At 68.1% G+C, this 56350-nt stretch carries 52 protein-coding genes, 1 tRNA gene and 1 pseudogene (2 of these 54 cut by a window edge); 35 read left to right on the top strand and 19 right to left on the bottom strand.

Going from position 1 to position 56350, the window contains the following annotated elements; all coding sequences use genetic code 11:
- The 10 genes from ACQCSZ_RS11800 to ACQCSZ_RS11755 all read left to right on the top strand — a co-directional run.
- A protein-coding gene (locus tag ACQCSZ_RS11800) for an HAD-IIA family hydrolase (RefSeq protein ID WP_427008149.1) crosses the window boundary here: on the top strand, window positions 1–167 show its end. It extends 823 nt beyond the left edge of the window; 167 of the gene's 990 nt are visible here — the last part of the coding sequence; its start codon lies beyond the left edge, outside the window; it ends in the stop codon at window positions 165–167.
- 9 nt (window positions 168–176) lie between these two features.
- The gene (locus ACQCSZ_RS11795) at window positions 177–443 is read left to right on the top strand and encodes a hypothetical protein (RefSeq protein ID WP_427008148.1); all 267 of its coding nucleotides are present in this window, start codon (window positions 177–179) and stop codon (window positions 441–443) included.
- Window positions 440–1252 (top strand): TlyA family RNA methyltransferase, encoded by an 813-nt coding sequence (locus tag ACQCSZ_RS11790; RefSeq protein ID WP_427008147.1) that lies wholly within the window; start codon window positions 440–442, stop codon window positions 1250–1252. Before ACQCSZ_RS11795 ends, ACQCSZ_RS11790 begins: the two co-directional genes overlap by 4 nt.
- A 22-nt stretch (window positions 1253–1274) precedes the next feature.
- Window positions 1275–2297 (top strand): NAD kinase, encoded by a 1023-nt coding sequence (locus ACQCSZ_RS11785; RefSeq protein WP_427008146.1) that lies wholly within the window; start codon window positions 1275–1277, stop codon window positions 2295–2297.
- Between the two features lie 3 nt (window positions 2298–2300).
- Window positions 2301–4040 (top strand): DNA repair protein RecN, encoded by a 1740-nt coding sequence (recN, locus tag ACQCSZ_RS11780; protein ID WP_427008145.1) that lies wholly within the window; start codon window positions 2301–2303, stop codon window positions 4038–4040.
- A gap of 4 nt (window positions 4041–4044) precedes the next feature.
- Complete coding sequence (locus ACQCSZ_RS11775) at window positions 4045–5847, top strand: CTP synthase (RefSeq protein WP_427008144.1); 1803 nt, start codon at window positions 4045–4047, stop codon at window positions 5845–5847.
- A 27-nt stretch (window positions 5848–5874) separates the two neighbouring features.
- Complete coding sequence (locus ACQCSZ_RS11770) at window positions 5875–6537, top strand: NUDIX domain-containing protein (RefSeq protein ID WP_211882858.1); 663 nt, start codon at window positions 5875–5877, stop codon at window positions 6535–6537.
- Window positions 6537–7526, top strand: a complete 990-nt coding sequence (gene xerD / locus ACQCSZ_RS11765) for a site-specific tyrosine recombinase XerD (protein ID WP_427008143.1) — start codon at window positions 6537–6539, stop codon at window positions 7524–7526. Before ACQCSZ_RS11770 ends, xerD begins: the two co-directional genes overlap by 1 nt.
- 244 nt (window positions 7527–7770) lie before the next feature.
- Window positions 7771–8262 (top strand): 8-oxo-dGTP diphosphatase, encoded by a 492-nt coding sequence (locus ACQCSZ_RS11760; protein ID WP_427008142.1) that lies wholly within the window; start codon window positions 7771–7773, stop codon window positions 8260–8262.
- A 150-nt stretch (window positions 8263–8412) separates the two neighbouring features.
- Window positions 8413–8817, top strand: a complete 405-nt coding sequence (locus ACQCSZ_RS11755; protein ID WP_427008141.1) for a hypothetical protein — start codon at window positions 8413–8415, stop codon at window positions 8815–8817.
- 122 nt (window positions 8818–8939) lie between these two features.
- Here ACQCSZ_RS11755 and ACQCSZ_RS11750 read toward each other — a convergent pair whose 3' ends face one another.
- The 6 genes from ACQCSZ_RS11750 to ACQCSZ_RS11725 form a co-directional block, all read right to left on the bottom strand.
- Window positions 8940–9170, bottom strand: a complete 231-nt coding sequence (locus ACQCSZ_RS11750) for a helix-turn-helix domain-containing protein (RefSeq protein WP_427008140.1) — start codon at window positions 9168–9170, stop codon at window positions 8940–8942.
- Window positions 9170–9760, bottom strand: a complete 591-nt coding sequence (locus ACQCSZ_RS11745) for a hypothetical protein (protein ID WP_427008139.1) — start codon at window positions 9758–9760, stop codon at window positions 9170–9172. Before ACQCSZ_RS11745 ends, ACQCSZ_RS11750 begins: the two co-directional genes overlap by 1 nt.
- Window positions 9761–10011: 251 nt before the next feature.
- Window positions 10012–11151, bottom strand: coding sequence for a bifunctional 2-methylcitrate synthase/citrate synthase (locus ACQCSZ_RS11740; RefSeq protein WP_427008138.1), 1140 nt, complete (start codon window positions 11149–11151; stop codon window positions 10012–10014).
- A 62-nt stretch (window positions 11152–11213) separates the two neighbouring features.
- Window positions 11214–12116: a methylisocitrate lyase gene (gene prpB, locus ACQCSZ_RS11735; protein WP_427008137.1), complete on the bottom strand. Its 903-nt coding sequence runs from the start codon at window positions 12114–12116 to the stop codon at window positions 11214–11216.
- Window positions 12116–13636 carry an MmgE/PrpD family protein gene (locus tag ACQCSZ_RS11730; protein ID WP_427008136.1) on the bottom strand — a complete coding sequence of 507 codons (1521 nt, stop codon included), beginning with the start codon at window positions 13634–13636 and terminating at the stop codon, window positions 12116–12118. The genes prpB and ACQCSZ_RS11730 overlap by 1 nt, the downstream gene beginning before the upstream one ends.
- 10 nt (window positions 13637–13646) lie before the next feature.
- Entirely contained in the window at window positions 13647–14288 is a 642-nt protein-coding gene (locus ACQCSZ_RS11725; protein WP_427008135.1) for a GntR family transcriptional regulator, read from the bottom strand.
- 175 nt (window positions 14289–14463) lie between these two features.
- On the opposite strand from ACQCSZ_RS11725, the gene ACQCSZ_RS11720 reads away from it, so the two are divergent.
- Window positions 14464–16362, top strand: coding sequence for an AMP-binding protein (locus tag ACQCSZ_RS11720; protein WP_427008134.1), 1899 nt, complete (start codon window positions 14464–14466; stop codon window positions 16360–16362).
- Window positions 16363–16507: 145 nt separating this feature from the next.
- Here ACQCSZ_RS11720 and ACQCSZ_RS11715 read toward each other — a convergent pair whose 3' ends face one another.
- Window positions 16508–17227, bottom strand: a complete 720-nt coding sequence (locus tag ACQCSZ_RS11715) for a response regulator (protein WP_427008133.1) — start codon at window positions 17225–17227, stop codon at window positions 16508–16510.
- Window positions 17224–18999 carry a sensor histidine kinase gene (locus ACQCSZ_RS11710; RefSeq protein ID WP_427008132.1) on the bottom strand — a complete coding sequence of 592 codons (1776 nt, stop codon included), beginning with the start codon at window positions 18997–18999 and terminating at the stop codon, window positions 17224–17226. The genes ACQCSZ_RS11715 and ACQCSZ_RS11710 overlap by 4 nt, the downstream gene beginning before the upstream one ends.
- Before the next feature lie 138 nt (window positions 19000–19137).
- Here ACQCSZ_RS11710 and ACQCSZ_RS11705 point away from each other — a divergent pair, with 138 nt between their 5' ends.
- The 10 genes from ACQCSZ_RS11705 (at window position 19138) to ACQCSZ_RS11660 (ending at window position 29086) form a co-directional block, all read left to right on the top strand.
- Complete coding sequence (locus ACQCSZ_RS11705) at window positions 19138–20514, top strand: cation:dicarboxylate symporter family transporter (protein WP_427008131.1); 1377 nt, start codon at window positions 19138–19140, stop codon at window positions 20512–20514.
- A 325-nt stretch (window positions 20515–20839) separates the two neighbouring features.
- Window positions 20840–21739, top strand: coding sequence for a ParA family protein (locus tag ACQCSZ_RS11700; protein ID WP_211881658.1), 900 nt, complete (start codon window positions 20840–20842; stop codon window positions 21737–21739).
- Between the two features lie 8 nt (window positions 21740–21747).
- A complete protein-coding gene (locus ACQCSZ_RS11695; protein WP_427008130.1) occupies window positions 21748–22635 on the top strand; it encodes a segregation and condensation protein A in 888 nt (295 codons plus the stop codon).
- Complete coding sequence (gene scpB / locus ACQCSZ_RS11690) at window positions 22632–23306, top strand: SMC-Scp complex subunit ScpB (protein WP_427008129.1); 675 nt, start codon at window positions 22632–22634, stop codon at window positions 23304–23306. Before ACQCSZ_RS11695 ends, scpB begins: the two co-directional genes overlap by 4 nt.
- Window positions 23307–23429: 123 nt before the next feature.
- Window positions 23430–24692 (top strand): pseudouridine synthase, encoded by a 1263-nt coding sequence (locus ACQCSZ_RS11685; protein WP_427008128.1) that lies wholly within the window; start codon window positions 23430–23432, stop codon window positions 24690–24692.
- A gap of 3 nt (window positions 24693–24695) precedes the next feature.
- Window positions 24696–25805, top strand: coding sequence for a prephenate dehydrogenase (locus ACQCSZ_RS11680; protein WP_427008127.1), 1110 nt, complete (start codon window positions 24696–24698; stop codon window positions 25803–25805).
- Window positions 25805–26533, top strand: a complete 729-nt coding sequence (cmk, locus tag ACQCSZ_RS11675) for a (d)CMP kinase (RefSeq protein ID WP_427008126.1) — start codon at window positions 25805–25807, stop codon at window positions 26531–26533. The genes ACQCSZ_RS11680 and cmk overlap by 1 nt, the downstream gene beginning before the upstream one ends.
- 109 nt (window positions 26534–26642) lie before the next feature.
- Window positions 26643–27323 (top strand): lysophospholipid acyltransferase family protein, encoded by a 681-nt coding sequence (locus ACQCSZ_RS11670; protein WP_427008321.1) that lies wholly within the window; start codon window positions 26643–26645, stop codon window positions 27321–27323.
- Window positions 27320–28870 carry a ribosome biogenesis GTPase Der gene (gene der / locus ACQCSZ_RS11665; protein WP_427008125.1) on the top strand — a complete coding sequence of 517 codons (1551 nt, stop codon included), beginning with the start codon at window positions 27320–27322 and terminating at the stop codon, window positions 28868–28870. Before ACQCSZ_RS11670 ends, der begins: the two co-directional genes overlap by 4 nt.
- A gap of 139 nt (window positions 28871–29009) precedes the next feature.
- Window positions 29010–29086: transfer RNA gene (locus ACQCSZ_RS11660), tRNA-Pro, on the top strand.
- A 75-nt stretch (window positions 29087–29161) separates the two neighbouring features.
- Here the strand turns inward: ACQCSZ_RS11660 and ACQCSZ_RS11655 are convergent.
- The gene (locus tag ACQCSZ_RS11655) at window positions 29162–30031 is read right to left on the bottom strand and encodes a DNA-formamidopyrimidine glycosylase family protein (RefSeq protein ID WP_427008124.1); all 870 of its coding nucleotides are present in this window, start codon (window positions 30029–30031) and stop codon (window positions 29162–29164) included.
- A 145-nt stretch (window positions 30032–30176) separates the two neighbouring features.
- On the opposite strand from ACQCSZ_RS11655, the gene gcvH reads away from it, so the two are divergent.
- The 5 genes from gcvH to ACQCSZ_RS11630 all read left to right on the top strand — a co-directional run bounded on the left by gcvH (window position 30177) and on the right by ACQCSZ_RS11630 (window position 33296).
- The gene (gcvH, locus tag ACQCSZ_RS11650) at window positions 30177–30563 is read left to right on the top strand and encodes a glycine cleavage system protein GcvH (RefSeq protein ID WP_427008123.1); all 387 of its coding nucleotides are present in this window, start codon (window positions 30177–30179) and stop codon (window positions 30561–30563) included.
- 140 nt (window positions 30564–30703) lie between these two features.
- Entirely contained in the window at window positions 30704–31174 is a 471-nt protein-coding gene (locus ACQCSZ_RS11645) for an FHA domain-containing protein (protein ID WP_427008122.1), read from the top strand.
- 23 nt (window positions 31175–31197) lie between these two features.
- Window positions 31198–31914, top strand: coding sequence for a MerR family transcriptional regulator (locus ACQCSZ_RS11640; protein ID WP_427008121.1), 717 nt, complete (start codon window positions 31198–31200; stop codon window positions 31912–31914).
- Complete coding sequence (locus ACQCSZ_RS11635) at window positions 31914–32414, top strand: bifunctional nuclease family protein (protein ID WP_427008120.1); 501 nt, start codon at window positions 31914–31916, stop codon at window positions 32412–32414. Before ACQCSZ_RS11640 ends, ACQCSZ_RS11635 begins: the two co-directional genes overlap by 1 nt.
- Before the next feature lie 285 nt (window positions 32415–32699).
- Window positions 32700–33296 (top strand): MerR family transcriptional regulator, encoded by a 597-nt coding sequence (locus ACQCSZ_RS11630; RefSeq protein ID WP_211881640.1) that lies wholly within the window; start codon window positions 32700–32702, stop codon window positions 33294–33296.
- A gap of 89 nt (window positions 33297–33385) precedes the next feature.
- Here the strand turns inward: ACQCSZ_RS11630 and ACQCSZ_RS11625 are convergent, their stop codons facing one another.
- A complete protein-coding gene (locus ACQCSZ_RS11625; RefSeq protein WP_427008119.1) occupies window positions 33386–34225 on the bottom strand; it encodes a ParA family protein in 840 nt (279 codons plus the stop codon).
- Window positions 34226–34557: 332 nt separating this feature from the next.
- Between ACQCSZ_RS11625 and ACQCSZ_RS11620 the strand changes: the two genes are divergently transcribed.
- Window positions 34558–37953 (top strand): pyruvate carboxylase, encoded by a 3396-nt coding sequence (locus ACQCSZ_RS11620; RefSeq protein WP_427008118.1) that lies wholly within the window; start codon window positions 34558–34560, stop codon window positions 37951–37953.
- Window positions 37954–38036: 83 nt separating this feature from the next.
- Here ACQCSZ_RS11620 and ACQCSZ_RS11615 read toward each other — a convergent pair whose 3' ends face one another.
- Window positions 38037–39857, bottom strand: coding sequence for an AMP-dependent synthetase/ligase (locus tag ACQCSZ_RS11615; RefSeq protein WP_427008117.1), 1821 nt, complete (start codon window positions 39855–39857; stop codon window positions 38037–38039).
- Between the two features lie 272 nt (window positions 39858–40129).
- Here ACQCSZ_RS11615 and ACQCSZ_RS11610 point away from each other — a divergent pair, with 272 nt between their 5' ends.
- On the top strand, window positions 40130–41197 hold the full coding sequence (locus ACQCSZ_RS11610) for an ROK family glucokinase (protein WP_427008116.1): 1068 nt from the start codon (window positions 40130–40132) through the stop codon (window positions 41195–41197).
- A 34-nt stretch (window positions 41198–41231) separates the two neighbouring features.
- On the opposite strand, the gene ACQCSZ_RS11605 is transcribed toward ACQCSZ_RS11610, so the two are convergent.
- The 4 genes and pseudogenes from ACQCSZ_RS11605 to ACQCSZ_RS11590 all read right to left on the bottom strand — a co-directional run bounded on the left by ACQCSZ_RS11605 (window position 41232) and on the right by ACQCSZ_RS11590 (window position 44405).
- On the bottom strand, window positions 41232–42092 hold the full coding sequence (locus ACQCSZ_RS11605) for a hypothetical protein (protein ID WP_427008320.1): 861 nt from the start codon (window positions 42090–42092) through the stop codon (window positions 41232–41234).
- A gap of 86 nt (window positions 42093–42178) precedes the next feature.
- A pseudogene (locus ACQCSZ_RS11600) lies at window positions 42179–42880 on the bottom strand (IS4 family transposase); the annotation flags it as partial.
- 186 nt (window positions 42881–43066) lie between these two features.
- Window positions 43067–43609 (bottom strand): hypothetical protein, encoded by a 543-nt coding sequence (locus tag ACQCSZ_RS11595; protein WP_427008115.1) that lies wholly within the window; start codon window positions 43607–43609, stop codon window positions 43067–43069.
- Window positions 43602–44405: an alpha/beta hydrolase gene (locus ACQCSZ_RS11590; protein ID WP_427008114.1), complete on the bottom strand. Its 804-nt coding sequence runs from the start codon at window positions 44403–44405 to the stop codon at window positions 43602–43604. Before ACQCSZ_RS11590 ends, ACQCSZ_RS11595 begins: the two co-directional genes overlap by 8 nt.
- A 173-nt stretch (window positions 44406–44578) precedes the next feature.
- Here ACQCSZ_RS11590 and ACQCSZ_RS11585 point away from each other — a divergent pair, with 173 nt between their 5' ends.
- Window positions 44579–45328 (top strand): lysophospholipid acyltransferase family protein, encoded by a 750-nt coding sequence (locus tag ACQCSZ_RS11585; protein WP_427008113.1) that lies wholly within the window; start codon window positions 44579–44581, stop codon window positions 45326–45328.
- 65 nt (window positions 45329–45393) lie between these two features.
- Window positions 45394–46785: a class II 3-deoxy-7-phosphoheptulonate synthase gene (locus ACQCSZ_RS11580; protein ID WP_427008112.1), complete on the top strand. Its 1392-nt coding sequence runs from the start codon at window positions 45394–45396 to the stop codon at window positions 46783–46785.
- A gap of 13 nt (window positions 46786–46798) precedes the next feature.
- Here the strand turns inward: ACQCSZ_RS11580 and ACQCSZ_RS11575 are convergent, their stop codons facing one another.
- Window positions 46799–48964 carry a protein kinase domain-containing protein gene (locus tag ACQCSZ_RS11575; RefSeq protein ID WP_427008111.1) on the bottom strand — a complete coding sequence of 722 codons (2166 nt, stop codon included), beginning with the start codon at window positions 48962–48964 and terminating at the stop codon, window positions 46799–46801.
- 113 nt (window positions 48965–49077) lie between these two features.
- Window positions 49078–50454, bottom strand: coding sequence for a LysM peptidoglycan-binding domain-containing protein (locus tag ACQCSZ_RS11570; protein ID WP_427008110.1), 1377 nt, complete (start codon window positions 50452–50454; stop codon window positions 49078–49080).
- Window positions 50455–50707: 253 nt separating this feature from the next.
- Here ACQCSZ_RS11570 and ACQCSZ_RS11565 point away from each other — a divergent pair, with 253 nt between their 5' ends.
- Entirely contained in the window at window positions 50708–51061 is a 354-nt protein-coding gene (locus tag ACQCSZ_RS11565) for an Rv2175c family DNA-binding protein (RefSeq protein WP_427008109.1), read from the top strand.
- 108 nt (window positions 51062–51169) lie between these two features.
- Here ACQCSZ_RS11565 and ACQCSZ_RS11560 read toward each other — a convergent pair whose 3' ends face one another.
- Window positions 51170–52264 (bottom strand): polyprenyl synthetase family protein, encoded by a 1095-nt coding sequence (locus ACQCSZ_RS11560; protein ID WP_211880436.1) that lies wholly within the window; start codon window positions 52262–52264, stop codon window positions 51170–51172.
- The gene (locus tag ACQCSZ_RS11555; RefSeq protein WP_427008108.1) at window positions 52261–52794 is read right to left on the bottom strand and encodes a hypothetical protein; all 534 of its coding nucleotides are present in this window, start codon (window positions 52792–52794) and stop codon (window positions 52261–52263) included. Before ACQCSZ_RS11555 ends, ACQCSZ_RS11560 begins: the two co-directional genes overlap by 4 nt.
- A gap of 201 nt (window positions 52795–52995) precedes the next feature.
- Between ACQCSZ_RS11555 and dinB the strand changes: the two genes are divergently transcribed.
- From dinB to rsmH, 4 genes are all read left to right on the top strand, one after another.
- A complete protein-coding gene (gene dinB, locus ACQCSZ_RS11550) occupies window positions 52996–54156 on the top strand; it encodes a DNA polymerase IV (protein WP_427008107.1) in 1161 nt (386 codons plus the stop codon).
- A gap of 333 nt (window positions 54157–54489) precedes the next feature.
- On the top strand, window positions 54490–54861 hold the full coding sequence (locus ACQCSZ_RS11545) for a DUF3040 domain-containing protein (RefSeq protein WP_427008106.1): 372 nt from the start codon (window positions 54490–54492) through the stop codon (window positions 54859–54861).
- A 391-nt stretch (window positions 54862–55252) separates the two neighbouring features.
- Window positions 55253–55681 (top strand): division/cell wall cluster transcriptional repressor MraZ, encoded by a 429-nt coding sequence (gene mraZ, locus ACQCSZ_RS11540; protein ID WP_211880442.1) that lies wholly within the window; start codon window positions 55253–55255, stop codon window positions 55679–55681.
- A 199-nt stretch (window positions 55682–55880) separates the two neighbouring features.
- Window positions 55881–56350, top strand: partial view of a 16S rRNA (cytosine(1402)-N(4))-methyltransferase RsmH gene (gene rsmH, locus ACQCSZ_RS11535; protein ID WP_427008319.1) — the 5' end (the start) only. 529 nt of this gene lie beyond the right edge of the window; only the first 470 of its 999 coding nucleotides appear in the window; its start codon is at window positions 55881–55883; the stop codon falls past the right edge of the window.

The raw sequence follows: 56350 nt of genomic DNA, 5'->3' as shown, positions 1-56350 counted from the left end.
GGTACCGCAGCGGTGCCGCCTCCGCCGTCGTGCATGGTCAGTCTGTCCGCATCAGCGGCGATCCCGCCGACCTCGACTCCTGGCGGGCGGCCTGTTCGGCCTGGTGGGCGGCGAACCCCGACACCGCCACCGCCCTGGCGCCGGTCATCGAATGGCTGGATCACTAGACTGGAGCCATGACGGAGCTGAACGCTGAGGCGGACCCTGCAACCGGGGCAGACCAGGGAACGCCGGAAGCCAGGGCTGGATGGCCATCGTTCCAGGGCGGCGCAGCCGCCAGTGACGCGGCCGTGGAGGTCCTGCTGGAACGCCTCGGCGCCCTGCCGTCGACACCCGTGTCCCAGCACGGCGACATCTACGGGAATCTGCACGATGACCTGATGGACGCCCTGAACGAGGACGTAACAGGACAGCCCAACGCAACGGGGGACGCAGCACGATGACCAGGCTTGACCAGACACTTGTCAGCCGGGGGCTGGCGAGGTCCCGCACCCATGCCGCGCGCCTCATCGCCGAGGGCAAGGTCAGCTCCGGCGGCGAAGTGCTCGCCAAGGCCTCGCTCCAGGTCCAGGACGGCACAGTCCTGGACGTGGCGGCGGCCGACGAGGACAGCTACGCCAGCCGCGCCGGGCACAAGCTTGCCGGCGCGCTGGACGCCTTTCCCGCCGTCGACGTCCAGGGCAAGCGCTGCCTCGACGCCGGGGCCTCCACCGGGGGGTTCACCGATGTGCTGCTCCGGCGCGGCGCGCAGCACGTCGTGGCCGTGGATGTGGGGCACGACCAGCTCGTCCCGCAGATCCGGAACGATCCCAGGGTTTCCGTCCACGAAGGCCTCAACGTCCGGTACATGACGCCGTACGAGATCGGCGGACCGGCCGCGCTGACCGTGGCGGACCTGTCCTTCATATCGCTGACCCTGGTCCTGGCGTCCCTCGCGGCGTGCACCGAACCGGGCGGCGACCTGGTCCTGATGGTCAAGCCGCAGTTCGAGATCGGCAAGGACCGGCTGGGGCGCACAGGCGTGGTCACCTCGGAGCGGGAACGCCGGATGGCGGTCGGTAAGGTCGCGGCGGAAGCCCTCGACACCGGCCTGGAACTGCGGGGCCTGGCCGGCAGCCCGTTGCCGGGCCAGGACGGAAACGTCGAGTACTTCCTGTGGATAACACGCGGGATCGGAACAGACCTGCCTAAGATCGAAGAGCGTGACGCGGCCGTGGCCGCGTTGCTCGCAACGATCTGGCCAGAGCACTAGCAGCACTAGAAGGCGGAACCTGATGAGCAGGCGTGTCCTCATCCTTGCCCACACAGGGCGCGAGGAATCCCTCAAGGCTGCCTGGGAAGCGTGCGCCCAGCTGCACGGCTCCGGCATCGTTCCGGTGATGCAGAAATCCGAACTCGGGGACATGGTCCGCTTCTTCGGGCAGCTGGACCAGCCGGTCGAGGTCCTCCACCACCACGTCAAACTTCCCGACGTCGAACTCGTCATGGTGCTCGGCGGCGACGGCACGATCCTGCGCGCGGCGGAGCTGGTGCGCGAGGTCGACGTGCCGCTGCTGGGCGTCAACCTCGGCCATGTGGGGTTCCTGGCCGAAAGCGAGCGGGCAGACCTGGCGCAGACCGTCGAATGGATCGCCAGCCGCCAGTACACCGTGGAAGAGCGGATGACGATCGACGTCCAGGTGTGGGTCCGCGGGCAGAAAATCTGGCACACCTGGGCCCTGAACGAGGCCGCGATCGAAAAGGGCAACCGGGAGCGGATGCTTGAGGTGGTCACCGAAGTCGACGAACGCCCCCTCACCTCGTTCGGCTGCGACGGCGTGGTCCTCGCCACCCCCACCGGCTCCACGGCCTACGCGTTCTCGGCCGGCGGCCCGGTGGTCTGGCCCGAGGTCGAGGCCCTGCTGATCGTGCCGATCAGCGCCCACGCGCTCTTCGCCAAGCCCCTCGTGGTGTCGCCCAGGTCCCGGCTCGCCGTCGAGATCCTGAACCGGACGGACGCCCGGGGGGTGCTCTGGTGCGACGGCCGCCGCTCCGTGGACCTGCCGCCGGGGGCCCGCGTGGAAGTGACCCGCTCCGCCACGCCCGTGCGGCTGGCCCGCACCCACCAGACCCCCTTCTCGGGGCGGCTGGTCCGCAAGTTCGAGCTGCCGATCTCGGGCTGGCGGGGCCCCGTGCCGCAGCCCGACGCCATCACCACGGGACCGGTGCCGGTTGTCCACACGCTCCGGCGGCCCGCGCCGCTGGCGCCGCGGCACGCAGGACCCGGCGAGATCACCGATCCATCGACTGCGAAGTGAACCATGCTTGAAGAACTGAGAATCCGCGACCTCGGAGTCATCACCGACGCCACCCTGCCGCTGGGCCCGGGCCTGAGCGTCGTGACCGGTGAAACCGGTGCCGGCAAGACGATGGTGGTCACCGCCGTCGGGCTGCTGCTCGGCGCGAGATCCGACGCCGGCGCCGTGCGCAGCGGCGCGAAAAGCGCCTCCGCCGAGGCGGTGCTGAAGCTCGACGCCGGGCACGCCGCCGTCGCGCGGGCCCGCGAGGCCGGTGCCGAGGTGGAGGAGTTCGACGGCGGCGCAGAGCTGCTGCTGTCCCGCAGCGTCGGCGCTGACGGCCGGAGCCGGGCATTCCTCGGCGGCCGTGCCGCGCCGGTGGGCGTGCTCGCCGAAATCGGCGCAACCCTCGTCGTGGTCCACGGGCAGTCCGAGCAGATCAGGCTCAAGAGCCCGGTGGCGCAGCGCAGCGCCCTGGACAAGTTCGCGGGGGACAGCCTCGCCGGAACCCTGGGCGGGTACCAGGAACTGCACGCGCACTGGAAGGCGGCCCAGGCCGAGCTGGACACGCTCCGCAGCGCCGCCCGGGAACGCCTGCGCGAGGCGGAATCGCTGGAGGCCGCCCTGGCCGAGATCGACGCCGCCGACCCGCAGCCGGGGGAGGACGAGTCACTCAAGGCCGAGGCCGTCAAACTCGCCAACGTCGAGGAACTGCGGATCGCGGCCACGACCGCGCACCAGGCGCTCATCGCCGAAGACTTCGGCGGGGACGCCGACGCGACGACGCTGGTGGACGCCGCCAAGCGCACCCTGGAACACGTCGCCGAACACGACGAGGAGCTCGGGTCCGTGGCCGCACGCCTCGCCGAGGTCGGCTTCCTGCTCAACGACATCGCCGGCGAGCTCGCCAGCTACGAGGCTGCCCTCGACACCGAGGGCCCGGAGCGCCTCGCCGAGATCGAGAACCGGCGGGCGGCGCTGGCGAAACTGGTGCGCAAATACGCGCCGAGCATCGACGAGGTGCTGGTCTGGGCAGGGGAGGCCCGGGCACGGTTCGAGGAACTGCAGGATGACTCCACCCGGATCGAAGCGCTGGACGCCGAGGTGGCCCGCAGCGAGGCCGAGCTCCGGAAGCAGGCCGCAGCCATCAGCAAGGCGCGCAAGAAGGCCGCCAAGGAGCTCTCGGCCCGGGTCAGCGCGGAGCTGAAGGCACTGGCCATGGCCGATGCGACCCTGATCATCACCGTGGAGCCCGGAGAGCAGCTGGGCCCCCTCGGCGCCGACGAAATCGCCTTCCTGCTCCGGCCGCACTCCGGCGCCCCGGCCCGCCCGCTGGGCAAGGGCGCCTCGGGCGGCGAGCTTTCCCGGGTGATGCTGGCCATCGAAGTCGTGCTCGCCGCGGTGGACCCCGTCCCCACCTTCGTCTTCGATGAGGTCGACGCCGGCGTCGGCGGCCGCGCCGCCGTCGAGATCGGACGGCGGCTGGCCATGCTCGCCCGGCACGTCCAGGTGCTCGTGGTCACCCACCTGCCGCAGGTGGCCGCCTTCGCGGACCAGCACATCCGGGTCACCAAGACCTCCGTCCGGGGCCCCGACGGTGCGACGGCCACCGGCTTCACGTCCAGCGATGTGCAGCTCCTGGACGAGGCCGAGCGCGTGAAGGAACTGGCCCGCATGCTGGCCGGCCAGGAGGATTCCGAATCGGCCCGGGCGCACGCCCAGGAATTGCTCGCCGACGCCAGGCTCCTGCCGCAGCAGGGCTGAATTGATGATAGGCTCGAACTCCGTGGTGCAGCGATCAAATTCCCGTGTAAATTCCCGGTTTCCGGGCTCGTCCAAGACGACCAAACACATCTTCGTCACCGGCGGTGTGGCGTCCTCGCTCGGCAAGGGACTGACGGCTTCAAGCCTCGGCCACCTGCTGCGGGCACGCGGTTTGTCTGTAACTATGCAAAAGCTCGATCCCTATCTGAACGTGGATCCGGGCACGATGAACCCCTTCCAGCACGGTGAGGTCTTCGTCACTGACGACGGCGCCGAAACGGACCTCGACATCGGCCACTACGAGCGCTTCCTCGATGAAAACCTCGAAGGCTCGGCCAACGTAACAACCGGCCAGGTCTACTCGACCGTCATCGCCAAGGAACGCCGCGGCGAATACCTCGGCGACACCGTCCAGGTCATCCCGCACATCACCGATGAGATCAAGCGGCGCATGCGGCTTCCCACCGAGGGCAAGAACGCCCCCGACGTCATCATCACCGAAATCGGCGGCACCGTGGGCGACATCGAGTCGCAGCCGTTCCTCGAATCCGCCCGCCAGGTCCGCCAGGACATCGGCCGCGGCAATGTGTTCTTCGTCCACGTCTCCCTCGTGCCGTACATCGGCCCGTCGCAGGAACTGAAGACCAAGCCGACGCAGCACTCCGTTGCCGCGCTGCGCTCCATCGGCATCCAGCCCGAAGCCATCGTGATCCGTTCGGACCGCGAAGTGCCGCAGCCGATGCGCGACAAGATCGGCCGCATGTGCGACGTCGACATCGACGCCGTGATCGGCTGCCCGGATGCCCCGAGCATCTACGACATCCCGAAGACCCTGCACTCGCAGGGCCTGGATTCCTATATCGTCCGCGCCCTGGACCTTCCGTTCAAGGACGTCGACTGGACCAGCTGGGACAAGCTGCTCGACGCCGTCCACAACCCCAAGCACGAGGTTGAGGTGGCCCTGGTGGGCAAGTACATCGACCTGCCCGACGCCTACCTCTCGGTCACCGAGGCCCTGCGCGCCGGCGGCTTCGCCAACGCCACCAAGGTCTCCATCCGCTGGGTCCCTTCGGACGAGTGCGAAACCCGCGAGGGTGCAGTGCAGGCGCTCGACGGCGTCGACGCCATCTGCGTTCCGGGCGGCTTCGGCATCCGCGGCCTGGAAGGCAAGCTGGGCGCGCTGAAGTACGCCCGCGAAACCAGGCTCCCCGTCCTGGGCCTGTGCCTGGGCCTGCAGTGCATGGTGATCGAGTACGCCCGCAATGTGGTGGGACTGGAAGGCGCGTCCTCGTCCGAGTTCGAGCCCGACTCCAAGTACCCGGTCATTGCGACCATGGAAGAGCAGCTGGACATCGTGGAGGGCAGGGGCGACCTGGGCGGCACCATGCGCCTGGGCCTGTACGAAGCCAGGCTCGACGAGGGCTCCGTGGTCGCCGCGACGTACGGCACCACCACGGTCAGCGAACGCCACCGGCACCGCTACGAGGTCAACAACAAGTACCGCGAGCAGATCGCGGCCCAGGGCCTCGTGTTCTCCGGAACCTCGCCCGACGGCAAGCTCGTGGAGTACGTTGAACTTCCCCGCGAAGTCCACCCGTACTACGTGGCCACGCAGGCGCACCCGGAACTGAGCTCACGGCCCACGCGCCCGCATCCGTTGTTCGCGGGCCTGGTCAAGGCTGCTTTGGCGCATCAGCACGGCAACGCCGGCGACGGCAACCAGCCCGCCGCCCCGGCCAATGAAACCAAGGAAGCCAAGGCTGCTCCCGCGCCCGCCAAGCCCTCGACGGCGGCAGCGTCCAAGTAACCCCCGGCTGAATCAAAGGACGGCGCGATGCCCGGTACATCCGAGATCCACAATGCTGCACGCCAGGTTTCGGATCAGCCGAGCCCGCGCCGTCTTTTGTCGTCCCAGACGGTCTACGAGGGTCGGATCTGGGACGTCGTCAGCGACAGCTTCCAGCTCAACGACGAGGGCAAACCCCTCGTCCGCGACTACATTGAGCACCCCGGGGCGGTGGCGGTGCTTCCCATGAACGACGCCGGCGAGGTGCTGCTGATCAGGCAGTACCGGCACCCGGTGGGCATGGACCTCTGGGAGATCCCGGCCGGCCTGCTGGACGTCGAGGGTGAGGACTTCGTGGCCGGGGCGGCACGTGAGCTTGCCGAGGAGGCGGACCTTGTGGCCGGCCGCTGGAATGTCCTGGCGGACTTCTTCAATTCACCCGGATCCTCCAGCGAGGCGATCCGCATCTACCTGGCCCGTGGACTAAGCGATGTGCCGGGCCACGAACTGCACATCCGTACCGACGAGGAAGCCGAAATCGAGCTCCACTGGATCCCGCTCGACGCCGCGGTCGCGGCCGTGCTGGACGGGCGCCTCCACAACCCGTCCGCCGTCGTGGGGATCCTTGCCGCCGCGGCCGCCCGCGCCGACGGCTTCGAAGGGCTCCGCCCCGCCGACGCGCCGTGGCCGGCCCATCCCAGCCAGCGCTGATGGTGGACGTCGTCGCTGTCCCCAAGGCCGAGGTCCGGCCGCCGTACGCGATCGACCGGGCCATGACGGACTACCTGCAGCACATGGGCGTCGAGCGCGGGCTGGCCGTGAACACCCTGTCGGCGTACCGGCGTGACCTTGCCCGCTACGCCAACCACCTTGCGCGGGCCGGGCGGCAGCATCCGGCGGACATCACGCGGCACGACGTGACGGCCTTCGCCCAGGCCCTCTCCGACGGTTCGGACGGCGGCTCCGCCCTCGGGATCCGCTCGGCGGCCCGGACGGTGGTGGCTGTGCGCGGACTGCACAAGTTCTGGGCACTTGAGGGCGTCACCGCCACCGACCCCGCGGGAGACGTCCACCCGCCGATGCCGGGCAAGCGGCTGCCCAAGGCCATCAGCGTCGACGAGGTCACGAGGATCCTCGAGGCCACCGGCACCGACACCGCGACGGGCCTGCGCGACCGGGCCCTGCTGGAATTCCTCTACTCCACCGGTGCCCGCATCAGCGAAGCCGTGGGCCTGGACGTCGATGACATCTCGCTGCGGAGCGGGGCAGCCGACGAGGGCGCCGGGCCCGCGATTGTCCGGCTCTTCGGCAAGGGCTCCAAGGAACGGCTGGTGCCGCTGGGGTCTTTCGGGGCGCGCGCCCTGGACGCCTACCTGGTCCGCGGCCGCCCGTTGCTGTCCGCCAAGGGCAAGGGCACCCCGGCCCTTTTCCTGAACGCGCGGGGCGGCCGGATCAGCAGGCAAAGCGCCTGGACCATCCTGAAGGCCGCCGCCGGGAAGGCCAACATCACCAAGGATGTCTCGCCCCACACGCTGCGGCACTCCTTCGCGACACACCTGCTCGAAGGCGGGGCCGACGTCCGCGTGGTCCAGGAACTCCTGGGCCATGCCTCGGTCACCACCACGCAGGTCTACACCCTCGTGACGGCCGACACCCTGCGGGAGATCTACGCGGCGGCGCATCCCCGGGCGCTCGGCTAGCAGCCCTGCAGTTCCCGGGGGGACATGCCCATTCTTCGCGCCCGGGACCGGGCATAACCGGGATATGTCCACGCGCCGGCCCCGGCGTGGGGCATGTCCGGATCCGGGCTGGGCGTCGGGTTCCTCCCCGGGGGACATGTCCAATCCTCGCGTCCGGGCCGCCTGCGGGCTCTACCCCGGCCGCCCCGCCGCCTGGGCCTGAACTCCCGACGAGCCAACGACGACGACCACTAGTCTTGGATCCATGACCTCGACTCCCGTCACCCTGTGTTTCCTGCTCCGCGATGGGGCCACCGGTTCCACCGAGGTGCTGCTGGGCCTGAAGCGCACCGGGTTCGGCACCGGCAAGATCGTGGGAATCGGCGGCCATGTCGAAGTGGGGGAGAGCGAGGCGGAAGCAGTCTGCCGTGAAGTCTGGGAGGAGGCCGGCGTCGTCGTGCTCGAGGAAGACCTGGCCAATGCCGGAGTCGTCGAATTCATTTTTCCCGCCCGTCCTGAATGGAACATGTACTGCCGCCTCTTCACCACCCGGAGGTGGGAAGGCGAACCGGCCGAAAGCCAGGAGATCTTTCCCGAATGGTTTGATGCCGCGTCCCTGCCGCTGCACCTCATGTGGGCTGACGCGGAGCACTGGTTGCCCGCCGCGCTGGCGGGCGGGACGCTGGATGTCGTGGTTGTCCTCAACGAGGACAACGAGACCGTGGCGTCGGTCAAAAATCTTCCACAGTCGATGTGACCTCAGTCTTCCGGCCGGCTCCGCACCGGTGTGGAAGACTGAGACCAGCCGGGCCGGAACGTGCGGGACGTTCGACATGACGCTGAACGATGGCAGCTCACACCAGGCCATGTTCAGGTTCGTCCGGCGACGGGGAAAGGGGCGCCGACGATGGGCCAGGAACGTGCTCCAGTCCGCCGTCGGGGGTGGCCGGGCGTTATCCTCTGGTCGATCCTGGTTGTGGCGTCCATCGTCCTGATGGTCACCGGCCTGCTGAGGGCAATGTTCTTCGGGTATACGGCGATACCGGAATTTGTGGAGGATGCACGTGTCGGCAGCCTGTACCTGCTCGGCGGCTCCGCGACGTCGTTGGCGGCAGCACTCTGGTCGTTCCTGCGTGGCCATCCGCACTGGGTAACGGCGTGCGTGGCCGCGCCCGCCGTCGTGATCGGGGGAGTTGCCCTCGTGTGGCCGTACAGCCTGCTGCGGCACATCGTTGCCCTCGTCGCCCTGCCGGGTGCGGTCGCAGGAATCATCGGCGGACTGGTGGACCGCGGATACCGCCGGACCCGGTAGGGCGGGGCAAGCATTGGTCAGGCTCCACAGCGTTCAGCCTTCGAAGTCCTTCAGCCCAATGGCGCTTTGGGCAGGCCTAGATCGGCTGAAGCGGTGCCTGCAGTGCGTTGATCAGCTCCACCCTACGAGGTGGTAGCGACAAGCAAGTCACCCACTGCACAGTCGAGAACATTGCAGATCGCGGACAGGGTGGAAAAGCGGATCGCACGCGCCCGGTCGTTTTTCAGCACAGACAGGTTGACGATACTGACGCCTACTTGCTGGCTGAGTTCGGTCAAGGTCATGCCCCGGGCCTCGAGGAGCTCATCGAGCCTGCAATGGATCCGCTGCTCTTCATCTGGTGCGGGAGGCATCAGACCAGGCCGTCCAGTTCCACCTGTTGGCGCCGGCCCGTCTCGAACATGCTCGCGAGAACGGCGGCACCGAGTCCAACCGCGATCGGCCACATATCTAGTTCCATGAGGAAGAAAGCCTCCACTTCCCGCTCCGGCAGCAATCCGACCCGACCGAGGACCGAGTGGTAAACGATCGCTTCGATCAGGGCTCCCAGGACACCCCATGTCATCACGGCTATGCCCGAGACACCGACGGCGCGAGCTAATTGCTTTCCGAAGCCTGTACCGCGGTACACGGACCAACTGATCACACCCAGAGTCGCCGAGGACAACAGCCCGGCAAGACCGCCCAGGAGCCCGGATCCGATCAACAAATAGCGTTCGGTGGGGGTAAGGGTGGCCGGCTGCACATCGGCTGTGGCGTACGCAGCTTTGAGTATCTCGCTGTTGCCCTCACCCAGCGCGGGTGTCTCCAGGTTCTCGAGGGGCACCCGCAGGATAGGAGTGTCCGCGAGCCCTGCGGGCACGGCTACGAGCACCGAGACGGCGATGCCGGCGGCTGCAAGTCCAAAGATGACGGCAAACAGGAAAGCGACCTTGCGGTCCAAATGAGCAAACGTAGTAACCACAGTCCATCCCCAATCAGAAAGTTTATCGATTACCGTTAACATAACGACTATCGATAAACACTTCAAGGTACCCAAGCGCAACATCAGCCGTTCATGAAAGAGACGGCGGAGCCAGCCTTGGGGGACATGGCCCGGTTCGAAACACCGGGCCGGCTCCAAGCCAGGCAGAAAAACGCGGGCCGGCCACCTTTCACAAGGTGACCGGCCCGCCGTCGTAGTGTCGGAAGAAACTACGCCAGGTGCCGTTCCTCGACGCCGTTGTATTCGCTCAGCGGGCGGATCAGCGAGTTCGCGTCCAGCTGCTCCATGATGTGCGCGGTCCAGCCGGTGATGCGGCTCGCCACGAACAGGGGAGTGAACGTCGCGGTGTCGAATCCCATCAGGTGGTACGTGGGGCCGGTCGGGTAGTCCAGGTTCGGCTTAATCGCCTTGGCCTCGTCCATCGCCGTTTCCAGCCCGTTGTACAGCCCCAGCAGCTCGGGACGGCCGTAGTAGGCGATCATCTTGTCCAGCGCGGCCTTCATGGTGGGCACCCGGGAATCGCCGTGCTTGTAGACGCGGTGGCCGAAGCCCATGACCTTCTTCTTGTGGGCCAGGGCGTCCTCCATCCAGGCCTTGGCCCGGGTGTGCGCCTCATCCAGCGATTCCTCCGGACGGATGCCGATCTCGTCGAAGGTGTGCATGACGGCCTCATTGGCGCCGCCGTGCAGCGAGCCCTTGAGCGCGCCGATGGCACCGGTCACGGCCGAATGCAGGTCCGAGAGCGTGGAGGTGATGACGCGCGCCGTGAAGGTCGAGGCGTTGAAGGAGTGCTCGGCGTACAGGATCATCGAGACGTTGAACGCCTCGACCACTTCCGGGACCGGCTCCTCGCCGAACGTCATCCAGAGGAAGTTGGCGTCGTAGCCCAGGTCGTCGCGCGGCTCCACCAGCTCCTGCCCGTGGCGGCGGCGCTGGTCGTAGGCCACGACCGCTGGCATCGCGGCGAACAAATCAAGGGCCTTGGCCAGGTTGGCCTCGCGGGAGGAGTCCTCCGCGAGGGGGTGCCGGGCGCCCATGACGGAGGCCGCCGTGCGGCAGACGTCCATCGGGTGCGAGGTTTCCGGCAGGGCATCAATGACCTGCTTGACCACCGGATCCAGCGCCCGTCCGGCCCGCTCCCTGGCAGTGAACTCCGCGAGCTGCCCGGGGTCGGGAAGCTCGCCGTTCCACAGCAGGTAGGCGACTTCCTCGAAGCTGCACCGGGCGGCCAGCTCCTGGACGGGGTAGCCGCGGTACAGCAGCGAATTGGTGTCCGGGTTGACCTTGGAGACCGCGGTGTAGTCCACCACGACGCCGGCGAGGCCCTTTTTGATGTCTTCTGCAGCCATGTTGAACTCCTTCGTTCCTGTCGCGGGTTGTGCCGGCCGGGGCCGGAAATCGGTTGCCGGGATCACTGGCCGGGGACCTGGAAATTGAAGACCCCGGTGTCAAAGCGGTTGTAGGCCTCGTAGTCGACGAGGTCGTACAACCGTGCGCGCGTCAGCATGGTCCCAACTTGTGCCTCCTGGGTTCCGTCGGCCCTGATCGATTCCAGCGTACGCTCCGCGGCGCCCATGGCACTACGGAGCAGGGTCACCGGATAGATGATCATGTTGACCCCGACGCCGGCCAGCTCGTCCACCGTGAACAGTGCGCTCTGGCCGAATTCGGTCATGTTCGCCAGGATCGGGACGTCGACGGCGTCGCGGATGGCCTGGAATTCGGACAGGTCCTTCATGGCCTCGGGGAAGATGGCGTCGGCACCGGCCTCGACCAGGGCCCTGGCACGGTCCTGGGTGGCCGCCAGGCCGTCGGTGGCGCGGATGTCGGTCCGCGCCATGATCAGGAAGTTCGGGTCGCGCCGGGCATCGGCCGCCGCGCGGATCCGCTTGGTGGCGGTGTCGAGGTCCACGACGTTCTTGCCGTCCAGGTGGCCGCAGCGCTTCGGGTTGAACTGGTCCTCGATGTGGCAGCCGGCCAGGCCGGCGTTCTCGAGTTCCTGGATGCTGCGGGCGACGTTCATGGGTTCGCCGAAGCCGGTGTCGGCGTCGACGATGCAGGGCAGGTCGGTCATCCGGGCGATCTGCCCGGCACGCGTGGCCACCTCGGTCAGGGTGGTCAGCCCGATGTCCGGCAGGCCGAGGTCGTTGGCCAGGACGGCGCCGGAGATGTAGACGCCGGCGAAGCCTTTCTCCTCGATCAGCCGTGCCGAGAGCGGGTTGAAGGCGCCCGGGAACTGCGCGATGGTGCCGGAGGAAAGGAGCTCGCGGAACCGGACCCGCTTCTGCTCCGGCGTGGTCTTCGAGTACAGCATCAGAACAGTCCCTTCGGGGCGGCGGCGAGGTCGATCACGCCGTCGGCCGCCTTGATGTTCAGCTGGTCCAGCTCGCCGGCGGCGAGTTCGGGGAGCCGTGCGGCGGCGGCGAGGAAGCGTTCGATTTCCTCCTCGGCCACGAGGCCGGCGGCGAGGGTGCGGAACTTGTTCACGTACTGTTCCCGCTTGAACGGCCGGGCACCCAGCGGGTGGGCGTCGGCGACGGCGATCGACTCAGTGATGACGGTGCCGTCCGTGAGCGTGATCACGACGGTGCCGCCGAAGGCCTTCTCGGCGATGTCCAGGGAGTGGTAGCGGCGGGTCCATTCCGGGTCCTCGACGGTGCTGACCTTGTGCCAGAGTTCCACGGTGTCGGGCCGGCCGGCGCGTTCGGGGGCGTAGGAATCGACGTGGTGCCAGGCGCCGTCCTGCAGGGCGACGGTGAAGATGTACGGGATGGAGTGGTCCAGCGTTTCGCGGCTGGCGGTGGGGCTGTACTTCTGCGGGTCCTTCGCGCCGGAGCCGATCACGTAGTGGGTGTGGTGGCTCGTCTTGATCAGCACGGACTCCACGTTGGCGGGGTCCTTGAGCTCGGGGTGTTCGCCGTGCAGCTTGCGGGCGAGGTCGATCCAGGCCTGGGCCTGGTACTCGGCCGAGTGCTCCTTGGTGTAGGTGTCCAGGATGGCGCGCTTGGCTTCGCCGGCCTCCGGCAGCGGCACGGTGTAGGAGGCGTCCGGGCCGTCCAGCATCCACGCGATGACGCCGTCTTCGCCTTCGTAGATCGGCACGGGGGAGGTCTGGCCGCGCATGGCGCGGTCCGCGGATTCCACGGCCATCTTGCCGGCGAACGCCGGGGCGTGGGCCTTCCACGTGGAGATCTCGCCCTTGCGGGACTGCCGGGTGGCGGTGGTGGTGTGCAGCGCCTGGCCGATGGACTGGAAGATCGTCTCGACGTCCAGGCCCAGCAGGGTGCCGATGCCGGCGGCGGCGGAGGGGCCCAGGTGCGCAACGTGGTCGATCTTGTGCTCGTGCAGGCAGATGGCCTTGACCAGGTTGACCTGGATCTCGTAGCCGGTGGCGATGCCGCGGATCAGGTCCTGCCCGCTGGAGCCGACGTGCTGGGCCACGGCCAGGATCGGCGGGATGTTGTCGCCCGGGTGGGAGTACTCGGCGGCCAGGAAGGTGTCGTGGTAGTCCAGTTCGCGGACGGCGACGCCGTTGGCCCAGGCGGCCCATTCCGGGGCGACGCGCTCTTCGATGCCGAAGACCTTGGCGCCCTTGCCCCCGGTGGTGGGTCCGTGGGTCAGGGCCTGGGCCCGGGCCGCGATGATCGGGGCGCGGTTCAGCGAGGCGATGGCCACCGAGGCGTTGTCGATCACCCGGTTGATCACCATGTCGGTGACCTCGTCGGTGACGGGCACGGGGTCGACGGCGACCTTGGCGATCTTGAAGGCGAGCTGGTCCTCGCGGGGCAGGTTTTCCTCGCTCTTGTAGACGCGGACGTGGTGTTCCTTGACCATGGTGCTCCTTTTAGTGCGGTATGTGCGTGGCTTTGACGTGGGAAAGGCTGCGGTGCAGGTGGAGCGTGGTGGCGGCCTCGGCCAGCCGCGGGTTGCCGGCGGCGATCGCCTCGGCGATGGCGGCGTGCTCGGCCGCCGCGGCGGTCAGCCGCTCGGCGTCGTCGGCCGCCAGCCGGCGGACCCGGACCAGGTGCACGCGCAGGCTGCGCATCGCCTGGACAAGGTAGGAGTTGGAGATGGCGGCGTCGATGGCCGCGTCCAGCCGGCCGACGAGCACGTAGTAGTCGTGCCGGGCGGGGTCGTCCGCGCCGATCAGTTCCGGCGCCTTGAGCAGTTCGTCGCGGAGCCGTTCAAACGTCGCGGCATCGCCCCGCTCGGCGGCCAGCGCCGCTGCCCGGCCTTCGAGGGTCTCGCGCAGTTCGAAGAGTTCGTCGATGTCCGCCAGCGAAATATCGGTCACGACGACGCCGCGGCCTCCCGCCGTCGTCGTCAGGCCCTCCGCGGTGAGCCGGCTCAGGGCCTCCCGCAGCGGGGTGCGAGAGACGCCCAGCCGCTCGGACTGCTCCACTTCGGCCAGGACCGCACCGGGAAGCAGGCGCCATTCGATGATGTCCTCACGCAGGGCCGCATAGGCCTTGTCGCTGGCGCGCATCCTGCCTCCTTCATTGACTGACACACTCGAGTGTATACAAACATGGTGGAATATCCCACCATTTTCCCGAAGAAACCTGAAAGGAAGCCATGGGTGTATACATGAGCCCTTGTGCCGGCCTCCGCCGCCGGGCTACCATGAGCTCCATCACAACGCAGTGGACGGGATGTATTTCATGGTCACCAAGAGCTACCAGGACACGTACGACCGCAGCCTGGCCGAGCCGGCGGAGTTCTGGCTGGACGCAGCGAGCAAGGTCTCGTGGACCACGCCGCCGCGGCAGGCCCTCGATTCGAGCCGGGCCCCGCTCTACGGCTGGTTCCCCGACGGCATCCTGAATACCTCCTACAACGCGCTGGACCGCCATGTGGAGGCCGGCCGCGGGGCGCAGGACGCCCTGGTCTACGACTCCGCCATGCTGGGGACCCAACGGCGCTACAGCTACGCGGAACTCACGGACCTCGTGGCCCGGTTCGCCGGCGTCCTGCGCAGCAACGGCGTGGGCAAGGGCGACCGCGTCGTGATCTACATGCCGATGATCCCCGAGGCCGCCATCGCCATGCTGGCGACCGCCCGGCTCGGAGCCGTGCACTCGGTCGTGTTCGGCGGCTTCGCGCCCAAGGAACTTGCCGCCCGCATCCGGGACGCCGCCCCCGCCGTCGTGGTCACGGCCTCCGGCGGGATCGAGCCCGCCCGCCGGATCGAGTACCTCCCCGCGGTGGCGGAGGCCCTGGAACTGGCCGGGGCCACCGGCACGCCGGTCCTCGTGAAGGGGCGGGACGGATTCGCCGCCGCAGCCGCGGATTACTCCGGCTGGCTGGACTGGGACACCGAGCTGGCCTCCGCCGTGCCTGCCGCACCGGTCGACGTCAAGGCGACCGACCCGCTCTACATCCTCTACACCTCGGGCACCACCGGCACCCCCAAGGGCGTCGTGCGGGACAACGGCGGCCATGCCGTGGCGCTCACCTGGACCATGGAAAACATCTACGGCGTCGGGCCCGGGGATGTCATGTGGACCGCGTCCGACGTCGGCTGGGTGGTGGGGCACTCGTACATCGTCTACGGCCCGCTCCTGGCCGGGGCCACCACGGTCCTCTACGAGGGCAAGCCCGTGGGGACCCCCGACGCCGGAGCGTTCTGGCGGGTCAGCCAGGACCACAAGGTCAACGTGCTCTTCACCGCGCCCACCGCGCTGCGCGCCATCCGGAAAGCCGATCCCGAGGCGAAGCTGCTGGAAGGCTACGACATCTCCGGCCTGCGCACGCTCTTTGCCGCCGGCGAGCGGCTCGACACCGACACCTTCCACTGGGCCTCCCGGATCCTGGGCGTCCCGGTGGTGGACCACTGGTGGCAGACCGAGACCGGCTGGGCCATCTGCGCCAACCCCCGCGGGCTCGACGAACTCCCGATCAAGGCCGGCTCGCCCAGCGTGCCGATGCCGGGCTTCAAGCTCAATATTGTCGACGGCGCCGGCGAGGACGTCGAAACCGGAACCGAGGGCAACATCGTTCTGGGGCTGCCGCTGCCTCCTGGCACCCTCACCACGCTCTGGGGAGACGACCAACGCTACGTCTCCTCCTACCTCCAGGCGTTCGAGGGCTACTACGCCACCGGCGATTCCGGCTACCGGGACGAGGACGGCTACCTGTTCGTGATGGGCCGCACCGATGACATCATCAACGTCGCCGGCCACCGGCTGTCCACCGGTGCCATGGAACAGGTGATCGGGCAGCACCCGGCAGTCGCCGAATGCGCCGTGATCGGCCTCGCGGACGCCCTGAAGGGCCAGCGCCCCAGCGGCTACGTCGTGCTCAAGTCAGGCGTGGACATGGCCGAGGACGTGCTGGTCAGGGAGCTCATTGCCCTGGTCCGGCGGGATATCGGGGCGGTGGCGGACTTCAAGCACGTCACCGTCGTGGAGGCCCTGCCCAAGACCCGTTCCGGGAAGATCCTGCGCAAAACCATGCGCCAGATCGCCGACGGCGAGGACTACGTGGTGCCGTCCACGATCGAGGACGCCGGCGTGATCGAGACGCTCATCGGGACCCTGCGCCCCGCCGCCGCGGAGTGACGGGGCGGTCTTGGGTCCGCAGGCGTCACGCACAGCAGGCTTTTGGTCGCCTCCGCCAGGTCCGACGGCGGGAATCCGGCAGCGGGCCTGGTGGGCCAGCCCGAAACTCTGCGCTGCGTGACGCCTGACGGGGGAGTGGACCGGCTTACGACGTCGGCCCGCGCCAGCGGTATTCGTTCTCCGGCCGGCCGGGGGCGCCGTAGCGCGCCGTCCGGGAGACCCTGCCGGCGTCGGCGAGGTATTCGAGGTAGCGGCGGGCGGTCACCCGGGACATGCCCAGCGCCGCCATCACCTCGCTGGCCGAGACTGCGCCGGACTGGCCCTTCATGAATTCCTGGACGGATTCCAGCGTGGACACGGCGAGCCCCTTGGGCAGCGGCAGCTCGGACGGGGCCCGCAGGCTCGCGAAGGCCCGGTCCACCTCGCCCTGGGAGGCCACGGCGCCGTACGTGCCGGCAGCAGGCGTTGCCAGCTGCTCCCGGAACTGCCGGTAGCTGGAGAGCTTGTCCGCGAAGGTCGCATAGGTGAACGGCTTGATCAGGTACTGGACCACCCCGGTGGCCACGGCGCTGCGGACGATGTTGAGTTCGCGCACGGCGGTGATGGCGATGATGTCCGCGAACAGGCCGGCAGCCCGCATCCGCCGCGCGATGTCCAGCCCGTGCAGGTCCGGGAGGTTCATGTCCAGGAGCACCAGCTCGATCGGCGTGCCGGCAGCCGCGGACTCCGTCATCAGCCGCAGGGCCGACTGGCCGTCGGCTGCCGACCCGGCGAGCACGAACCCGTCCAGCCTGCCGACGTAGGCGGCGTGGGCCGCAGCGGCGATGGGCTCGTCTTCGACGACGAGCACGCGGATCTCGCTCATGGTTGTCCCTCCGCGTCCTGCCCGGCAGCCGACGGCAATGTGGTTGCCGGCAACGCAGCCGCCGGCAATGCAGCCGCGGCGGCAGTCGGCAGCGTGACGTGGAACAGTGCCCCCGCCGGGCTGCTGATCGTGAGGGTGCCGCCGAGGCGGTGCACCGCCTGGCGGACCAGGGCCAGTCCGAGCCCCCGGCCGAAAGGTCCGGGCTCCTTGGTGCTGAAGCCATGGCGGAAGATATCCTCCACCGCCGCGGGGTCGATGCCCGGGCCGCTGTCCTCCACCGTGATCTCCAGTGACCCGCCGGCGTTCGCGACGGTCAGTTCCACGAGCTTCGGCGCCGGCGCCTCGGCCGCGGCGTCGATGGCATTGTCGAGCAGGTTGCCCAGGATTGCCACCAGGTCCTGGACCGCCAGCCCGGAGACGGCGGTGGATCCGCCGGCATTGAGGTCCAGCTCGACGCCGCGTTCGCGGGCCTCGGCCACCTTGCCCATGATGAGCGCGCCGAGCACCGGCTCCTCGATGGAGCTGACCACGTCATCCGTGAGGCGCTGGCTGAGCTCAAGGTCCCTGGTGGCGAAGTCCAGGGCCTCCGGACCGCGTCCCAGTTCCAGCAGCGAGACAATCGTGTGCAGCCGGTTGGCGTGCTCGTGGGTCTGGGCGCGGAGGGCATCGGAGAGCGTGCGCACGGTTTCCAGCTCACTGCCGAGCGATTCGATTTCCGTGCGGTCCCGGATGGTGGCCACCGTGCCGAAAACCGCGCCGCGCTGGCGTCCCGCGGAGGACTGCGGCCCCACCGCCGGTCCCTGGTTGACCACCAGGATGCGGGAGTCCGTCAGATGGATTTCGTCCTGGGCGCCCCGCCCCGATTCGAAGAGTTCCTTGAGGCTGGCCGCCAGGGGCAGCTCCGCCAGCAACGGCGCCGCCCAGCTCCCGCCTGTTGGTCCGCCTGTTGGGCCGGCCTGAGGGCTGGCCGTTGGCCCGGCTGGAGTGCCGCCTGTTGGGTCGCCTGTTTCATCGCCGTTGGCGGAGTGCGGGCTGAGGCCCAGCAGTTCCGCGGCCTGGTCGTTGTGCATCACCACCCTGCCCCTGGAATCAATCAGGATCACGCCCTCCCGGACCGAGTGGAGCACCGATTCGTAGTAGGCGAACAGCTGGGCCAGCTGTTCCGGGCCCCAGCCCCGCGTGACCCGGCGCAGGTACCGCCCCAGCAGCCAGGACGCCACCGAGCCGCCCGCCAGCAGGGCCAGTCCGATGACCAGCAGCGCCGGCAGCCTGCCGGACACGGCCACGTCCACGGTCCGCACGGTCACGCCCACCGCCACCAGCGCCTTCACGTTTCCGCTGGGGTCCTTGACCGGAGCGATGGTGCGGACCGAGGGGCCGAGGGTTCCGGCGGTGATCTCGGTAAAGACCCCGCCGTTCAGGGCAGCGTCAATGGACCCGATGTACGGCTTTCCCAGCTCTTCGTCGTTGGGGTGCGTCCACCGTGTCCGGTCAGGAGCCATGATCGTGATGAAATCCGCATTGGCATCGCGCATGACTTTCAAGGCATAGGGCTGCAGGAGGGCCGTCGGGTCGGCGGCGCTCGCCGCCTGCAGCACCAGGGGGTTGTCCGCCACGGCGGTGGCGATGCCGGTCATCCGCCGGCCGGCCTCCTCATAGGCGTGGTCGCGGGCGTCAACGAAGCTGGCGGTGCCCACGATTGCCGTCAGGGCCAGCATGAACAGCAGATGGGCCACGAACAGCCTCCGCGCGATGCTCCAGCGGTGGATCATCAACACCTTCCATGACCAATATGAACGCAACAGTGAGCCAGGTCACCCGGCCACCAATGATGGATATAACACCCGACCGACGTGATCAGCCCAGAGCATGGGCCCGCGTCTTCCAGCCTATCCATAAGGAGACACATCATGGCTTCTCAACGAGGAGAGTCAGCCGCGCCCGTCAAGGCCGCGCGCAAAGGGCTCGACAAATCCCATTACCTGTACATGGCCGTCATCGCCGCCGTGGTCCTCGGCGCCGTCGTCGGTCTGCTGTTCCCCGAATTCGCCAAGAACCTCAAGCCGCTCGGCGACGGCTTCATCAAGCTGATCAAGATGATGATCGGCCCCATCATCTTCTGCACCATCGTGCTGGGCATCGGTTCCATCGCCAAAGCCGCCACGGTGGGCAAGGTCGGCGGCCTGGCCCTGGGCTACTTCGTCGTCATGTCCACCTTCGCCCTGGCCATCGGCCTGGTGGTCGGCAACCTCATCCACCCGGGTGAAGGCCTGAACCTGACGCCGTACGACCCCAACAAGAAGGCGGCTACCGACAGCACCGTCGACTTCCTGCTCGGGATCATCCCCGGTGACATCCCCGTGCTGCCGACGCTGCTCGCCGCGATCCTGGTCGGCTTCGCCCTCCAGAAGATGGGCCCCCAGGGCACTCCGATCCTGAGGGCAATCGGCCACGGCCAGGCGGTGGTCTTCCGCATCCTCATCATGATCATGTGGCTGGCACCCGTGGGTGCCTTCGGCGCCATTGCCGCCGTGGTCGGCGCCACCGGCTTCCAGGCGATCGTGAGCATGTTTACCCTGATGATCGCGTTCTACATCACCTGCGCCCTGTTCATCGTCGTTATCCTCGGCGGTCTCCTCCAGGTCGTTGCGGGCGTGAGCATCTTCAAGCTGATGAGGTACCTGGCCCGTGAATACCTGCTGATTTTCTCCACCTCCTCTTCCGAGGCTGCCCTGCCGCGCCTCATCGCCAAGATGGAACACCTCGGTGTGTCCAAGCCCGTCGTCGGCGTCACCGTGCCCACCGGTTACTCCTTCAACCTGGACGGCACCGCCATCTACCTGACCATGGCGTCGCTGTTCGTGGCGAACGCGATGGGCATGCCGATGGACCTTGGGGCGCAGATTTCCCTGCTGATCTTCATGATCATTGCCTCCAAGGGTGCCGCCGGCGTCACCGGTGCCGGCCTGGCCACCCTGGCCGCCGGTCTCCAGGCGCACGCGCCCCAGCTGCTGGGGGGCGTGGGCATGATTGTCGGCATCGACCGCTTCATGTCCGAGGCCCGCGCGCTGACCAACTTCACCGGCAACGCCGTCGCCACCGTCCTGATCGGCACGTGGGTCAAAGAGATCGACGGCGACCAGGTTGAGCGTGTCCTCTCCGGCGCAGAGCCCTTCGACGAGCTGACCATGAACCCGCACCACGGCATGGGCTACGACGCCGACGACGCCGGCACTGCCGCCGCCCAGCCGGGACAGCCGGCCCATCCGCAGCCGGCCGGCGCCTGATGCGACGCCCTGAACCTGCAGCCTGATCCTGCGGACTGATCCCGGGCTGAAACCGCGGCAGGACCGCCCGGACGCAGACCCGCGTCCGGGCGGTTCCGTGCGGCGGAAGGGCAACCCTCGACCTCTACCAGAGGGTAAGGCTCAAATGACGGCCGCTGTCAAGGTCCGCGGAATACCGTGTCGGGCGCTGTAACCTTGGGGGGAATACGATCGGCGCTGGGAGTCCAGGGCAGAAATCAAGCAGGCAGAAATCAAGCAGGCAGAAGTCAAGCAGCCAGCAATATCAAGCACGACCATCACCGTCATCGAAAGTGTGGATAGATACGTGAGCAGCGAACAGGGTTCAGCAACTCTGGAAGGCACCGAACTCGATCTGGAAGACGCCGTCATGGGCCCCACCGGGCGCCCTCAACGCGACTTTCCGGAGCCCGCGCCGCTGTCATCCCACGGCCCCGCGCGGGTCATCGCCATGGTCAACCAGAAGGGCGGGGTGGGGAAAACCACCTCCGCGATCAACCTTGCCGCCGCGCTTGCCGAATTCGGCCGCCGCGTGCTCCTGGTCGATTTCGACCCGCAGGGCGCCCTGTCCGCCGGCCTCGGCACCAACCCCCACGAACTGGACCTCACGGTCTACAACGTCCTGATGGACCGCAAGGTGGACATCCGCGACGCCATCCAGAAGACCGGCGTCGAAAACGTGGACCTGCTGCCGGCCAACATCGACCTCTCCGCCGCCGAAGTCCAGCTGGTCAACGAGGTGGCCCGCGAACAGGTCCTGGACCGGGCCCTGAAGAAGGTCGAGGACGACTACGACATCGTCCTGATCGACTGCCAGCCCTCCCTCGGGCTGCTCACGGTCAACGCCCTGACCGCAGCCCACGGCGTCATCATCCCGCTGATCTGCGAATTCTTCGCCCTGCGCGCGGTGGCGCTGCTCGTGGAAACCATCGACAAGGTCCAGGACCGCCTGAACCCCAGGCTGCAGGTCGACGGCGTGCTGGCCACGATGTACGACGCCCGCACCCTGCACGGCCGCGAAGTCATCGCGCGCCTCGTGGAGGCCTTCGGGGACAAGGTCTTCGAGACGGTCATCAAGCGCTCCATCAAGTTTGCCGACGCCACAGTGGCGGCCGAGCCCATCACCACGTACGCCGCCAACCACATCGGCGCCGATGCCTACCGCCGGCTGGCCAAGGAACTCATTTCGCGCGGCGGGGCACCCTAGGGCGGACCGTGGACACGGCAGGCGCCCCCGCGGCGAAGAAGTCCGGCTTCGAGGTCCGCCTCGCCAACTTCACGGGTCCCTTCGACCTCCTGCTCGGCCTGATTTCCAAGCACCAGCTGGACATCACCGAGGTGGCGCTGTCCACCGTCACCGATGAGTTCATCAAGTACATCAAGGGCCTGCAGCAGCAGGGGGAGGAGTGGGCCCTGGACGAGGCCAGCGAATTCCTCGTCATCGCCGCCACGCTGCTGGACCTCAAGGCCGCCCGGCTCCTGCCCGCCGGCGAGGTGGAGGACGCCGAGGACATCGCCCTGCTGGAAGCCCGCGACCTGCTGTTCGCCCGGCTGCTCCAGTACAAGGCCTTCAAGCACGGGGCCGGCATGATCGGCTCCACCCTCGACCTCGAGGCCGGCCGGTACCCGCGGCAGGTCGCGCTGGAAGCCCATTTCGCCGCGCTGCTCCCGGAACTGCTCTGGAAGCACACCCCCGCGCAGTTCGCAGCCCTGGCCGAAACCGCCCTCAGACCCAAGGATGCCGCGCCCACCCGGGTGGACCTGGCCCACCTGCACGCCACTCCGGTCAGCGTCAAGGAGCAGGCCGGGCTGCTGGAACTCCGGCTCCGGCTGGGCGGGCCCCTCACCTTCCGGGACCTGATCGCCGACGCCGACTCCACGCTCGTGGTGGTGGCCCGCTTCCTGGCCCTGCTGGAGATGTTCCGGGACGGGGCGGTGGGCTTTGAGCAGCTGCAGCCGCTCGGGGACCTCACCGTCCGCTGGAGCGCCGGCGGCAACGCCGCCCGTGGCAAAGACAGGGGCACAGGCAGGGGCAAAGACACGGGCAAAGCCAGGGGCAAAGCAAGCGCCAACCCAAGCGACGAATACGAGGAGCAGCAGTGAGCGACACCCGGAACGAAGCGGCAACCGGCGTCGGGGATACCGGCGGTCCCGACGTCCATGGCCTTCCCGGCGGGGCGCGCGCGGCCCTCGAAGCCGTCCTCATGGTGATCGACCAGCCAGCCACGGCCGCCGGGCTCGCCGCCGGCCTGAACCTGGGTGTGGACGTCGTCGAAACCCTGCTGGCGGAACTGCAGCGGGAGTATGACGGCTATACTGTTAATGCCCCGGATGTGGACGTTGCCGGCAGTAATGGCTTCAGCGCCACCGCCCGGGGCTTTGAATTGCGGAATATCGCCGGAGGCTGGCGGATCTATTCCCGCGCTGAGTTTGCGGACATCGTCGGCGGATTCGTGCTGGAAGGACAGACGGCCAGGCTGACGCAGGCGGCGCTCGAAACGCTCGCCGTCATCGCTTACCGCCAACCCGTCTCAAGGGCGCGGGTGTCTGCAATTCGAGGGGTCAATGTTGACTCTGTCGTGCGGACGCTGACCCAGCGCGGGCTGATCGAGGATGCGGGGACCGATCCCGAATCCGGGGCCATCCTGTACCGCACGACGTCGTATTTCCTGGAACGCATGGGGATCGGCTCAGTTGCGGAATTGCCGCAGCTGTCGCCCCATCTTCCGGGGCTCGAAGGCATCGAAGAGTTCTACGACGCCGACAGAATGTAGGCAGTATTTTGTGCAGGCACGATTGCCTGCGCAATAGTATCCACCAGGGCGGAACCATTTTGCCCTGGCTGGCGGGTGTTGTCGGGAGACAATGGCCGCCGGCCACCAACGTAAGGACGGGTCATGACACAGGCGGGACGCCAGGGTTCACCACGTAGCAGTGCGGGACGAACCAGCGCAGGACGAAGCAGCGCGGGACAAGCCAATTCGGCACGCAATCCAGCACAGGGCGGCTCAGGCCGCGGCGCACAAGGCGGCGGAAGCCGCAGCGGGGCCGGCTTCAAGGGCGGCGGAGACCGCCCCTTCAAGCACCCCAAGCCTCGCGAAGAGGCATTCATCGACCCGGACCTGCAGGGGCCGGATGGCACGCCGTCGGCGAGCCGCCCGGCTTCCGGCGACTGGAAGTCCACAGGGCCGTCCGGCAAAGCACTGTCCGGCAAGGAAGCAGCCCGCAAGGCCGCCACCCGCAAGCCCGGCTTCGGCAAAGCCCCCGGCACCCCCGGCGCCCTCAAGCCCAAGCCGCGCACCGGCGCCGCCAAGTCCGCCGGCCCCCGCGCCTTCGGCAGCGAACGCTTCGGCCAGAACCTTGGCCCCGTCCGGAAGCCCAGCCGCAAGCACGGACCCCGCGGCGACGTTCCCCAGTCCGAGCTGCACGACGCCGACGGCATCCGCCTGCAGAAGGTCATGGCCTCGGCCGGCGTCGCCTCGCGGCGCGTCTGCGAGGAAATGATCGCCGAGGGCCGCGTCGAGGTCGACGGCCTGGTCGTCACGGAGCTCGGCGTCCGCGTCGACCCGAAGACTGCCGTCATCCACGTCGACGGGCTCCGCATCCAGCTGGACGAAAACATGGTCTACATGGTGTTCAACAAGCCCAAGGGCGTCGTCTCCACGATGGAAGACCCGGACGGGCGGCCCTGCATCAGCGACTTCGTCCGCAGCCATCACGGCGAACGACTCTTCCACGTCGGACGTCTCGACGTCGGCACCGAGGGCCTGCTGCTGCTGACCAACGACGGCGAACTCGCCAACCGCATGACCCACCCGTCCTACGAGGTCCCCAAGACCTACCTCGTGCAGGTCCGCGGGCCGTTCCCGCAGGGCGTCGGTGCCCGGCTCAAGGCCGGCGTCGAACTCGAGGACGGCATCGCCGCCGTGGACTCCTTCAAGCTGGTGGACTCCACCCCGGGCCACGTGCTGATCGAGGTCGTGCTGCACTCGGGCAAGAACCGGATCGTCCGGCGCCTCTTCGACGCCGTCGGCTTCCCGGTGCTGCGCCTCGTCCGCGTCAAGGTCGGACCCATCGGCCTGGGCGACCAGCGCCAGGGCAGCATCCGCAACCTCGGCAAGCAGGAAGTCGGCCACCTGCTGGCATCCGTAGGGCTGTAGGGCATGTCCGCATTTCGCACCCACGGCCGCGGCCACCTCAACGGCCCGGTGGTGGTCGTGGGGACGGGGCTCCTGGGCACCAGCATCGGGCTGGGGCTCCGGGGCCGCGGAGTGGCAGTCTTCCTCTCCGATCCCTCGCCCACCAACCAGGCCGTCGCCGTGGACATCGGCGCGGGCCTGCCTTTGGCGCGCCTTGACGGCGAACAGCCGGAGCTCGTGGTCGTCGCCGCCCCGCCGGACGTCACGGCGGATGTTGTGGAACGCGCCCTCGCGGACTACCCGCAGGCAACCGTCGTGGACATCGCCAGCGTCAAGGCCGGCATCCAGGCCGGGCTGCGGTCCCGCGGCGCGGACCTGGGCCGCTACGTGGGCACCCACCCCATGGCCGGCCGGGAGAAGTCCGGCCCCGTCGCAGCCCGCGGCGAGCTGTTCACCTCCATGCCGTGGGTCCTGTGCCCCTCGGACGAGACGACGCCCGGGGCCCTCCGGACAGCGCGCGCGCTGGCAACGGACCTTGGCGCCGTCGTCTCCGAATTCCGGGCGGAGGAACACGACGAAGCCGTGGCGCTCGTCTCCCACCTGCCCCAGGTCATGTCCTCCCTCGTGGCCAGCCGCCTCCAGGGCACGCCCCTGCATGCCCTGTCCCTGGCCGGGAACGGGCTCCGGGACGTGACCAGGATTGCGGCGAGTGATCCCACCCTCTGGGTCCAGATCCTGGGCGCGAACGCGGACAAAGTCGTGGACGTCCTGCATGGGGTCCGCGAGGACCTGAACCGGCTGATCGGCACGCTGGAGGACCCGACGGCGCCCGGGGCGCGGCTCGACCTGGCCCAGCTGATCAGCGAAGGCAACGCCGGCCAGTCCCGCATTCCGGGCAAGCACGGCGGGCCGCCGCAGGCCTACTCCTGGCTGACGGTCCTGGTGGATGACAGTCCGGGCCAGATCGCGAAGCTCCTCACCGAGATCGGCGAGATCGGCGTCAACCTCGAGGACCTCCGCCTGGACCATTCCTCGGGACAGAACGTGGGCATGGTGGAGATCTCCGTCCTGCCCAACAAGCACGACCTGCTCATCGAAGCCCTCAACGACCGCGGATGGCGGGTACTCCAGTAATGACCCAGGAACTTATCGAGACCGTGGGCCTTGTGCGCCCCGGAAAAAGCCTTGTCGTCGCGATTGACGGACCGTCCGGGTCCGGGAAGTCCAGCGTCAGCAAAGAGGTGGCCCGCCGGCTCAAACTGGCCTACCTCGACACCGGCGCCATGTACCGGGCCCTGACCTGGTACTGCCTGGACTCCGGCACCGACCTTGGGGACGGCGCCGCCGTCGAGACTGCCGCCGAGAGCCTGCCGCTGGAGATCAGCACGAGCCCGCTCGAGGAATACGTCCGCGTGGGCGGCACCGACGTCACGTCCGCCATCCGGGAGCCGTCGATTTCCGCGGCCGTCAGCGCCGTCGCCACCACCCTCGGGGCCCGCACGGAACTGATCCGCCGGCAGCGTGAACTCATCGAAAAGCACCACCGCCGCATGGTGGTCGAGGGCCGGGACATCACCACCGTCGTCGCGCCCCACGCCGAAGTGCGCATGCTGCTGACCGCCAGCGAAGCGGCGCGGCTGCGCCGCCGCGGCATCCAGCTCGGCGGCAGCCAGAACGCCGAACAGCTCGCCACGCAGGTCACCGCCCGCGACGCCCGGGATTCCACCGTGGTGAACTTCACCACGGCAGCCGACGGCGTGGTCACCCTGGACTCCTCGGAGCTGGACTTCGAGGAGACAGTCGATGCCGCGCTCGAGATCGTGCACGGCATCCTCAACCACCGGGTCACCGCCCGTGACTGAGCCCAGGCCGCAGGCAAAGGGACAGGCACAGTGGCAGGCAGGCGGGCAGGCAGAGGGGCAGGCAGAATTGGCGCTGCCGGGCCGGTGGAGCGCTGCCTGGAGCCGGCCCGTGGGCTGGATCCTGGACCACATCCTGTACCGGACCTCGGTCACGGGGCGTTCCAACGTCCCGGCCACCGGCCCGGTGATCTTCGCCGGAAACCACATCAGCTACCTGGACGGACCGGTCATGTTCGGGGCCTCGCCGCGGCGGATGCACATCCTGGTCAAGCAGGAAATGTTCGCCGGGTTCCTGGGCCGCGTGCTCACGGCCTCGGGCCAGCTGCCGGTGGACCGCGCGGGTGACTGTGCGGCCCTGCACCGGGCCAAGCGGGTGCTCGACGCCGGGCGGTGCGTCGGGATCCTGCCCGAAGGAACGCGGGGGAGCGGCGAAGCCGCCGCGATCAACAACGGTGTCGCCTGGCTCGCGCTGAACTCCCGCGCGACGGTGGTCCCCGTGGCCATCCTGGGCACCCGGGTCGGCGCAGAGCATCTGGACACGGTTCCGCCGCTGCGCCGGCGGCTGCACGTCAGCTTCGGCGGGGCCATCAATGTCAGCCGCAGGCCCGGCGAGACCGGCCGTGTTTCAATGGACAGGGCGGGAACCGAGATCCGCGCCGCGCTGGCCCGCCATGTCCAGGACTCGATCCAAAGAACCGGGCAGCCCTTGCCCGACGCGGATTCCCCGCAAGAACGTCATGAAGCAGTAGCCGGGACGCCGGCAGATCACCCCATAAGGAATGTGCAATGAGCGATACGACTCAAACCTCCGGCCAATTTGGCGCCGGCGAAGACGAATACACGCCCACCGGCACGGACCAGGTGGCTGAGCACCTCGCCGCACTGGACGACGAGGAAGCGGAACTCCGCGCGGCCTCCCTCCGTGCAGGCCTGGACGACTACGAACTGGATGAAGACGACGCCGCCCTGCTGAGCGGCGAGTACGACGACGAGGATTTCGACGGTCCGGTCAAGCTTGATCCCGTGCTGGCCATCATCGGCCGGCCCAACGTGGGCAAGTCAACCCTGGTGAACCGCATCCTCGGCCGCCGCGAAGCCGTGGTGGAAGACACCCCTGGCGTCACCCGTGACCGGGTCATGTACTCGGCCACCTGGAACGGCCGGAACTTCACCGTGGTCGACACCGGCGGCTGGGAGCACGATGCCCGCGGCATCCACGCCCGTGTGGCCGAACAGGCCGAGATGGCCGTGGAGCTCGCCGACGCCGTGCTGTTCGTTGTCGACTCCGCCGTCGGCGCCACGGCCACGGACGAGGGCGTTGTGAAGATGCTCCGTAAGTCCAAGAAGCCGGTCATCATGGTGGCCAACAAGGTGGACGACTTCGCGCAGGAAGCCGATTCGGCGACGCTCTGGGGCCTGGGCTTCGGTGAGCCGTACCCGGTTTCGGCGCTCCACGGCCGCGGCGTCGCCGACCTGCTGGACCACGTCATGGACACGCTGCCCGAGTTCTCCACGATCGAAGGGCTGGAACGCTCCGGCGGCCCGCGCCGCATCGCCCTGATCGGCCGGCCCAACGTCGGCAAGTCCTCGCTGCTGAACAAGCTGGCCGGCTCCGAGCGCGTGGTGGTGGACAACACCGCCGGCACCACCCGGGACCCGGTCGATGAGTTCATCGAACTCGGCGACCGGACCTGGCGCTTCGTCGACACCGCCGGCATCCGCCGCCGGCAGCACATGGCCCAGGGCGCGGATTTCTACGCCTCGCTGCGGACGCAGAGCGCGCTCGAAAAGGCGGAGGTCGCCGTCGTGCTCCTCGCCGTGGACGAAGTCCTCAGCGAGCAGGATGTCCGCATCCTGCAGCTGGCCATCGAGTCCGGCCGCGCACTGGTGCTGGCCTTCAACAAGTGGGACCTGCTCGACGACGAACGCCGCACCTACCTGGAGCGTGAGATCGAGCGGGACCTGGCCCACGTGGCGTGGGCGCCGCGGGTCAACATTTCGGCGCTGACCGGCTGGCACAAGGACAAGCTCGTCCCCGCCCTGGACACCGCACTGGAAAGCTGGGACAAGCGCATCGCCACCGGGCGCCTCAACGCCTTCCTGGGCGAACTGGTGGCCGCGCACCCGCACCCGGTCCGCGGCGGCAAGCAGCCCCGCATCCTGTTCGGGACCCAGGCCTCCAGCCGGCCCCCGAAGTTCGTCCTCTTCACCACCGGGTTCCTGGATCCGGGCTACCGCCGCTTCATCACCCGCCGGCTCCGCGAGACCTTCGGTTTCGAGGGCACGCCGATCGAGGTCAACATGCGGGTGCGCGAAAAGCGTGGCAAGAAGCGTTAGTCAGGACACACTGCGCCCGTGGCGCGTGAAAGTGTCACAGGCACCCTCCAGGATCGTGTAAGCTTTTGGAGGTGGTTCGGCCGGACTGCTTGGATGAAAATCTTTTAGATGTCATCGAGGCGGAGAACGGCGGAGCTAACGGGCTGTAGCGCAGCTTGGTAGCGCACTTGACTGGGGGTCAAGGGGTCGCAGGTTCAAATCCTGTCAGCCCGACCAACAGACAAAACCCCGCCGTTCCTGACAAGGGAACGGCGGGGTTTTCTGTTTCCCGGGACTTTTTCCCGGGGGGCGCTATTTCAGAAAGCGCGACGTCCGGCGGTCGGCCAGGATCTTTCCCTTGGTCTGGCAGCCCGGACAGTATTGCAGGGCGGTGTCGGCAAAGGAAACCTCGCGCACGGTGTCGCCGCACACCGGACACGCTTCACCCGTCCGGCCGTGGACCCTCATATGGCTCCGCTTGGTGTCCTTGAGCTCATGCGGCGGCTTGCCCTGGGCTTCGCGCAGGGCTGTCCCCAGAACGCTGTGGATGGCGTCGTGGAGGAGCCGGACCGCGTCCCGGTCCAGGGAATTGGCGATCGCGAAAGGTGACAGCCTGGCCGAGTGCAGGATCTCGTCGCTGTAGGCGTTCCCGATGCCGGCAATCACGCCCTGGCTCCGCAGGACACCCTTGATTTGCTGGGAACTGGACCCAAGGATCTGCGCCAGGGCATCGACGTCGAACCCGGGGCTGAACGGATCCGGTCCGAGCGCCGCGATGCCGGGAACGTCGTAGGGATCCCGGACCACATACGCCGCCAGGCCCTTTTTCGTCCCGGCCTCGGTCAGATCCATGCCGAGCGGGCCGGATGCGCCGGCAAACGACAGCCGCACCGCTATGGGTCCGTTGCCCTTCTTCAGCTGGATATCAGTGGGGGCCTCGGTGAAGCGGACCCAGCCGGCCCTCGCCAGGTGGAAGACAAAATACAGCCCGTCGGCGTCCACGCTGACGAACTTGCCGAAGCGGCGCACCCCGGCCACGGCCCTGCCCTCCAGTTCGGAGAAGGGGGGAATCGCCGTTTTGAGTACCGCAAACGAGGCGATCTGGATCTTCGTGACCACAGCTCCGGGCAGATGCCCGTCCAGAAAGCCGGTCAGGGCCGCCACTTCCGGAAGCTCCGGCATTGCCTAGGCTCTATGCGCTTGTTCTGTCATTTCACCATCATGTCAGAGTGCTCCCGGGCGCAGGCGGATATGCCTATACTTTCAGCGGCGGCCAGTTCAGAACACCGCCGTCGACATTGGTGATTGACCCGACGAAAGGCCCGTCATGAGCATTATTCCCGAAGAGCTGTCCTACACCGCAGAACACGAATGGGTTTCTGCCCCCAACGCCGACGGAGTCGTGCGCGTGGGCATCACCGATTTTGCCCAGGACGCACTCGGGGACGTCGTCTATGCCCAGATGCCCGAGGTGGGCGCCACGATCAAGGCCAACGACGTCGTCGGCGAGGTCGAATCGACCAAGAGCGTCAGCGACATCTACGCCCCGGTCTCGGGCGAGGTCGTATCCCGGAACGAGTCGCTGGACACCGATTCGGCCCTGATCAATTCCGATCCGTACGGCGAGGGCTGGCTGATGGAAATCAAGCTCGCGGAAGCCGACGCCGTCGAGTCGTTGCTCAGTGCATCGGAGTACGAACAGCAGGTAGGCTAAAGCAAGAGGCCATTCGGGCCGGGGCGTCGGGACAACACACAGACGACGCCCCGCCGGAGGGCCATCCCGGAACCGCCAGGCTTTCCGGGCGGCATGCGTTGTTTGCAGGGGGGACACCTGCAACGAATGAGGAGGACTCAATGTTTGGGCACGAACGGAACGACACCGGTCACGGCACGGGTGGAGTGAAAGCTTCGGAGACCACGTCGATCAACCTCACCCCGGTGCGCGACGAACCCACCATCGCCCCGAGGGTCTCTGCCGATGAGCGGACGGCCGTCGAGTCCCTTCCCTTCGGCTCGGCGCTGCTCGTGGCCCACAGCGGACCCAACGCGGGAGCCCGCTTCCTGCTGGACACGGATGTCACGACGGCGGGGCGGCACCCGGACGCCGACATCTTCCTGGACGACGTCACGGTCTCGCGCCGCCATGTTGAATTCCGCCGCACGGCCCGCAGCTTCGAAGTCGTGGACACCGGGAGCCTGAACGGCACCTACGTCAACCACGACCGCGTCGACGCCGTGGAGCTGAAATCCGGAAACGAGGTCCAGATCGGGAAGTTCCGCCTGACCTTCTACCTGAGCCCTGCCCGCGCAGCAGGCAACGTCTGATACCGGGGCAGTTGCCTGTGGCAATGGCACAAGCCGATCGGCGCGGACCCCAGGTTCTGAACATCGGGGAGGTCCTGGCTCAGCTGAGCGACGATTTCCCCACCATGACCGCGTCGAAAATCAGGTTCCTTGAGGAAAAGGGACTCATCAGTCCGCAACGTACGCCTGCCGGTTACCGGCAGTACTCCGAGAGCGACGTCGAGCGGCTCCGCTTCGTGCTGGCCCTCCAGCGGGACCAGTACCTGCCGTTGAAGGTCATCAAGGACTACCTCGAGGCGATCGACCGCGGTGAGCGCCCGGACAACCTGCCCGCCGGGGTCACGGTTTCCCCACGGATCGTCTCCCAGGAGCTCGCATCCGAACTGCAAAACCGGGTGCGGCGGCTGAGCGAGGAACAGCTCCGGGCAGAGTCAGGCGCCAGCGTCCCGCTGCTGGAATCACTCCTGAGCTTCGGCCTGATCGGCCACGTCAACGGCAAGTTCGACGAACACGCCCTCCAGGTGGCGCGCGCCTGCGTGCAGCTGGAGAGCCACGGCCTGGAACCACGGCACCTCCGGCCCTTCCAGGCGGCAGCCGAACGCGAATTCGGGCTGGTGGAACGCGCCGTGGCCACACTGACCTCACGCAAGGATGCCGCCTCCCATGCGCGCGCCGCCGAGGCCGCGCGCGAAATCAGCGACCTCTGCCTCTCGCTGCATCAGGCACTGGTCCAGGACCGCATCTCAAGAATGGACATCTGATGATTGAGGTGGAGATTGTCGGCGTGCGGATTGAGCTGCCATCAAACCAGCCGCTCGTCCTACTGAAGGAAATCCGCGGTGAACGCCATGTCCCGATCTGGATCGGAACCCCGGAGGCCAGCGCCATCGCCCTGGCCCAGCAAGGCGTGGTCCCGCCCCGGCCGATGACCCACGACCTGCTGGTGGACGTGGTTGAAGCCCTCGGCCACTCCATTGTCAGCGTCAACATCGTTGCGGTGGAGGACAACATCTTCTACGGCCAGCTGCAATTCGACGACGGGACCACCGTGAGCTCACGGGCCTCGGATGCGCTGGCGCTGGCGTTGCGGGCCAAGTGCCGGATCTGGTGCGCCGACGCCGTGATGGACGAGGCCGGCGTCAGGATCACCGAGCACGACGAGGGTGAGGACACCCACCCCCCCGCCGTCGACGAGGAAGGTGAACTGCGGCGGTTCCGGGAGTTCCTGGACGACGTCGAGCCTGAAGACTTCGGCGGCTGAGCCGGCCGGGGCCGCCGAGGGGTTGTGAAGCTTAAAGTCGAGGATGAAAGTTTCGACACGCCCCTGCAAATGGGTGAAGGTCTTTGACCTTGGGTCTTGACAGGCCTAACGTCAAAGGTACAAGTTCCCATTGCATACGACAGCCCCGCAAGTCACACTGGAAAGTGCAGCCATGGCTAAATTACACGCATGAATTTCACACTTCGAATTTCACTCGTGTCAGTCGGTTCGTTAGTCAGCTGTCGCTGCAACTTTCTCAGGGAGCTCATGACAAGGAGGATCCACGTGAGTCTGAAAGGCGAAGCAGGAGAGCTTAGGCACCCGTCCACGGCTGGTGTGGCTGTACCCGCCAGCGGTGCCCAGGGCCTGCTGTTCACCGAGGATCTTCCTGTCCTGGACGAGGACGCGGGCTACCGCGGCCCCACGGCCTGCAAGGCCGCCGGCATCACCTACCGCCAGCTCGACTACTGGGCCCGGACCGGACTGGTGGAGCCCGCGGTCCGCGGCGCGGCCGGTTCCGGCTCGCAGCGGCTCTACGGCTTCCGTGACATTCTTGTCCTCAAGGTCGTCAAGCGGCTCCTTGATACGGGCGTCTCACTCCAGCAGATCCGCTCGGCCGTCGAACACCTGCGGGAACGCGGCGTCGAAGACCTGGCCCAGATCACGCTCATGAGCGACGGCGCCAGTGTCTACGAGTGCACGTCGGCAGATGAAGTCATTGATCTGGTGCAGGGCGGCCAGGGTGTCTTCGGCATCGCCGTCGGACGCGTCTGGCGCGAAGTCGAAGGCAGCCTCGCGGCGCTTCCCAGCGAACACGTAACGGATCAGTCGTTCCCCGACGACGAACTCAGCAAGCGCCGGGCTGCCCGCAAAATCGGCTAGCCACGCCGCATACCAGGATGTAGAACAAAGGCCGCCTTCCCACCGGGAAAGCGGCCTTCGGCCTGCGTCCTGCCGTTCCTGGTCGCGGCCTAGCGCCGGCTGCGGTCGCGGGCCGGACCGGTCCGGGGGCCGGACTTCATCAGGTTCGCCAGCAGGGCGTCGTACAGCCCCGCGGCATTCTTGGCGGAGTCCCCGGGCCAATGGTGGATCGAGTGGGCGGCCCCCTGGATCTGCTGCCAGTTGGCCTGCTCCGGAATGAACGGGGACAGCAGCAGTTCACCGAACATGGACTGCATCTCGGCCAGGCGGAAGCTGTGCTCCGAGGAGCCGCTGCGCACGCGGTTCGCCACGATGCCCGCCGGTGAGAGGTTCGGGGCGAATTCCTGGCGGAAGAGCTGGATCGCACGCATGGTGCGCTCCGTCCCGGCCACGGAGAAGAGGCCTGGTTCGGCCACCAGGGTGACCTTGTCGCTGGCGGACCATGCCATCCTGGTGAGTCCGTTGAGCGACGGCGGGCAGTCGACCAGCACCAATTCATAGTTGTCCGCGCCCGCCAGGACTGCGGAGAGCCGGCGCAGGTCGCGGCGGCCGAGATCCGGGCGGTCGTAGATACCGGTGTAGGCGGAGCCCACGGCCACATCCAGGATGGACACCGGAGAGCCTGCGGGGGAGGAGCCGCCGGCGCGTTCCACCCAGTCGCTGGGAACAACGTTGTCGGCCAGGCGTGCCCGCCGGGGGGCCTTGAGCATCCGGCCGATATCGAGCCGGTCATCCGGCCGGACCCCGAGGGCAGTGCTCGCGTCCGCGTGGGGGTCAAGGTCGACGACGAGGGTGGGGATGCCGGCGGCGAGTGCCGCCGACGCCAGCCCGGTGGTCACGGATGTCTTGCCGACACCGCCTTTGAGGCTGCTGATGCTGACTACTTGCACTTGAAAGACCAATACCTAACGCCGGTTGCCGGGACGGGGTCGTGCCGGCTCCTGCGTTCTCCGGAACCGGGGCGTGCATGCGCCACCCGCCCCTTCATCATATGTTGATGCCCGCCGGAAACCTGTCTCATCCGGCCATCCCGGTGAAGCCGTCCCGCAAGCCGTCCCGCGGGCCCGGCCCGCGTGCAGGTCCCTCGGGCACGTCCCGCGGGCCGCCACGGCCCACGTGACGCGCGCCGCTGTGACCGTCGACACAATGATTTGTGTTTGTCCACGCCGGTCTTGGAGACTGTGGGGAATTACTGATACGCCGGCAATGATGCAGGAGAACCATGTTTTCGAAGATTCTGGTGGCGAACCGCGGCGAAATCGCGATCCGCGCCTTCCGCGCCAGCTATGAGCTGGGCGCCAAGACTGTAGCCGTTTTTCCCACTGAGGACCGGAATTCGATCCACCGCCAGAAGGCCGATGAGGCGTATCTGATCGGCGAGGAGGGCCACCCGGTCCGGGCGTACCTCGACGTCGACGAGGTCGTGCGCGTGGCCAAGGAATCCGGGGCGGACGCCATCTACCCGGGCTACGGCTTCCTCTCCGAGAACCCCCGCCTCGCGCGTGCCGCCGAGGCTGCAGGCATCACCTTCGTCGGCCCGCCGGCGGAAGTCCTGGAACTGGCCGGCAACAAGGTGGCAGCCCTGGAGGCGGCCCGCAAGGCCGGTGTTCCCGTACTCAAGTCCAGCCAGCCGTCCAAGGACGTCGACGAGCTCATCGCTGCCGCCGACGTGATCGGTTTCCCCATCTTCGCCAAGGCCGTGGCCGGCGGCGGCGGCCGCGGCATGCGCCGGGTGGACACCCGGGAGGCGCTGCCCGACGCCCTGCAGGCCGCCATGCGCGAGGCGGACGCCGCGTTCGGTGATCCCACGATGTTCCTGGAGCAGGCCGTCCTGCGTCCCCGCCACATCGAAGTGCAGATCCTGGCCGACGCCGAGGGCAACGTCATGCACCTCTTCGAGCGCGACTGTTCCATCCAGCGCCGCCACCAGAAGGTCATCGAGATCGCCCCGGCACCGAACCTCGACGAGGGCATCCGGCAGGCGCTCTACCGCGATGCCGTGAAGTTCGCCAAGGCGCTGAATTATGTCAATGCGGGCACCGTCGAATTCCTCGTGGACACCGTGGGGGAGCGCGCCGGCCAGCACGTGTTCATCGAGATGAACCCGCGCATCCAGGTCGAGCACACCGTGACCGAGGAAGTCACCGACGTCGACCTGGTCCAGGCGCAGCTGCGCATCGCCGCCGGCGAGACCCTCGCGGACCTTGGCCTCTCGCAGGAGACCGTCCAGCTCAAGGGTGCGGCACTGCAGTGCCGCATCACCACCGAGGACCCCGCCAACGGCTTCCGGCCCGACGTCGGCAAGATCACCGGCTACCGTTCGGCAGGAGGCGCCGGAGTCCGGCTCGACGGCGGCACCGTGTACTCGGGCGCCGAGATCAGCCCGCACTTCGACTCCATGCTGGTCAAGCTCACCTGCCGCGGCCGTGACTACCCGGCCGCCGTGGCCCGGGCCCGGCGCGCCCTTGCCGAGTTCCGCATCCGCGGCGTGTCCACCAACATCTCCTTCCTGCAGGCGGTCCTCGACGATGCGGACTTCGTGGCCGGCAATGTGGCCACCTCGTTCATCGACGAGCGCCCCGCGCTGCTCAAGGCCCGCGTCTCCGCGGACCGCGGCACCAAGCTGCTGACCTGGCTCGCGGACGTCACCGTCAACAAGCCCAACGGCGAGCTCCAGGTCCACTCGGACCCGGCCGCGAAGCTCCCGGCCGTGGAGGGCATGGAGTATGCTCCGGGCTCACGCCAGCGGCTGCTGGAGCTCGGCCCGGAGGGCTTCGCGCAGGCCCTGCGCGCGCAGGACGCCGTGGCCGTCACGGACACCACGTTCCGCGACGCCCACCAGTCACTGCTGGCCACTCGCGTCCGCACCCGCGACCTCGTCGCGGCCGGCCCCGCCGTCTCCAGCCTGCTCCCGGGGCTGCTCTCCGTGGAAGCCTGGGGCGGTGCCACCTACGACGTCGCCCTGCGGTTCCTGGGCGAAGACCCCTGGGACCGGCTCGCGGCCCTGCGGAAGGCGCTGCCGAACGTCTGCCTGCAGATGCTCCTCCGCGGCCGGAACACCGTGGGCTACACGCCATACCCGGAGGAGGTCACGGTGGCGTTCGTCAACGAGGCCGCCGCCACCGGGATCGACATCTTCCGCATCTTCGATGCCCTCAACGACGTCAACCAGATGGCCCCGGCCATCCGCGCCGTCCGCGAGACCGGAACCGCCGTCGCCGAGGTGGCCCTCTGCTACACGGCGGACATGCTGGACCCGGCAGAAAAGCTCTACACCCTCGACTACTACCTGGAGCTCGCCCAGCGGATCGTCGACGCGGGCGCGCACATCCTGGCGATCAAGGACATGGCCGGGCTGCTGCGTCCCGCGGCGGCCGCCCGCCTCGTCACTGCCCTGCGGGAACGGTTCGACCTCCCGGTCCACCTGCACACCCACGACACCGCAGGCGGCCAGCTGGCCACCCTCCTGGCGGCCGTGGACGCCGGGGTGGACGCGGTGGACGTCGCGTCGGCCTCGCTGGCCGGCACCACCAGCCAGCCCTCGGCTTCCGCCCTCGTGGCGGCACTGGCCCACACCCCCCGGGACACCGGGCTGAGCCTGGCCAACGTCTGCGCCCTGGAACCGTACTGGGAAGCCGTCCGCCGGGTGTACGCGCCGTTCGAATCCGGCCTGCCGGGCCCCACCGGCCGGGTCTACCAGCACGAAATCCCCGGCGGCCAGCTCTCCAACCTGCGCCAGCAGGCGATGGCCCTGGGCCTGGGCGAGCGGTTCGAGGCGATCGAGGACATGTACACCGCCGCGGACCGCATCCTCGGCCGGCTCGTGAAGGTGACCCCGTCCTCCAAGGTCGTTGGGGACCTGGCCCTGCACCTCGTCGGACTCAACGCGGACCCGGCGGACTTCAACGAGAACCCGCAGAAGTACGACATCCCGGATTCCGTGATCGGCTTCCTCTCCGGCGAGCTGGGGGATCCTCCCGGCGGCTGGCCCGAGCCGTTCCGGACCAAGGCCCTGCAGGGCCGCACCGTCAAGGTCCGCGACGTCGAGCTCAGCGCCGAGGACAGCGCCGCGCTCCAGGGTGACTCCAGGACGCGGCAGCAGACCCTCAACCGCCTGCTCTTCGCCGGCCCCACCAAGGACTACCAGAAGAGCGTGGAGTCCTACGGCGACCTCTCCGTGCTGGACACCCGCGACTACCTGTACGGGCTGCAGCGCGGCGCGGAGCATGAAATCGAACTCGAGAAGGGCGTGCGCCTGATTGCCTCGCTCGAAGCAGTCTCCGAGCCGGACGAAAAGGGCATGCGCACGGTGATGTGCACGCTCAACGGCCAGTCCCGCCCGGTGGTGGTCCGGGACCGTTCCGTGGTCAGCAACGTCAAGGCCGCCGAGCGGGCCGACTCCTCCCAGCCCGGCCAGGTGGCCGCACCGTTCGCCGGCGCCGTCACCCTGACGGTCAAGACCGGAGATACGGTCAAGGCGGGGGACACCGTCGCCACGATCGAGGCGATGAAGATGGAAGCCTCCATCACGACGCCGGTGGGCGGCACCGTCGCGCGGCTCGCCGTCGGCGCCATCGAACAGGTCCAGGGCGGAGACCTGCTGCTCGTCGTCGAGTAGGACCCTAAGAGCAACGCGGGGTCACTTCGCGCCCATCCGATGCTGTCGGATGGGCGCGAAGTGACCCCGCGTTGTTGTGGCGGCTAGGCGTGGGTGGGACGCTTCGCGGTGTACATTTCTTCGATCACGGTCTCGAAGTCCTTCATCACTTGGCCGCGCTTGACCTTCATCGACGGCGTGAGGTGTCCGGAGGCCTCAGTGAAATCCGCGGTCACAATCCGGAAGGACTTGATGGCCTCGGCCTGGGAAACCGAGCGGTTGGCCCGGTTGATCAGGTCCTGGACTGCGGCCGTGACCACAGGGTTCTCCGCTGCTTCAGCCAGCGAGGTCGACGCCGGGAGGCCGTGGCGGTGCAGCCAGCCCGGGAGTGCCTCCTCATCCAGGGTCACGAGGGCACCGATGAACGGACGGTTGTCGCCCACCACCAGTACCTGCGAGACGAGGGCATCGGCGCGGATCTGGTCCTCCAGCAGGGCGGGCACCACGTTCTTGCCGCTGGCCGTGACGATGATTTCCTTCTTGCGCCCCGTGATGGTCAGGAAACCCTGCTCATCAAGCCGGCCGATGTCGCCGGTGCGCAGCCAGCCGTCCACGAAGGCGTCAGCGGAGAGATCCTCGCGGTGGAAGTAGCCGTTCATGACGCACACGCCTTTGGTGAGGATCTCGCCGTCGTCGGCGATCCTGACGGCGTTGCCCGGCAGCGGGGCGCCGACCGTGCCGATCTTGATCAGCTGCGGGGTGTTCACGGTGATGGGCGCCGTCGTTTCGGTCAGTCCGTAGCCTTCCAGGATCTGCAGGCCGATGCCTTGGAAGAAGTGTCCAAGCCGTTCACCGAGCGGCCCGCCGCCGGAGACCGCGTGCGAGACCCGGCCGCCCATCGCGTCGCGGAGCTTGCCGTAGACGAGCCTGTCGAACAGCGCGTGCTGGAGCTTCAGGCCCAGCCCCACCTTGCCGGCCTGCCGGGCGCGCGAGTAGGCGATTGCCGTGTCCGCGGCCCGGTGGAAGATGGCGCCCTTGCCGCCGTCCTCGGCCTTGGTCAGCGCCGAGTTGTAGACCTTCTCGAACACCCGCGGCACCGCGAGGATGAACGTGGGCCTGTAGCTCTGCAGGTCCGGGAGCAGGTTCTTGACGTCCGGGGTGTGTGCGACGGTGGTGCCGGCCGCCACCGCGAGCACCGAGATGAAACGGGCGAAGACGTGGGCGAGGGGCAGGAACATGATGGTCCTGGCCCCGTCGTGGACGACGCTTCCCAGGGAGGTGGCCAGCGCGTTCTCGGAGAGCTCCACGAAGTTGCCGTGGGTCAGCTCGCAGCCCTTGGGGCGGCCGGTGGTGCCCGAGGTGTAGATGATCGTGGCGATGTCCTTCAGGGTTGCCTGGCCGCGCCGGGCCTCGAGCTCCTCGTCGCTGACGGCGGCGCCGGCAGCCCGGACCTCGTCCAGGCCCGTGCCGGCAAGCTGCCAGACGTTCTTCAGGGCCGTCAGCGACTCGGACGCGGCGGCCTGGCGGATGGTGTCCTCGTGTTGGGCGGTCTCGCCGAACGCTGCGACCGCGCCCGAGTCGCCGAGGTTCCACGCGACCTGCGAGGGGGAGGAGGTCTCGTAGATCGGGACCGACACCGCGCCGGCAAACCAGATGGCGAAGTCAATCAGGGCCCATTCGTACCGCGTGCGGGACATGATGCCGACCCTGTCCCCGGCAGCGACACCGCTGGCCATCAGGCCTTTGGCGAGCAGCGAAGCATCGGCCAGGAACTCCGTGGCCCGGATATCCTCCCACTGGCCCGACTTGTCCAGACGCGAGAACAGCGCGGGGTTGGACGCCTTTGCCGCCTGGCGGAGCAGCAGATCCGTGACATTCGAGTCCGGGGCGACGTCGACCAGGGGCGGGACACTGATTTCTCGCACAATAGCTCCTTTGATATCCGTAGGCAGGCCAGGTACAGCCAACACTAGTACGCGGTCCGCAACGGGGGTGTTCCACAACACCTACTGGCGAGTAACTTTACGATGAAGCCCTCCGTTCCGCCAGCAGGCGGCGCCACCCGGACGGCGCCCCCGGACGGGGCGGCCGGCGGGGCCGGGGCCGCGGGCAGGCAGGCCGGCGGGCCAGGCACCTGTGGATACGCCCCTGGGAAGTCACACCGGCGAAGGCAATCCTGCGAATACAATGGGGAACCATGCATACACCCACATCCGGCCCGCAGCCCGGCCCGCAGCACAGGCCAGGCGCCTGGCGGCGCGGTGCCGCGGGTGCGGGATTCCGTCCGCACCGCTGGACTGGACGGACGGGCCTGGCCATCGGCGTCGACGTCGGAGGCACCAAGGTCGCTGCGGGCGTCGTCGACCCGGAGGGGCGGATCCTCAGCCGGGCGAAGCGGTCCACGCCCGGCAGCGAGCCCCGCGCCGTCGAAGAAGTCATCGTGGAACTCGTCGAGGAGTTGGGCCGGGGCCACCGGATCCGTTCGGTGGGGATCGGTGCCGCCGGCTGGATGGACCTCGACGGCGGAACGGTCCTTTTCAGCCCGCACCTGGCCTGGCGTAACGAGCCGTTGCGGGACAACCTGCAGCGGCTGCTGCGCCGTCCGGTGCTGCTGGCCAATGACGCCGACGCGGCGGCCTGGGCCGAATGGCGCTTCGGCGCCGGCCGGAACGAGAACAGGCTTGTCTGCATCACCCTGGGCACCGGAATCGGCGGCGCCATGGTGATGGACGGGCGGCTGGAACGCGGACGCTTCGGCGTGGCCGGGGAATTCGGCCACCAGATCATCATGCCGGGCGGCCACCGCTGCGAGTGCGGCAACCGCGGCTGCTGGGAACAGTACGCCTCGGGCAATGCGCTGGGCCGGGAGGCCCGTGAGCTGGCGGCTGCCAATTCCCCGGTGGCCCAGGAGCTGCTCAAGGCCGTGGGCGGCCGGACGGAACTGATTACCGGTGTGGTGGTCACGGAACTGGCCAAGGCCGGGGATCCGACCTCCCGCGAACTGCTCGAAGAGGTCGGGGAATGGCTCGGGCTCGGGCTGGCCAACCTGGCTGCCGCCCTGGACCCGGGCACGTTCGTCATCGGCGGCGGACTCTGCGACGCCGGCGAACTGCTCGTGGCGCCGGCACGGAAGGCCTTCGCGAGGAACCTGACCGGGCGTGGCTTCCGGCCCGCGGCCGGCATCGAGCTCGCCGCCCTGGGCCCGGACGCCGGCCTGATCGGCGCGGCCGACCTGTCCCGCGTCCGCAGCCTCATCCGGCGCTAACAGGCTTTTTCGTTAGTTCGCCGGGGGTCCAGGTTCAGGTCCAGCCGGCGGGGTGGCCGGGTTCACGGACATGCCCCGCGCAGGGGCTGGCGGGCATATTCCGGTTATGTCCGGTGGCGGGCGCGACGAATGGGCATGTCCTCCCGGGGAGCAGTCCGATCCCCGCGGCGGAGCCCCCGCACGTGCCCCGCGGATCCGGACATGTCCCGCGCAGGGGCTGGCGGATGGGCATATTCCGGTTGTGTCCGGTGGCGGGCGCGACGAATGGGCATGACCTCCCGGCGCGAAGAGGTCTTGGCCCCGCCCCAACCCCAATGCCGTTCGGTTGGGGGCCGGGATCCGGTGTCAAGATCCTGGTGTCGAGTGTCGCGGGATAGGTCCGACGGTCGACATCCCGTTCCTTGGCGCGGTACTTGGAGATCGCGCGTTTGACCACCCGGGGCCGGGAGCGGATGCGGCGGGCGGGCAACGGTTCGGCCAGCATGGCCGCCCCGATGCGACCGACCAGGTCCACCACGGTTCCGCTGAGGATCCCGCGGGCCTGGACCACCTGGTCGCGGGCGGACCTCAGTCCGATGGTGAAGGACAGGCGGTCCGGATCGATCTCGGGATGCCGCAGCGTCACATCGGTCATCGCGGTGCGCAACACCTGGTAGCAGGACAGCAGCGCCCAGGTCTCCTGGATGACCGCGGCAGGGTGCCGGCCGCGCAGCACCCGGCCGTTCAGGATGCGTGATTTCAATTCGCAGTAGGCCGTTTCGATCTCCCAACGCTCATGGTAGAGCCTGACCAGTCCCAGGGCGGGAGCCTGGATCGGGTCGAGCAACGTGGTGACCAGCCGGTATTCGGCGGTGAGCGTTTTGGCCTCGGTGGTGACCGTGAGTTCGGCGTCGATGACCCGTACGCGTTGGCCGGCGGCATGGGAGAGGTAGGAACCGTCGGCCAGCTGCTGAAGACCGGCAGTTTCATGGCGCTGAGACCGGTCCTGGCGCGGAAAAGGAAGTCCGCGCCCGTTTCGGCCACTTCACGGAAGAAGCCGTAGGTGGCGAAGTTCCGGTCCCCGAGCAGCACCATGCCCGGTTGCAGGCAGGAGATGAGCTGCCGGGCGTAGGTCAGCTCGCCCACGGCGTCGGTGCCGAAGGCCGCGTCGATCACCGAACGGGTCCCGGCCGTGAGGATCGCAACCAGCCGGATCATCGGGTACCCGGCCTCCCCGTTGACGCCGCCGCGCGGCTTGGGGTACCTGGCCCGGTTGGCCTCGGTATCGGCCACGGCCATCTGCGTGCCGTCGATGGCCACGACCAGCCGGCCAGCGAACCGGGTCACCTGCCGGGACCCGCACACCGCAGGGCCCTTGAGAAGGGTGAACAGCTCACGCAGCGGGGCCGTTCCCACCCGGCGCATGGCCTGGCTCAAGGATGAGGCCGAAGGTGTCTTCACCGGTGCCGGCGGCCCCGTGACCAGGCGTGAAAAGACCTGCTTCCAGCCCTGGTCGGCGAACAGGACCCCGGCGAGCAGCAGGTAGATCACCACCCGTGAGGGCAGCCTGCGCACCCGGCGTTCCCGGCCTCCGGCGGCCTCGAGCGCGGCATCAACCATGTCGAAGGGAACGACACGGGTCAGCTCGCCCAGATGCCCGGGTGCGAATACCCCCGGAGCGTGATTGATGGCAGAATCGGGCATAGTGGCTCCCGTGGGGGTGGATCAGTCTTGGTGGACCGAACTACTCAAGCAGGAGCCACACCCATATCCCCACGGACACGCCGATTCGACGGGACTTGACCCTGGACCCGAACGCCTAACCGAACGGCATTGCGCCTAACCCCGACGAATTAACGGAAATGACCGCTAGCCTGGCGCCGCGGATTCCTAGACGCGTGCGCCGTCGTCGTGCTCGTCTTTTTCGCCGGGAAGTTTCATGATCAGGAAGATCACCGACGCCGCGAACGCGGCGACGATTCCCAGGATGGCCACCAGCGGGGCGGACCGCCAGAACATCGCGGCCATCACGAGGGCTGCGGGGCCGCCGACAGCCCCCAGCCAGGCAAGCACCGTCATCGGATCGGCTCCGGCCAGGCTGGGAGGCTCCTCCGGCACGAAGGCGCCCTCGTCGTCGGCCTCAAAGTCCCGCGGTCCCGGCGCGGCGTCGGGACGGTCCCCGGCGCCGTCGGCGGGCGTCTTCGGGGCGAGGCGTTCCCGGGCCGAGGGTTCGACCGGCGCGGCACCGGACAGGCCCAGCGGATCGAAGTCCCTGAAGGCCCTGCCCGCTGCGGACTCCGCTGCGGACTCCGCGCCGGCCCCGCCGCCGGGCGCGTCCGGGTCCCTGCCCTCCAGGCGGGCAACGAGGTCCAGCCAGACGGCATCGTCCTGGTTGGCCCCGGGATCCGGCGAGTTGGGGTCCGGTCTAGTCATCTGCCGTGTCCTTCCGGCTGGCGTGGGCGGCGCCCGGGTTGTCCCCGCCGGTCACGGACCGGATGAATTCGGCCGTGCCGCGGAAGATCCCAGGCGCGTCGTTGTCCATGGTAGCCACGTGGTAGCTGTTTTCCAGCCGGATGACCTCGAGCGGGGCGTGCGTCAGTCCGCGCCGCAGGGCGGCGATGCTCTTGTCCGAGACGACGTGGTCCACCGATGACCGGTAGACGCGGACGGGGGCGGTGATCCGGGGCAGCAGCCGTACGGTGTCCTTGAACAGCTTGTTCAGCTCGTGCGCGGCGGCGACCGGCGTCCGCGGATAGGCGCCTTCGTCCGTGTCCGGCTTGAGGATGTCGTTGCCGATCGCGGGGGTGCTCTTGAGCACGAATTTCAGGATCCCGGCCAGGGGTGCGCGGGGGTCATCGATGACGAGGCCGGGGTTCACCACCACGGTCCCGGCCACGGGCCGGGTGGCGGCGATCCGGAGCGCCAGGGCCCCGCCCATGGACAGGCCGGCGACGACGACGTATCCGCACTCATCGGCCAATTCGAGGTAGGCCGCGTCCAGGGCCGCGTGCCAGTCCTGCCAGCGCGTCCTGGCCAGGTCCTGCCAGCTGGTGCCGTGGCCGGGGAGCAGCGGCATCCGTACGGCATACCCGGCGTCGGCCAGGGATTGCGCCCAGTCCCGGACAGCGTGGGGGCTGCCGGTGAAGCCGTGGGAGACCACGACGCCGGTGCTGGCGCCGGTGCCCGTGAACGCGCTGCTGAAGGGAGTGTGGTCCGGGGCTGGGCTCATTTGGGTCTCCGGGGTTCTGGGACAGCTGGTGAGGAACGTGCCTGGGAGCTGCTTCCGGTCATGAGCCCATCGTGTCACTCTTCCGGTTAAAACTCACTAGAGTAGGGTGTCAGTGAGGTGCGGGACTGGCCCCGTGGGGGCCCGCCGGGAGGACTTCATTAGGGGTACGCCACGTGTTTTATTGGTTCATGAAGACGTTCGTCCTGGGGCCGGTGCTGAAGCTGCTGTTCCGGCCGTGGGTCAAAGGCCTGGACAACGTCCCCGCCGACGGTGCCGCCATCCTGGCGTCGAACCATCTGTCCTTCTCCGATTCGATCTTCATGCCGCTCACCGTGCCCCGTCCCGTGGTGTTCCTGGCGAAATCGGAATACTTCACCGGCACCGGGTTCAAGGGCAGGCTGACCGCGGCCTTCTTCCGGCTGACCAACCAGCTGCCGATGGACCGGACCGGGGGAGCCGCCTCGGCGCAGTCGCTGAACGCAGGCCTGGACGTGCTCCGGAACGGTTCGCTGCTCGGGATCTATCCGGAGGGCACCCGCAGCCCGGACGGGCGGCTCTACCGGGGGAAGGTGGGCGTGGCCAGGCTCGCCCTGCAGGCACGCGTCCCGGTCATTCCCGTGGCCATGATCGGAACGGACAAGGTCCAGCCGATCGGCAAACGGGTGCCCAGCATCCGGCGCATCGGGATGATCTTCGGCGAGCCGCTGGACTTCAGCCGCTATTACGGGATGGCGGACGACCGGCTGATCCAGCGGTCCGTGACCGACGAGATCATGTATGAGCTGATGCGGCTGTCCGGCCAGGAGTACGTCGACGAGTACGCCGCCGTCGTCAAGCTCCGCCTGGCGGGGAAAGCGCTCCCGGGGAAGGCTCCGGAGCAGCTCCCTCCCGACGACGGACCGGCAGGTCCGGGAACAGTGTGACGCAGCGGAACTGTCAATGACGGCGGGGGTCCCTCCATCAGCGCCGGGGCAACTATCCTTAGAGGGTGACTGAGCTATCTGAGAAATCTGCCTCCCCGCTGACCAGTACTGCACAGAGCGGTGCAGCCGACTACCCGGGGCTGGACCACTGGCGGGAGCTTCCGGCCTCCCAGCAGCCCAGCTGGTCGGACAAGGCTGTTTTTGAGGCCTCGGTCAAGGACCTCTCCGTCCTTCCGCCCCTCGTTTTTGCGGGCGAAGTGGACATCCTGCGGGACCGCCTCGCGGCGGCCGCCCAGGGCAGGGCCTTCCTGCTCCAGGGCGGCGACTGCGCGGAAACCTTCGGGGCCGCCACGGCGGACAAGATCAGCGCCCGGGTCAAGACCATCCTCCAGATGGCGGTCGTCCTCACCTACGGTGCGGCGATGCCGGTCATCAAGATGGGCCGCATGGCGGGCCAGTTCGCCAAGCCCCGCTCGTCCAACGACGAGACCCGCGACGGCGTGACGCTTCCGGCGTACCGCGGCGACATCGTCAACGGCTACGACTTCACGCCGGAATCCCGCGCCCACGATGCCGGCCGGATGCTGACGGCGTACCATACCTCGGCGTCGACCCTCAACCTGATCCGGGCCTTCACGCAGGGCGGATTCGCGGACCTGCGCCTCGTGCACCAGTGGAACAAGGGCTTCACGGAAAACCCCGCCCACGCACGCTACGAGTCGCTGGCGCGGGACATCGACCGGGCCATCAAATTCATGGCCTCCTGCGGAGCGGACTTCGAGGCGCTCAAGCGCGTGGAGTTCTATGCCAGCCACGAGGCGCTGCTGCTGGAGTACGAGCGTGCCCTGACCCGCATCGACTCGCGCACCGGCTTTCCGTACGACACCTCGGCGCACTTCCTCTGGATCGGTGAGCGCACCCGCGAACTGGACCACGCCCATGTCGACTTCCTCGCGCGCGTCCGCAACCCCATCGGCGTGAAGCTGGGCCCGTCCACGAGCGGCGACGATGCGCTGCGCCTGATCGACAAGCTTGACCCGGACCGCGAACCCGGCCGCCTGACCTTCATCACCCGGATGGGCGCCACCAACATCCGCGAGAAGCTTCCCCCGATCGTCGAGCGGGTCACGGCCTCCGGCGCCCAGGTCCTCTGGGTCACGGACCCGATGCACGGCAACACCGTCACCTCGCCCAACGGCTACAAGACCCGCAAGTTCGACGACGTCATGGACGAGGTCCGCGGGTTCTTCGAAGTGCACCACGGCCTGGGAACCGTCCCGGGCGGCCTGCACGTGGAGATGACCGGCGACGACGTCGCCGAATGCCTCGGCGGGGCCGACCCGATCGACCAGGAAGCGTTCCTGGACCGCTACGAATCCGTCTGCGATCCGCGCCTGAACCACATGCAGTCGCTCGAGATGGCCTTCCTGGTCGCCGGAGCCTTGTCCAAGCGCTAGGCGCGATACGGCGCTAGAACACGGTAAGCGTGACCGTTGAGCCTTCCGGGGCCTTGGTGTTGACCGGATCCTGGTCCCGGACGGTGCCGAAGAAACGGCCGCCCAGGATGTTCTCCACACGGACCTCGAAGCCCAGTTCCTTGAGGGCCTCTGCGGCCTTGTCGGCCTGCTTGCCGATGAAGCTGGGCACGTCCACGAGCTTCGGACCCCTGGAAACGGTCAGGGTCACGGCACCGCCACGGGTGAGGCTGCCGGAGGCGGGATCCTGCGCGACGACGGCGCCCTTGTGGACCTTGCGGTCAGTGACCGTCTCCGGGGAAACCACGGCCTTCAGCCCGGCGGCTTCGAGCGCCTTGACCGCGTCGTCCTGATCCTTGCCCCGGACATCCGGCACGGGAATGGGCTGCGGCCCCCTGGACACGGTCAGGTTCACCGGGGTGCCATGGCGGACCGGATTGCCGCTGCGCGGCGCCTGGGCCAGGACGGTCCCGGCTGCAGCGGTTTCGTCGTAGGTCTCGGTGATCTTCCCCAGGGCCATGCCGGCGCCGTTCAGGGCGGTCTTGGCCGCCTCCAGGCTCTGCCCGGAGAGCTCCGGCAGCGGGAACAGCTCCGGGCCCTTGGAGACGGCCAGCGAGACCGGCTGGAACTTCCGGATCACCTGGCCGGCCGGGGGCTCGGAGCTGACCACCAGGCCCGGCGGGATGTCGTCATCGAAGACATCCTTGACGGTGGACGAGAAGCCGGCCGTCCGGAGCAGTTGCTGGGCCTCGGCCACCGTTTTATTCGTCACGGGCGGAATGGTGCCGGGGGACCCCGGACCCATGCCGAAGAACCAGCCGGCGCCCGCGGCCAGCAACGCCGCGAGGACCAGGACCAGGACCCACAGCAGTCCCCGCCGCCGGCTGCTCCCCTCGCGCAGGCTCCGGACGGGCGTGGCGGCGGCGCGCCGGCGCGCCTTCAGCTCCTCGCGGTCCTGTTGGCGCTGCGCCCGCTTGCTGGCCGGAACCGCAGGGCCAGCCAGCGCCTGGTCACCGGGGTTCTGCAGCCTGGGGCCGGGGTACGGTTCCTCCTCGGGGGTGGCCAGCGGTCCGTAGGCCGGGCGCCGGGGAGCCCCCGACATCACCGTGGTCGGATTGCTGCCGTGCGCGATGACCTCTGTCTGCTGCTGGAGCCCGCGGAGCACTTCGGTGTGCGCAGCGGCGGCGGGGGAGGCGGCGGCCGCGGACGGGTCCGCCGCCGGGCGGGGCGCCTGGCTGCCGGGGGGCCGGGCCGGCGCCGGGGCGACGCCGGGCGGAGGGCCCAGGACGGCAGCGGGCGGCTGGAGGTCAAGTTCGGCGTCGCTCAGGTTGGTCCGGATATGGCGCAGTTCGGACAGCAGCGCGTTCCCGTCGACGGGGCGCTTGTCGGGATCGTTGGCGGTGCACCACTGCACGAGTTCATCGACTTCGGCCGCCAGCCCGGGCACGTGCGCCGAGGCGGCGCCCACGCTGGAGTTCACGTGCTGGTAGGCGACCTGGATGGGGACTTCGCCGTCGAACGGCTGCCGGCCGGTGATCATCTCGTAGAGCATGATCCCCACCGAATAGATATCGCTGCGGGCATCGGCCTGCTTGCCCAGGACCAGCTCGGGGGAGAGATACGCAACGGTCCCGATCAGCGCTCCGGTGCTCGTCGACGCCGAGATGGCGCGCGCGAGTCCGAAGTCGCCAAGCTTGATCCGGCCGTCGTCGGCGATCAGCACGTTCTCCGGCTTGATGTCCCGGTGGATCAGGCCCGCGGTGTGGGCCGCGCCGAGCCCTTCGATGACGGGGTCGATCAGGGCCAGGGCGAGCCGCGGCGAGAGGGCGCCCTTGCCGTTGATGACGTCGCGCAGCGTATGGCCCTTGATGTACTCCATCACCAGATAGGCGAGCCGGCCGTCCTCGCCCTGGTCAAGGACGCCCACGACGTGCGGGTGGGAGAGCCTGGCCGCGGCTTTGGCTTCGCGGCCGAGCCGGTCCAGGAACTGGGGATCATCGGCCAGATGGGGATGCAGGACCTTCAGCGCGACCTCGCGCTCGAGCCGCCGGTCGGTGGCCAGATAGACGGTGGACATCCCGCCGCGGGCCAGCCTGGAGTGAACCAGGTACCGGTGATCCACCAGGGTTCCAACGAGAGGGTCCGACGCGTTTTCCTGCACTGTACAATCCTAGTCGCTGCACGGAAACGGGCCCGGATCGACTTTCGATCCGGGCCCGTGGCCTGCGTTCGGGGCGGGTGCGTCCCAGGATATCCGCCGCGGCGCCGGCTTCCTTAGAACGTGCGCTGGTTGGCCTTGATGGAGGCGACGTAGCTCTTGGTGTCCTCGTACATGCCGTACTTGCTGACGGAGTACTGGCCCTGGTAATAGCCCGCGATGGCGGTGTCCTGGTCCTTGCTGGTCAGGACCAGCTGCCGGATGATGGCGACGCCGGCAGTGGCGTTGTCGTAAGGGTCCAGCAGGTTCAGCTGGCGCCCCACCAGATCGGAGGCCCATTGGCCCGAGGACGGGATGACCTGCATGGTGCCGATGGCGTTGGCCGGGGACACGGCGCGCTGGTCGAAACCGGATTCCTGGAGGGCGAAGGCCAGGGCCAGGGTCGGGTCGACGCCCATGCGGCGGGCCGTGTCCGCGACGATCGACTTCATCTGCGCGCGGCTGGGGACCGGCGAGGCGTTGAGCAGGGCCTTGTTCTCGTTGGCCGAGCTGACCACGGCGGCAGGGTAGGTGAACCCGAGGAATGTGCTCGGCACCAGCGGCGTCGGTGCGGCAGCGGGCTGGCTGGACGCCGGTGCGATGGTGGTCCCCGCGCCGGGGATGGCCAGCTTCTGGCCCGGGTAGATGATGCTGCTCATCGTGAGCCGGTTGGCCGAGAGGACGTCGGAGAGCCTGACGCCGTTCCTGGCGGCGATGCCCGAGAGGGTGTCGCCGGATTTGATCGTGTAGGAGCCGGAGCCGGCCGAAGCCGGGGTTACAGTGGCCGCCGGAGCCGGTGCGGCCGGAGCCGAAGGGGCCGGAGCGGCTGAGCCGCCGCCGGTCCTGACCTTCTGGCCGGGGTAGATGATGGAGCCCATGTTGAGCCCGTTCCAGCCGAGCACCTCCGAGAGCCTGACGCCGTGGCGGGCAGCGATGGCGCTGAGCGTGTCGCCGGACTTCACGGTGTAGACGCCGCCGGCGTCGGCGGCCGGTGCTGCCGGGGTGCTCGGCTGGGGCGCCGGAGCTGCCGCCGAGCCGTTGAGCTTGATCTTCTGCCCGGGGTAAATGATGGTGCTGGCCTGCAGGTTGTTCAGCTTCAGGACGTCGCCGGTAGCGAGGCCGAACCTGCCGGCAATGCCACTGATCGTGTCGCCGCGGACGATCGTGTAGTCCGCCGGAACCGGGGCCAGGAAGGGCTGGAACGCGGCCGGAATGGCGGCCGAAACGGACGCGGCAGGGATCAGCCCGGCTTTCAGCGACTTTTCGGTACCAGCCTGTACCTGCGCGCGCATGGCTGCCGCAAGGGTCGCCGGGATGGCGCGGGGACGGGGCTCGGCCGCCGCGGGCTGGGCGAGTGCCAAAGAGGAAAGCACGACGGCGGGAAGCGCCGCCGTCGTCGCGGCAATCATCGGCAGGCTGTGCCTCGAATTGGGCTTTGGCGAACGTGTCGTCATGGGAAAGATCCTCATCTCAGCGGCAAACGCTGCGGGTCGAGCCGGCATTACTCCTGATACCAGTGTGACAGAAGTTATTGCTGTTACAACTGTGGTGCATGTGAATCTTTCATGAATTCGCCATTGGCACAAGAACTCTTCGGCATTCCGTTAACAGCGACTCACGAAGCGGCGGCACCAGCCAGTGCCGTCCACCGCCGTCCGCCGACGGCCCGACTAGGCGCGGGGGCCTCGGCCATGGCAATCTTGATCCGTGAGTAATGTAGAAAGCCTGGTGGGCGAATGGCTGCCCCTTCCCGATGTTGCACAGCTTCTGAACGAACCAATTACAAAGGTTCATGCGCTCCTGGATGAACGCGCGCTGGCTGCATTGCGGGTTGGCGACCGGCGTATTCGCTGCGTGCCGGCGGCTTTCATCCAGGACGGTCACGCCGTGGACAGCCTTAAGGGGACCATTATTGTCCTCTCGGACGCCGGTTATTCGGACGAGGAACTCATTACCTGGCTGTTTACACAGGATGACTCCCTGCGCGGCCGGCCGATCGATGCCCTCCGTGAAGGACGCAAGACGGAAATCCGCCGCCGGGCACAGTCCCTGGCCTGGTAGGGCTTCCCGAAAGAATATTTCCCTGCATTTCCGCCGGGCCGCGCACAGCGGATGATGTTGTGCGCGGCCTGTGGTCTATGGGGGCACGAAATCCCCGTCAGGCGGTTCTCAGGCGGCGCGGCTGACCGTGGCCTCGGCGAGCCGGCGCAGCGCCGTCTTGGGCAGCTCCGCCAGCTCCAGGAGGTCCAGTGCGGCGAAGGCCGCCCGCCCGAACTCCTCAATGAGTACCTCCGTGGCCTGGAGCGCACCGCAGTCGACGATGATGCGCCGGATCTCCTCGACGTCGGCGTCGCTGAGTTCCGGGCTGCCCAGCTTCGCGTCAAGGAACGCTGACTCGGCCGGTGAGGCCTGGTCCAGGGCGAAGGCCACCAGGACGGTCCGCTTGCCCTCGCGCAGATCGTCCCCGGCAGGCTTCCCGGTGGTGACGGGGTCGCCGAAGACGCCCAGCACGTCGTCCCGCAGCTGGAACGCCTCGCCGAGGGGCAGCGCAAAGGCCGAATAGCCGCGCAGCAACTCCTCGGGCGCGCCGGCCAGGGCGCCGCCCAGCGCCAGCGGATGCTCGGTGGAGTACTTGGCCGACTTGAAACGGATGATGGACTGGGCCCGGCTGACCGCCCCCGCGCGGTCCCGCATCGGCCCGGCGACTTCTTCGAGGATGTCGAGGTACTGTCCGGCCATGACTTCCGCGCGCATCAGGTTGAAGATGAGCCTGGCCTGGCTGCCCGAGGCGGCCCGCCGGCCGATTTCCGTGAAGGATTCCTCGCTGAAGGACAGGCAGAGATCACCGGTCAGGATGGCGGCGGCATGGCCGAACCGCTCCCTGTCCAGCGCCCAGCCCTGGTTTTCGTGCAGTTCGCTGAAGCGCCGGTGCACGCTGGGGCCGCCCCGGCGGGTGTCCGAGCGGTCGATGATGTCGTCATGGATGAGGGCCGCCGCCTGGAACAGTTCCAGGGCGGAGCCGGCCGTGACGATCTCGCCGGCATCGGCCTCGCCGCCGGCGCCGCGCCAGCCCCAGTAGCACATGAGCGCCCGCAGCCGTTTCCCGCCCGTCACGAGGTTGGAGATGGATCCCATCAGCGGATCGATGTCCTGCGAGATGGCGGACATGACAGCCTGCCGGCTCGTCAGGAAATCGGTGAGCTTGCCGGCGACGGCGGCCACATAGGCGCTCTGCTCCAGGCGCAGCTGTTCAGCGAGGGTCACTTGACGGACTCGGCAGCGACGTTCGCCCCGATGGTGAAGGTGGAGACCCCCGCAGTCTCCATGACGGCAATGTTCACCGTCTCATTGTCGCCGCGGAGGAAATCCTTGGACGGTACGGTGCCCACTGTTTCTCCGGGGACGGCCTTGAAACCCTGGGCCTCAAGCTCGGTCGTATAGAACGCGAGGACCGCGGCGGCCGGCGAAGCGATGCTGCCGACCAGGGCCGCCGTCGCGGGCACCGTGGTCTTGTCAAAGCTGCTCGAAACCACCTTGGCGCCGGGCATCAGCGGCAGGAGCTTCTCGGGGAAACCGGAGACGACGGCGCCGACCGTGGCCGAGGTGCCCGGTTGCGCCGAGGGGCTGGGAGGTGCCGTGGTGGAGGACTCCGCGGTGGAGGGGGCGGCCGCCGTCGAGGACGATGCCGGCGACGAAGTCCCGGGGCCGGCGGGCGTGCACGCGGCAAGGCCCAGTAACGCGCCGGCTGCCAGCACGGCTGCTGCGGCCCGTTTGTGCTCTCCAAAAACCTTCACAGGGACTTTCCTCCATGGTGTTGACGCCGGATTCAGCCTCCAGTTTAGTCAGTCCCGGGGCCTAGGATTGAAGTCGTGGGACCGGACGCAGATAAAGCAGCAGTTACAGCAGCAGTTACAGCAGCAGATCGGCAGGGGACCGGGCAGCCAGTCGAGCGGCTCGCTGAAGCACGGATCCGGGAGCTCCGGCGGAGCAGCATCATGCATGTGGACATGGACGCCTTCTTTGTCTCCGTGGAGTTGCGCAGCCGTCCGGAACTGCGGGGCAGGCCCGTGATCGTGGGCTACCCGGCGGACCGTTCCGTGGTGCTCTCCGCCTCCTACGAGGCCAGGGCTTTCGGGATCAAGTCCGCGATGCCCATGGTGGTGGCGGCACGGATGTGCCCCTCCGCCGTCATCATCGAGCCCCGCCACAAGCTGTACTACGAGGTGTCCGGCCAGATCATGGCCATCTTCGGATCCATCACCGAGCTCGTCGAGCCGCTGAGCGTCGACGAGGCCTTCCTGGACGTCGGCGGAGCCATCCGGCGGCTCGGCCCGCCCCGGGACATCGGCGAGCTGATCCGCAGCCGGGTCCTGCGCGAACTGGGTATCACCGCCTCGGTCGGGATAGCGGCCAGCAAGTTCGTCGCCAAGATCGCATCGACCCGCTGCAAGCCGGACGGCCTGCTGCTCATCGGCCCCGATGAGACCGTGCCATACCTGCACGGCCTTCCGGTCAGCGCCCTGTGGGGCGTCGGCGCCAAGAGCGTCGAGGTGCTGTCCAGGATGGGGATCCGGACGGTGGCCGACGTCGCCGCGTCACCCCTTCCCTCGCTCCGGAAAGTCCTTGGCGCCTCGGGGGAACACGTCTACCGCCTGTCGTGGGGGATCGACCCCCGCCCGGTGACCCCGGTCCGGCTGGAGAAGAGCATCGGCGCGGAAGAGACCTTCGCCGTCGACACGGCCGACGAGGCACTGCTGCGCCGGGAGCTGCTGCGGCTTTCGCACCGGACGGCCGAACGGCTCCGCAGCGCGGGCCTGCACGCCCGGACAGTGGCGCTCAAGCTGCGCTACGCGGATTTTTCCACCATCACCCGCAGCCGCACCGTGAGCACCCCGATCGACAGCGCGCAGCTGCTCTATGCCGTGGCCGTGCAGCTCCTCGAGTCCGTCGGGGACCGGCCGATGACCGTGCGCCTCGTGGGCATCAGGGCAGAACAACTGGAAGAGGCAGCCCAGGCGCCCCTGCAGCTCAGCCTGGACCGCCGCGACGACAACTGGCGGGCCGCGGAGCAGGCCCTGGACCGGGTGACGCAAAAATTCGGTTCCAAATCGGTGCTTCCGGCCCGGCTCCTGGACCCCGGGAGCAGCTCCGGCTGACCCCGCCGCACCCGTTTCCGCCGTCCTGTGCCGCCGCACTTTTCCGCCGCGGGCGGGGGGCGTCCACGGGGGCGCCGGCCGACACGTGCGAAGGAAACAACAGCGTCTTTCAGAACAGGGCCGGACAAACTATCCTTATTTATACGTAGGTTTAGAACGACTGGATCGAACGTTCGGACTACGGCGTGGCCAGCTGAACAACCCGCACGGGACCGTGGAACCGCCCCTTTCGGCCAATGACGGCGAATGGGAACCACTCGGGAAACCGGGACGTTATGGGTTTATGCACAGGTCACGTCAAGTCTGGACGTTGGCCGACTTAAGGAGGTCGTGATGCCGCTCTCGGAGCACGAACAGAAGTTGCTGGAGCAACTTGAGAAGCAGCTGCATGAGGACGATCCCAAGTTCGCCAGCTCGATGGGTTCGGACCCCGGCCGATCGTGGTCCACCCGCCATCTGGTCATTGGCGTCCTCGCCGGCCTGGCAGGCATCGGGCTGCTGCTGGCGGGCGTCTGGATGCAGATAATCCTCGTCGGGGTGCTGGGCTTTGTGGTGATGGGCGCCGGCGTGTACTTCGCCACGATGCGCAGTTCAACGATCGGCAGGTCCAGGGCCGCAGGAGGCCGGAAACCAGGCAAGGCCAGGAGTTCGTTCATGAGCAACCTCGAGCAGCGCTGGGACGAGCGGCACCGCGGGGAATCCTGACGCTTCCGGACTGTTCCACGGCCACGGCCGTTCCGCCCTCCATTTTCCACCACCCGGCACGCCGGGAGGCCAGCCTGAGACCCGCTGCGGCGGGTCTTTTGCTGTTTAACCGCCCATTTGTGAACCGCCTGACCCCCGTTTGTGAACTGCCCATAAGGCCGCCGGGATCCGGGACAGGCCGGACGGCGGCGGCCAAAATCCCTCCACTTGGACCCCCTTCCCTGCTTCGCCGCCATTACGGGGAACGCCGGGCCTGAATCTCCCATGGATCGGCGCAAATAAAGCCCGGATGTCGTTGACTGTGGAGGGATGTGGAGTAATGTGGAGGGCGTAAGAGGGTAGTGGCAGCACAGGGGACGTTGGCCTTGCTAGAACAGACGGGTGGTGGGCCGTGTTTCTCGGCACCCATTCACCGCGTCTGGACGAAAAAGGCCGGATTATCCTCCCAGCGAAGTTTCGTGAGGAACTTGCCAGCGGGCTGGTTCTCACAAGGGGCCAGGAGCGTTGCATCTACGTTTTCAGCGAGGCCGAATTCGGGCGGGTTCACGAGCAGATGCGGGAGGCTCCAATCTCCAACAAGCAGGCGCGTGACTACATCCGCGTTTTCCTCTCTGGAGCCTCGGACGAGGTACCTGACAAGCAGGGGCGCGTGACGATTCCGTCGGCGCTCCGGGAGTACGCAGGTCTTGGCAGGGAACTGGCCGTCATCGGCGCCGGAACCCGCGCGGAGATCTGGGACGCCCAGGCCTGGAATGAGTACCTGGCCGAAAAGGAAACCGCCTTCTCGGAGACCGACGACGCCATCCCGGGGGTTCTCTAGGAACCCGTCAGACCGCACCACACGATTCTTGATCCAGATCTCCAGCCGCCCATCCGGGTGTTTTCCTGGCTCACTTCCCCGGAGCCAGGCGGACCCCGGATAGGCGCGGATGGGGATCTGGACCAAGAAGCACACGCAGTACAAGAAGCAGTACAAGAAGCCAGCACAGCACGATCCCGGACAACGGAAGGACGAAGGCGTGACGGACCCCCACCAAGCGAAGCCTACGTCCGAACGGCATGTACCGGTCCTCAGGGACCGGTGCATCAATTTGTTGGCACCTGGCTTCGACGCGGCCCGCAGCCGCGGCGGAACGCCCGTGGTCATCGACGCCACGCTGGGCATGGGCGGCCACGCCGAAGCCATGCTCCAGCGCTTTGGGGACCTTCACCTGATCGGGATCGACCGCGACGAGGAAGCACTGGCCCTGGCCGGGGAGCGCCTGGCTCCCTTCGCGGACCGCATCGACCTGGTTCACGCCGTGTATGACGAAATCCCGGAGGTGCTGGAAGACCTGGGTTTCGCGGAAGTCCATGGCGTCCTGATGGACCTCGGAGTCTCCTCCTTGCAGCTTGACGAGCGGGAACGCGGCTTCGCCTACTCCTTCGACGCACCCCTGGACATGCGGATGGACACGAGCCGCGGCCAGACCGCCGCCGACGTCGTCAA

The sequence above is a fragment of the Pseudarthrobacter sp. H2 genome (assembly GCF_050157045.1).
Lineage (GTDB): Bacteria > Actinomycetota > Actinomycetes > Actinomycetales > Micrococcaceae > Arthrobacter.
Note: the sequence above shows the minus strand (reverse complement) of the source record. Positions and strands in the feature narration are given on the sequence as shown.

What these genes read in the sequence shown, in the direction of transcription:
- ACQCSZ_RS11640 (WP_427008121.1), top strand. Translation starts at nt 31,198, where the DNA reads ATGGCACAAGCCGATCGGCGCGGACCCCAGGTTCTGAACATCGGGGAG.
- gcvH (WP_427008123.1), top strand. Translation starts at nt 30,177, where the DNA reads ATGAGCATTATTCCCGAAGAGCTGTCCTACACCGCAGAACACGAATGG.
- ACQCSZ_RS11715 (WP_427008133.1), bottom strand. Translation starts at nt 17,227, where the DNA reads ATGAGCGAGATCCGCGTGCTCGTCGTCGAAGACGAGCCCATCGCCGCT.
- ACQCSZ_RS11570 (WP_427008110.1), bottom strand. Translation starts at nt 50,454, where the DNA reads ATGACGACACGTTCGCCAAAGCCCAATTCGAGGCACAGCCTGCCGATG.
- ACQCSZ_RS11645 (WP_427008122.1), top strand. Translation starts at nt 30,704, where the DNA reads ATGTTTGGGCACGAACGGAACGACACCGGTCACGGCACGGGTGGAGTG.
- dinB (WP_427008107.1), top strand. Translation starts at nt 52,996, where the DNA reads ATGCATGTGGACATGGACGCCTTCTTTGTCTCCGTGGAGTTGCGCAGC.
- ACQCSZ_RS11655 (WP_427008124.1), bottom strand. Translation starts at nt 30,031, where the DNA reads ATGCCGGAGCTTCCGGAAGTGGCGGCCCTGACCGGCTTTCTGGACGGG.
- ACQCSZ_RS11720 (WP_427008134.1), top strand. Translation starts at nt 14,464, where the DNA reads ATGGTCACCAAGAGCTACCAGGACACGTACGACCGCAGCCTGGCCGAG.
- ACQCSZ_RS11760 (WP_427008142.1), top strand. Translation starts at nt 7,771, where the DNA reads ATGACCTCGACTCCCGTCACCCTGTGTTTCCTGCTCCGCGATGGGGCC.
- ACQCSZ_RS11710 (WP_427008132.1), bottom strand. Translation starts at nt 18,999, where the DNA reads ATGATCCACCGCTGGAGCATCGCGCGGAGGCTGTTCGTGGCCCATCTG.
- ACQCSZ_RS11590 (WP_427008114.1), bottom strand. Translation starts at nt 44,405, where the DNA reads ATGAGCCCAGCCCCGGACCACACTCCCTTCAGCAGCGCGTTCACGGGC.
- ACQCSZ_RS11790 (WP_427008147.1), top strand. Translation starts at nt 440, where the DNA reads ATGACCAGGCTTGACCAGACACTTGTCAGCCGGGGGCTGGCGAGGTCC.
- ACQCSZ_RS11595 (WP_427008115.1), bottom strand. Translation starts at nt 43,609, where the DNA reads ATGACTAGACCGGACCCCAACTCGCCGGATCCCGGGGCCAACCAGGAC.
- ACQCSZ_RS11795 (WP_427008148.1), top strand. Translation starts at nt 177, where the DNA reads ATGACGGAGCTGAACGCTGAGGCGGACCCTGCAACCGGGGCAGACCAG.
- recN (WP_427008145.1), top strand. Translation starts at nt 2,301, where the DNA reads ATGCTTGAAGAACTGAGAATCCGCGACCTCGGAGTCATCACCGACGCC.
- ACQCSZ_RS11750 (WP_427008140.1), bottom strand. Translation starts at nt 9,170, where the DNA reads ATGCCTCCCGCACCAGATGAAGAGCAGCGGATCCATTGCAGGCTCGAT.
- ACQCSZ_RS11785 (WP_427008146.1), top strand. Translation starts at nt 1,275, where the DNA reads ATGAGCAGGCGTGTCCTCATCCTTGCCCACACAGGGCGCGAGGAATCC.
- ACQCSZ_RS11770 (WP_211882858.1), top strand. Translation starts at nt 5,875, where the DNA reads ATGCCCGGTACATCCGAGATCCACAATGCTGCACGCCAGGTTTCGGAT.
- ACQCSZ_RS11775 (WP_427008144.1), top strand. Translation starts at nt 4,045, where the DNA reads ATGATAGGCTCGAACTCCGTGGTGCAGCGATCAAATTCCCGTGTAAAT.
- ACQCSZ_RS11610 (WP_427008116.1), top strand. Translation starts at nt 40,130, where the DNA reads ATGCATACACCCACATCCGGCCCGCAGCCCGGCCCGCAGCACAGGCCA.
- ACQCSZ_RS11730 (WP_427008136.1), bottom strand. Translation starts at nt 13,636, where the DNA reads ATGGTCAAGGAACACCACGTCCGCGTCTACAAGAGCGAGGAAAACCTG.
- prpB (WP_427008137.1), bottom strand. Translation starts at nt 12,116, where the DNA reads ATGCTGTACTCGAAGACCACGCCGGAGCAGAAGCGGGTCCGGTTCCGC.
- ACQCSZ_RS11635 (WP_427008120.1), top strand. Translation starts at nt 31,914, where the DNA reads ATGATTGAGGTGGAGATTGTCGGCGTGCGGATTGAGCTGCCATCAAAC.
- ACQCSZ_RS11725 (WP_427008135.1), bottom strand. Translation starts at nt 14,288, where the DNA reads ATGCGCGCCAGCGACAAGGCCTATGCGGCCCTGCGTGAGGACATCATC.
- ACQCSZ_RS11755 (WP_427008141.1), top strand. Translation starts at nt 8,413, where the DNA reads ATGGGCCAGGAACGTGCTCCAGTCCGCCGTCGGGGGTGGCCGGGCGTT.
- ACQCSZ_RS11680 (WP_427008127.1), top strand. Translation starts at nt 24,696, where the DNA reads ATGTCCGCATTTCGCACCCACGGCCGCGGCCACCTCAACGGCCCGGTG.
- ACQCSZ_RS11705 (WP_427008131.1), top strand. Translation starts at nt 19,138, where the DNA reads ATGGCTTCTCAACGAGGAGAGTCAGCCGCGCCCGTCAAGGCCGCGCGC.
- ACQCSZ_RS11545 (WP_427008106.1), top strand. Translation starts at nt 54,490, where the DNA reads ATGCCGCTCTCGGAGCACGAACAGAAGTTGCTGGAGCAACTTGAGAAG.
- cmk (WP_427008126.1), top strand. Translation starts at nt 25,805, where the DNA reads ATGACCCAGGAACTTATCGAGACCGTGGGCCTTGTGCGCCCCGGAAAA.
- xerD (WP_427008143.1), top strand. Translation starts at nt 6,537, where the DNA reads ATGGTGGACGTCGTCGCTGTCCCCAAGGCCGAGGTCCGGCCGCCGTAC.
- ACQCSZ_RS11620 (WP_427008118.1), top strand. Translation starts at nt 34,558, where the DNA reads ATGTTTTCGAAGATTCTGGTGGCGAACCGCGGCGAAATCGCGATCCGC.
- der (WP_427008125.1), top strand. Translation starts at nt 27,320, where the DNA reads ATGAGCGATACGACTCAAACCTCCGGCCAATTTGGCGCCGGCGAAGAC.
- ACQCSZ_RS11740 (WP_427008138.1), bottom strand. Translation starts at nt 11,151, where the DNA reads ATGGCTGCAGAAGACATCAAAAAGGGCCTCGCCGGCGTCGTGGTGGAC.
- ACQCSZ_RS11685 (WP_427008128.1), top strand. Translation starts at nt 23,430, where the DNA reads ATGACACAGGCGGGACGCCAGGGTTCACCACGTAGCAGTGCGGGACGA.